This window comes from Nostoc sp. (assembly GCF_036916985.1).
GTDB lineage: Bacteria > Cyanobacteriota > Cyanobacteriia > Cyanobacteriales > Nostocaceae > Nostoc.
On record NZ_JBALFD010000013.1, the window covers coordinates 57,672 to 115,342 of the forward strand.

Here is a 57,671-nt window from a genome sequence, read left to right on the forward strand (position 1 = left end):
ATGCACCAATCAAATTTCGCCAAGGACGGCGCACATGGGTAACAGGAGAAGTTTCTGTCAAACCATAGCCTTGCAAAATCTGCACACCAATAATTTCAAAGAAGTTGTCTATATGTCTCGGCAGCGCACCACCACCGCTAATCATTTGCTTAACTTGTCCTCCTGTGGCTTCTCGCACCTTGGCATAAACCAGTCGTTCTCCCAAGGCGTGGAGAGGCAAGAAAACAGATGCTTGGATCTTAGCTGCTAATCGCTCGATGGCGGAAGCATGAAGATTATTTAAATCTAATCCCTGAGCAGTTCGCTTGGCTTTGATATATTTATCGCTAATGCCCAATAAAAAGTTAACTAGGCGTTGCTTATTCGCTGGTTGTTCGCGGAACTGCTTTTGCACTCCCTCATAAATCGATTCCCACAGCCGAGGTACACCCACCATGTAATTGGGTTTAAATTTTTTCAAATCCCCTTTCACAGAGCGCAAATTAGTATAAACTTGCGTGCAGCCTTGAGATAGTAGGTAATATTCAACAGTTCGTTCGTAGCTGTGCCACGAAGGTAGGATACTGAGAACGATATCGCCAGTATTTGGTTGCAATACTGTCCCAAAAGTTATTACTTGGTGCATCAAATTTTTATAAGACAGCATTACACCCTTGGGTTTACCCGTAGTCCCAGAGGTATAAATTAGGGTTGCTAAAGCGTCACGATTTTGCTTGGCTGGCACAAAATGATGATTTACCCCAATTTCAATCAACTGTGTAAAGTTGAGTACTTTTAGGGTTTCGTCTGTCGGTGATGCTTCATCAGAAAGTAAGATTACCATTTGAATTGGTAAATCTTTGAGCCGGTCTTGGAGTTTTTTAAGTGTTTTTAAATCCTCAACGACGATCGCTGTACTGCCGCTATTGGCGATGATAAACAGCAGTTCTTCTTTTTCGGCTTGGGAGCTACGCACAGCATCAACGGCTCCAGCAGTCATTATGCCTTGATCGGCAATAAACCATCGGGGACTGTTGTCAGCAATTAGGGAAATGCGATCGCCTACCTTGACTCCCAACGCCTGCAACCCAGAAGCAAATAGTTGTATTTGCTCTGCTAGCTGGGTATAAGTAATCACTACTTCTGGTTTAGCGTTAGGGCTGCGGAGGGCGACGACATCACCAAATTTTTGAGCGGCTAAAGGCCAAACTTCTGGTAACGATTCCACATTTGTGTAATCTACCAACCGCTTTAATGACTGCCGTTCTCCCTCACTGATGTTAGATAAAAAAGAAGAGACGGTTTGGGTTTTTGACATAACACCTTACCTAAAGATTTTAAACTGATCGTTTTTACAGCTTATTTTGTTATTTCGCTACAATCACCGTCCTTATTATCCACATTCCCTTCTGTGTATGATAATTCCAGGAATTCCACGTTTATATTTACAAAAATTTATGTTAAAGTTAGTTTACATAGAGTGCAAGCAATGATTGTGTTTGCATCTAAGAACAGCGATCTCTACGACGTGCTAGGCCTACGTTTCACAGGGGATGACTACCTATGAATTTGATAGACACTATATTGCTAACATTGCTGAATATCGCTGCCTGTATAGCGTTGCCTAAGCTTTTAGCTATACTTCTAGCTGCTAAAACCAAACTGACTGAAGCGTTGCCGAATGGTTCCAAATTACAAGCAGCCAAAATTGAACTTACCAGTTTTCCTTATTGTACAGCTTACCAATTGACAAATAGCCAATACTGTAAATTCAGTCCTGATTTTTGTGCCAAGTGTTCTCCTAATTAATGGACTATTTGCAAGCAAAAATTCCTCAGGACTTCCAGCTACCAGCTATTCAATTAACTAAATCCCTGATTTATTCAAGAAGTCGGGGATATTTTTATAGATGTGGTTTGCATAACGTTACCACGAGAAAATTTAATTAAATTTACATACCGTAACATAGTTTAATTTATTCTTACCTACTTACTTAAATTCAAGTAATTTTCTAGCTAAGTCAGTATAATTACTAATTGATATCAGGCTGTTGATATAACTAATATAACAGTTAACATAACAATTGTTGTATCTGTAGCACGACAGTCAAGCAGCTTGTAATGCCCACGCAGCAAGAAGTTAGTCAGTTTATTCAGAAACTTCACAAACTTCTAGTAGGCTGTAAAGTCAACTATGCTGGGTAAATAAGTTTGTAGTCAGGACTTTAGTCCTTGCGTTAAGCACTTAAGTGCTTACTACGTACCAGACTTTCGTTAGCTTTATGGACTACTAAAGTATTTAACGAGTTAACCATTAAATGAGATTAGAATTACAAAAATTCTGCCAACTCATTTGATGATCAACACATTAAACTATTAGTTCAAAATAACAGGTTTCATTCATTATGAATCGAAAACAAATTACAGAATTTTCTCTCCAAGATGGGACGAAGTTTTTAGTTGAAGTTGATGAGCCAGAAAATAGCAATGCTGTGAGACGTGTTGCCAGAGCAGATACAGGGCAAATGGTAGTTGAAGCTAAAAAGAAATTTGATGAGGTATTAGATCAAATCCAGCCTGTAGCTTCCGCAATTATCACTAAACTGAGTCAGCTTAATACACCTGCTAATGAGGTAGAAGTTAAGTTTGGGATTAAGTTAAATGCTGCTGCGGGTGCAATTTTTACTTCTGTAAGTGGTGAAGCTAACTACGAAATTACCTTGAAATGGAAGCAAGACAAGGCATAGCATGGTAGTAAGTACAGATAATTATATTCAAACTTTTAGGTCAGCGATCGCCCGAATTTTTCATCCTGATGGTGCGGTAGTTGGTGTAGGTTTTTTAGTCTCTGGGCGAACTCAAAATTACATCCTGACATGCGCTCATGTTGTTACCTCTGCTCTATCTTTAGCAGAAGATATAGTTGAAGCTCCTAGTGATGATATTTATTTAGATTTTCCCCTAATTGCATCAGGGCAACAACTCAAAGCTAAAGTTATTTTTTGGCAACCTGTTGTCAGCAATGCATCAACCTCCGAGCCTGAAGATATTGCAGGATTGCAAATAGAAGGGCAATTACCTCAAGAAGCCCAACCCATTCAGCTAGTAAGAGCTAACAATATCTGGGAGCATCCTTTCCGCATATTCGGTTTTCCTGACGGACACAATGATGGCGTTTGGGCGACAGGGGTGTTGCGAGACTCCCAAGGAAAGGGATGGGTGCAACTGGAAGATAGTAAGGTAACTGGCTACAGAGTAGAACCAGGCTTTAGTGGTGCGCCGATATGGGATGAAACCCTTGTGGGAGTAGTTGGTATGGCAGTAGCGGCAGAGAAGCGGCGAGAAGACATCAAAACTGCTTTCATGATTCCTGCGGATGTATTGATTGCAGCATGGGATGAAATAGCCTTGCCGATGTCATCAAATGCACATACCCAGACAATTCAGAGCAGAGTGCAACAACTAAAAATCAAAACTTTGCAACAACGCTTTGACGTTCTCAGTAGTGATTATGAGGCGGCTCACAATCAACTCAACTATACCCTGAGTGCGAGCGATCGCAATATCATCCAACGCCAAATCAATAGCATACTACAAGAACTTGAGCGAGTCGAAAACGAACTTAATATCATAAACCATTAATTTAATTCCTAAAAGTAATGAACAATCCTTCAGATTCAAGAAAAAATTATCTAGAGCAGTCAATCGCTTATTTAAAAACTGATATTGAAAGTATCAGCAAACAAATAGTGCGGACGCTTAGTGATGTCGATAAAAATAGATTGCAAAGGCAACTTGATGATAAATTCGATGAAATAGAAAAATTTGAATTAGAGTTAATTCAGCTAACTCAACAATCTGTAGAGCCTGAGCCTGAGAAGATCCCATTCACTAATCGCGATGCTGCAATTAATGAGATTACCGCAACTAACTCTCCTCCTTATCGTCTAGTGACAGCACCGGAAGGTTACGGAAAAACAGAATTTCTCAAACAGATACAGGGGCGTTTTCAAGAATTGCAATGGTGTTGTGCTTATGCTTCTATATCTAGTTATGAAAGTATTGAAGACTTAGAAAAACGATTAGCAAGTTCTCTCAACTTGACAATGCCAGAAGGGCATAAATTAAGTTGGGGAGAGCGTTTAGGCTCACTATTGCATAGAAATTGGGCTAGATGGCAAGCCCAGGATAAAAAAGGTATTGTACTACTAATCGATCTAGATGGAAGTGCCCCCCAAAAACAACGTTTAAATGAACTTTTTAATGACTTGAGAGACTTCGCCTGGAAAATTGAAAAATGCTTGAAAGAATTACTGTTTTTTAAAGAAAATCCCCGGAGATTTCGAGTTGTGATTGCAGCTCGCTGCCTGATTGATCTCCCCTTAGATCGAATTTTTCCGAAACTAACACTCTCTCCGTTTAACTGGGAAGTGATTGAAGATACAGCAACAAAATATCTCAATTCCTTCAAAATGACTTCTGAAAGTCTTGCTCTCCTGGCAGGACACTTACTGTATTTAACTGGCGGACATCCAGGGGGAATTGCTGAAGCATTAAAAGTTTATCGAGGTGGTGATTACACAGTTAATTTATTTTTAAACAGTTATGGAAACCAATTATGGGAAAAAAGCCTCAAAAAGTGTAGAGATCAGATTAGAGAAAGCTTGACAAAAGAAAATAATCATCTGTACGAATCAATTGAAAAACTCAGTATATTTCCTATACTCAATGGAACTTGGATATTAAAGGAAGCCGTTCAGAGATTTCAGTTACCTTTCAGTGATGATATTTTTAAATTAAATGCTGAACTGACAAAGACATCTATTTTTACTCGTGATAAAACGATTATCAAAGATGGCATGACACGACGGCTACTAGTTATTGGTCTTCTGAGAGAAAGTTCGCCTGATAACTTTCAATCACTTTGTAGCGAAGCGGCTCAAATCTGCTGGGAATATATTCATGAATTGAAATCAAAGAATAATTCTGCTTTTGCAGGTACTTGGTCTATGCAGTACTTTTTTCAAAGTCTTCAGAAACATGCTGGATTTATCAATTGTGGCCCGAATAGTCTGGCTTATAGACAAGAACTCCGCCAGGATTTCTTTGAAAAAACTGTTGAAGAAACTTTAGGAATATTCCGTAATACAGATAGAGAGCAATTCCATGAATTCATTTATACTCTTAAGTCTGAAGTAGAAAATGACTGGGAATTTCAGTTTCTTGTCAATTACTATCTACATAATGACGAATATAATGATACACCCTATAGATATTTAATTCAGAAGCTTGATGAAGCAATTCAAAATAATTAACTAAGGAGTAGGGATTAGGTGTGTACTGAGTTTTTGCAAAAATAAAACAGGAGTCCTACATTATGTCTGAACTAGATAAATTAGAGTTTGTTGGTCGTGCAGAACATCTAAATCGAATAATTTCCCTTGTTCAGGAGTCTAATAAGCTGCATGTCGTTTTAGTCGAGGGTAGAGGTGGGATTGGCAAAACTTGGTTGCTTCGTGCATTACAATCCCGTCTAAACCAAGTTCAGATTGGAACGAGTGAAATTATTGATTGTGATATCCCTGTTTTTAATGATGCAGAAGATTTATACACTCAAATTGCCAAGCAATTATACGATTCTACATATCAAGAATGGTTGCTTCGCTTACGACAACTGCGAGAAGATGAAAACCGCCTCAGTCAAACTGCATACACACAGGAACGTAGACAGCTTGAAAAGTTCTTGGTCGATGAAATTAATCGAAAATCCAGCCAACAGAAACTAGTATTTCTAATTGATACGGTTGAAAAGTTAGGACAAGCAGATGTAAGAGAGCAAGTTTGGGAGTGTATTGGCAATTTGTGCCTTCAGCTAGAGAATGCTGTATTTATTTTAGCAGGTCGCCCTAGTATTGCCAGGCAAATTCTAGAAAAGTCATTCAAAGAAGAAGAATTAACTTATTTAGAATTAAATGAATTTACTCATGAAGATGTGCAAACATACATTCTTTCTAAGGAGGAACAGCTTCACTTTACTCTTGGACAAGACTTGGTTAAAAAGATCATAGTTCTTTCTGGTGGTAGCCCGATCATGATTGAATTTGGGGTAGAGTATGCTTATCGGGAAGTCATACCAGATTGGTTAGAGAGTGAAGATATAGAAACTATTCCCAGCAGGTTAGAAAAAACTGGTGGATTTGAAGCTGAGATGGTTCGACATATTACGCAGCTTCGGACATCAATGGATCGGTTAACTCTATTGCTTTCACGTATCTACCCATTAGATAGTGCTGATATTGCTAATTTATTAGAACTATCTCCAGAAGAAGCTCAAAGATTATTTATTGATGCACAAAGCTACTTTTTTATCAAACCAGTAATCGGTGGTTCGCAAATATCATTGCATGATATTGTGCGAGACTTAGTTGAGAAATATGTATGGGCAGATATTGACCCAGATTTGGAATGGAGAAAACGAGATAGTCGGATTGCTGCCAAATATTTCGAGCAAAAAGATTATGATTTAGGGCCACAAAAAAGGGTATTGGAGATTCAACGTCACTCTGATGATTCTCATAAAATCACTAATATTGAGTTTCTGATTGAAGAAATAAAACAACTGCGAGAATTTAATACTACGCGATGGCTCTGGAATGCTTTATACGCCGATCCAAAAATAGGTTTTGAAACTTGGCATGAAGTTACTGATAGGATACGCCGCCAATCTAAAAAATTTGGCTTTGTCAATCAATTGTTGGCAATTGCCAAAGAATTTGAAACAGAAATAACTCCCGATCAAAAATTTAAACTGATTATTTTTGAATCAAAGATTGTTCACGCTCTTAAAGACAAGAGTACAAAAGAAAATGAGTTGATCAAGCTAGAGGGAATGCTATCTGAAGAATCTGCTAACTCATCTCATCAAGCCGATATTTACAATGTCTTAGGAATGCTAAATACCAAGTTACATCTCTATGACGAAGCCTTGAAATATCAGCAAGAGTGTTTATCCTTAGTTCAAAGTAAAAACCTATCATACGCTATTCCTGCTGTAGCTAACCTAGTTGGTTATCTGCATCGACAACTCAACAACATTCAGGAAGCTGAGAAATATTACAAACTAGGTTGGGATGCTGCGATGGAAGTTGATACTCCTGACAAAGGCTTAACTCAAGTTATGGCTAGTATTCAGAATAACTTGGGATTTTTGTATGGACAACAAAAAGATTACGTAAAAGCCGAACAGTGTTTCAAAGCTGCTATTGATATGTGGTCGAGTGTTGAGAGCGAACGCGAAATAGCCAACGCCGAAATTGCCTCTGCTACTATTTTAGTAGATAATGGTAATTATGTGAAAGCTAAACAGCTACTTGAACGAGCATTAAGCCGTTGCGACAATGAGGAAAACGATAATCAAATATTATGTAGAGCATACTTTCAGTTAGGCTTAAATCAGTGGTTTAGTGCCGAGGTAGTAAATGAAGCCGTTTGGGATGTGACACAAGTACAATGGGATCTCAATCTCCTAAGTCTTGCTCAAGATGCTTTAGAAAAAAGCCTGAAACTTGCAGAAAAATACGGACTTGAAGAGGAATTACCTGGGATTTTACACCAAATTGCTAGTGTCTATTGGCATCTTGGGTTTCAAACAGGCGATCGCACGTTGCAAGAACAAGCTCTAATACTCAATGAACGCTCTTATCAGACTAGTCTAGAATACAATGACATGCGATATGCCATCGATAGCCTGGTAGGTAAAGCAGAGTTTGATTATTATGCAAAAGCATACAACCATATCTCAGATTATGCGCGAGAACTTAGCGATCGCTTCCAATCTTATCAAAATATCCATACATTATACTTTGGTCGTATATTACGGATAGAAGGTGATGTTGCATTTCAAGAAGCGAACTACGATTTTGCTTTCAGTAAATATGCTCAAGGAATACCCAAAATCTTTCAACATGGAGGTTTCGGGCCGTATTCAATCAAACATGAGCTAAATCTACTCCAAAAGAAAATTGAACGTTTGCCGATAGAACTTTCTAAAACTCTGATTCAACAACTAAAATCTCAGTGGAAAGATCATAAAGCCCTCAAGGAATGGTGCGATCAACAAATGTTTTTGACTAGAATACGTGCCACTAAACAGCCATCTTCTCATGCTTAGTAAAAAAATTGATCGACCCCAAATTTTAGTTTCTCTCAATTCTACTTATGTACCAACTGGGCAATGCGACTGTGATGGAGGGGATTGTGCCTGTGACTTATCCCCTTTAGCAGAATTAAGCTCAGATATCCGGTTATCTCTGGGGATACTGGATACAGAGTTTGTGAAAGCTCCCAACTCGCAGATAATGAATCTAGATGATACTTATTCTATCTGTTATGGTACTCATCATAAAGTAGCAGTTCTAAATCAATCAGCAATATATTTACTAAATCAATTTGCAAACCCTCATAAATTAGATGATATTGCACTAGAAAATCTTTCTATTGATTCAGCAGACTTACAGACAGCTATTCAAGAACTATATCAAGCACGTTTGATAGCACCTAATAATTACTCATTTAATCTAAATGAAATACCAGAAACTTTAACAGCATGGTTACATATCACCGATCGCTGCAACTTAAGATGTGACTACTGCTACCTTCCTCATGTAGCAAATGATATGTCAATGGATATAGGTAAAGCAGCTATTGAAGCTACATTTCGCTCTGCAATTTTAAATAATTACCGCCGCGTCAAACTAAAGTATGCAGGAGGAGAAGCATTACTATGTTCTCCTTTAATTAGGGATCTCCATTTGTATGCTCAATCTCTTAGCAAAGAAACAGACATCATATTAGATGGAGTTGTTCTTAGTAATGGAACATTGATTACTCCTGAGATGATTGAGATGCTGCAAACATTGAATCTGCATCTCATGATTTCACTAGATGGATTATCAAATTTCCACAATATCCAACGTTCTTATGCGGGTGGAAAGGGATCATTTCAAGATGTTGAACGAGGTATTAAGATTGCTTTGCAAAATGGTCTTATACCAGATATTTCCATTACAGTTAGTGGGCGGAACGCAGAAGGATTACCCCCTCTTATTGAATGGATATTGGAAAATAATCTACCCTTTAGTTTAAATTTCTATCGCGAAAACGAACTGTCAGCTTCTTACGAAGACTTGCAACTAGAAGAATCTCGTCTGATTGAGGGAATGTTGGCAGCGTTCAAAGTTATTGAATTGAAATTACCTAATCGAAGCTTGCTAGGATCATTGATTGATCGTGCTAACTTATCTTCTCCTCATAAACGAACTTGTGGAGTTGGGCAAAGTTATCTCGTATTTGATTACAAAGGGCAAATTGCTAAATGCCAGATGCAACTACATAAAACTGTATCTTCGTCTGCTACAAAAGATCCTTTAAGTGTTGTGCGACAAGATAAAGTAGGTATTCAGAATTTATCAGTTGAGGAAAAAGAAGGCTGTCGTACATGTGAGTGGAAATATTGGTGTACAGGTGGTTGTTCTTTGGCAACTTTTAAGGCTACAGGCCGTTATGATATTCAATCTCCAAATTGCAATATTTACAAAGCTCTCTATCCTGAGGCTCTCCGACTAGAGGGCTTACGCTTGATAAAATATAGTTCCCCTCTAAATCATTCCTGAGAAACAATATCCCCGACTTCTCAAAGAAGTCGGGGATATTCGGGTTGCAATTATTACAAATAAAATAGAATTGCTATTGTAGCGCTTATATGTGGAAAAATGTATTGTTCGCAGGTTGCTAATGATATTCTTTTTCTGGTACTCTAAAGGCTGCGTATTTCCATTCATTGCCCTCTAGATATTCAATTTTAAATTCTCCTTTAGTTAATAAAGTCATATCTTTAAGTGGTACTGTAGCATTTTCTCCTAAAATAATACATTCCGAATTAATCGTAGTAGCTTGGCTGGGAGTGGTATTTATTTGATTAATAACTTTACGCTGCAACTCTTGATATTGTTGCTCTGTTATTAGTTTAGAATCATACAACTTTTTTATGTCTCTCAGTTGGGTTTCTATATCTGAGCCACCTTGGTTTTGTACGTTATCTACTTTACAAGAATCTGGTTTAAAAGCAATTTTTCTGACAGGATGATCCCACCATTTAGAAACCTGGGTTAACCAATTAGTCGTTCTTGTTGTATGTACTACTTTTACTTGGCGATCGCTTATTTCTAAACGAACCCAATCAGTTGATCTTTTTTGGATCAAACCAGCAAATCCCCAAGATAAAACACTTCCTACTGAAACACCAGAATCGGCTAGACGAAGCTTAATAACTCTAGGTTCTATAGCTTGTGCTATTTTAATTTGCTTTGGAGCTATAGAGCTAATATTTGTAGCAAAAAAATCAGTATTTTTTTCTGTTGCACTAGAAGATTTTACGGCTGTAGAACTTACAAGTAATGCTACTACTATCAAAATCCTAATTTGATTGTTCATCAGTTTATTTTATATTGTTTTTTTGCTAAGATGCGTATGAATTAACAGACTATAGTAACTAATTTGAGCTTGTCAAGAGGCAATTATTTAATGTCTAGCTCCCCGACTTCTTCAAGAAGTCGGGGAGCTAAATTCAGCTTAAGTAAGTGATATTGCACGTAGAGTGCGTTATGTTACACGATAACACACCCTGCATGTACTTAGATTTTTTCAAAAATCAAATTGGATTGCTATAGGATAAAAATATATTTATTTGAGTTTGATAGATGATATATTTCTGACTTTCTACAGTGTGTAAGTCCTATAGAATTGGTATAACTTTTTCTAAGTTGGTGGAATTTCGGGAGAGAAAATTTCTGTGAAATTTTCCTCAAGCAGTGAATCTGGTGTTTGCATAATAATAAATGGGAGTTCGGCTCCCACCAGTCCTCTGGGGATGCGTTCTACAGTCTCACTAAAAACAACAAATAGAGGATATATAGTATTAGCTCCCTCACTCAAAATATGATTGTGGCGCAGAGGCATCAACCACTCATAATCATTGTCCAAGTACACTTGAGTTTGTCGCCAACGTCCTAATAAATCAGAAAAGTCTTCGTGAGCGCGATGAATAAAAACTAAAATTTCGGCTCCAGTTTTGATTTTCCATTCTGGATCGCACATTAAAATTGCCACATCACAGGGTAAGCAAATTGTTTGTGCGGCTGTTGTAGCATTACGAAGACGGACAATTGGCAAGGGTATAGTGATAACACTTTCATCTGGACGACGCAGACTAGGGATCATCTCCAAGTATGGACGATATTGCTTTAGTAAGGCGATCGCAGCTAGATGATTGCTGTACTCTGCCAAACTTGCTTCGTAGTGAGATTTTTGCACAGTCATAGTTTAATTAAATAGTGAGGAGTTAGGAGTTATCAGTTAAGAATAAAATTAATAAGTTAAGAGTTAACAGTTTAGGAATAAAAAGTTTTAACTCATAACTCCTCACTTCTAACCCCTAACTATTAATCCCTTATCCCAGCTTTTCAAATACCGCAAACATAGGTAGATACATCGCTAGCAAAATGGTTCCAACCATTCCCCCTAGAACTACAATCATCACCGGTTCTAAAATACTGGTCATTGCTTTTACTGCTTGCTCAACTTCATCTTCATAGAAATCAGCAACTTTCATCAACATTCCATCTAATTCTCCAGTTTCTTCTCCGATGCTAATCATCTGAATTGCCATAGCTGGAAAAACGGCATCTTTTTGCAAAGCAATGCTAATCATACCTCCTTGTTGAATTTCCATGCGGGCTGCGTCTATCGCATTGGCAATTACTTGGTTTCCTGATGTATCTCGGACAATTTCTAAGCAAGTTAAAATTGGTACACCTGAACGAGTCAAAGAACCAAAAGTCCGGCTAAAGCGGGCAACTGAAGATTTTTGAATTAAGTCACCAAACAATGGCATTTTGAGGGAAAGACGATCAATTGTGATACGACCAACAGGAGTTTTACCGTATTGTGTAAAGGCAAATTTTAGTCCTATAAGAGCAGCAAGCAGGACGAAAGCACCCGGACTTCTCAAAAACTTACTAGCATCCATCAAGAATTGCGTTAGAGGTGGTAATGAGATGCCAATTTGTGTAAAAATTGTGGCAAAAATCGGAATCAAAAAAATGGTCATGCCAAGAAAGATCGCAACTGCGATAAAACCCACGACCGTTGGATAAGATAATGCTGATTTAATTTGGTTTTGTAGACGAGCAACATCTTCTAACAACTTAGCTAAACGATTTAATACTTCGTCTAGAACACCACCAACTTCGCCAGCTTGAATCATACTCACATATAATCCATCAAAACAGTCAGGATGCTTCCGCATTGCCTCTGAAAGATTCATTCCGCTTTGAACATCGGTGCTAATTTCAACTAGGGCTTGTTTCAGTTTAGTATTACTACACTGTTCAGAAAGTACCCCTAGACTTCTAACGATCGCAACTCCCGCATTCATCAAAACGGCAAATTGACGCGAAAAAACGGCTTTGTCTTTCACAGAAACCTTAATTAAGGAATTCTGGAAATTTTTGAAGGCAACATCTGGCTGAAATCCCTGAGATTGTTTGAGTTCTTGGATGACAAAACCTTGATCTCTGAGATTAGTCCGAGCTTGTACCAAGGATTCGGCAACAATTTTTTCTGTTCGAGAGTTTCCTTGCGAATCCCGAACACGGGCAACGAAGTTTGGCATAAAATAAATTCAAAATAGTTGTTATTAATTGGGTATAGGGCAATTTTATTTTGGATTTTGGATTGAGGATTTTGGATTAAATTTCAATCTAAAATCCAAAATCTAAAATCTAAAATTATTACTCCCCACTTCCTTTAATGCGCTCTGGCAGCTGCACCTGGTTTCGCACCTGCTGCTTGTGGTGGTACAGAAGTACCAATGAGACGTTGGATTTCATCTGGCTTAGAAGTCTTAGACATCGCCGCTTCAAAGGAAATCGTTCCTGCTTTGTAAAAATCGGCTAAAACCTTCTCCAGAGTTTGCATCCCCAATTTGCCACCAGTTTGAATAGCTGAGTAAATTTGAGATGTTTTGCCTTCTCGAATCAAGTTAGAAATAGCAGGAGTGACAATCAGAATTTCTTGAGCCATTACCCGACCATACTCACCAGGTTTAGGGTTTTTCTTGGAAACTAAGGTTTGGCTAAATACCGCCACTAACGAGTTAGACAACTGCACCCGCACCTGGGTTTGTCTTTCATGGGGGAAAACGTCAATAATCCGGTCAACAGTTTGTGCCGCGGAACTGGTGTGTAGCGTACCAAAAACCAAGTGTCCTGTTTCTGCTGCGGAAATCGCCAAAGAAATTGTTTCTAAATCGCGCATTTCCCCTACCAGAACAATATCTGGATCTTCCCGCAAAGCTGCTTTCAAAGCATTAGCAAAACTCTTAGTATCTTCACCTAGTTGTCGCTGGTGAACCAAACTTTTAATTGGTTCATATACAAATTCAATTGGGTCTTCTACCGTTAAAATATGCTCTGCCTTGGTGCGGTTAATCAAGTCAATCATTGCCGCTAGGGTTGTTGTTTTACCGGAACCTGTAGGGCCTGTCACCAGAATTAGCCCTCTGGGCTTATCTGTCATTTCCCGCACGATATCTGGTAAACCTAATTTTTCAAAGTTAGGAATCTTAGAACTTAATGCCCGTAAACAAGCAGCATAAGAACCACGTTCTTTATAAACATTGACCCGGAAGCGAGCTAAACCTTTAACACCATAAGAACAATCCAACTCCCAGTTCTGCTCTAAGGTTTTACGCTGGGTGTTGTTAAGCATACTAAAAATTAGCCTTTGACATTGATCGGCTGTTAATACATGTTCACCTATGGGGGTGAGTTTGCCACTGATGCGGAAGTAGGGAGGCAAACCTGCGGATAAATGCATATCCGAGCCACCCAATTCAATCAATTGCTCCATCAAGTCTTCAATCATCATTTCCATAGTTCTGCTTCCTTTTAATATTTGTTATTTGTTTAAAGTTATTAAACATCGACCAATGACCAATGACTATTAGTCTTAAAACCGAGCTGTCATACAGTAAGGACAATCCAACCATTCTTGTTTCAATGTGGCCTGGCAACTCCGGCAGGTAAGTCCAGTCTTACGTTTAGCTTTTAATTCGGCCTCCAAACCAGTATCAGTAAACGTCACCCGTTCTACTTCTTCTAGGGTGGTAGAACCAAGGCGCACTAAGTCTAAACTGTAAGCCAGCAAGGTTTTCATCCCCTCTTCTATTGCCACTTCTTTGATGCGTTCTGTGGGTGCATCTTCGTTAATGAGAGTTTGGAGGTTTTCGGTGACTCGCATAACTTCATAAACACCACAACGCCCTTTGTAGCCGCCGCCATTACATTTTGGGCAAAGCTGATTTTTGGCTTTGGCTTCGGCGATCGCATCTAATGTCAAACTGTTAGCTTTATAGAAAGTGACTCCCACATCAGAGGAAGCTGATAGACCATAACGAGCCAGTTCTTCGGTTGTGGGAGTGTAGGGAATACGGCATTCAGAACAGACACGCCGCACCAAACGTTGAGCTAGAACGCCAATTAGGGAACTAGAAACCATGAAAGGCTCAATCCCCATTTCTCCCAAACGTGCGATCGCACCTGGGGCATCATTGGTATGTAAGGTAGTTAATACTAAGTGACCAGTCAAGGCAGCTTCAATAGCTGTTTTTGCCGTTTCCTTATCCCGCGTTTCACCCACCAATAACACATCTGGATCTTGCCGCAAGAAAGCCCGCAATGCGGTAGCAAAATCCAGCCCTTTTTCCCGAATCACCTGTACTTGAGTAATTCCTGGTAGACTGTATTCAATTGGGTCTTCTACAGTACTGATATTAATTCCGGGATCATTCTTTTCTGAGAGTGCAGAATACAGCGAGGTTGTTTTCCCAGAACCAGTTGGCCCAGTTACCAAAATTAGACCGAAGGGACGGCTAACCATATCCTGGACAATATGTAAAGTCTCTGGATCGGTAATTAACTTATCTAATCCCAGTTGGGTAGAGGAGTTATCCAAAATCCGCAGTACCACCTTTTCCCCGTAGCGACTGGGTAAGGTATTCACCCGGAAATCGACTTTGCGCCCCTCAAACATCCGCCGGATACGTCCATCTTGGGGTAAACGTCGTTCCGCAATGTCTAGATTGGAGATGATTTTAAATCGGGCTGTCACCGCCGGGATAATTTTTTTCGGTAGGGGATCAAAAGCTTCCTTCAGTACGCCATCCTTGCGGAAGCGAATGCGTAAATTCTCTTCTTGCGGTTCGATATGAATGTCAGAAACGCCTTCATGTAAGGCTTTAGCCAGGATTCTATTAACTAGGTTGATGACTGGGGCATCCTCTGCGCCCTTCATCGCCGCCCCTAGATCAGCCTCCATTTCTTCCGGAGCATCAGCAAGATCGAGATTTCCGAGGTTTTCTAAATCCTGATTAATATCTGTAAACTTTTCTTGTTCTAGGTGCTTTTGCCGAACAGCCATTTCATCCAGGTATTGGTTGATTAGCTGCTGGTAGTCTTCCTGGGTAATCACCATGCGCTGCAATGCCAAGCCTTGGGGGCGCAAGATGCGATTCAGGTCATCGGAAGCCTCTAGATTATCTGGAGCGACCATCGCCACTAAAACTGAGGGTGGGGTTTGGTCTTCGTGTTTCGATAGTGGTACTAAACGATGGCGACGACAGATATCCACTGGGATCAGGGTTTCAATCAGATTCCCCATCATCGTATTGCCAACAGAGTTGACTTCAGGATCTAGGAATTCAACTCCGTATAGGATTTTAAGTTCAAATAGCTGCTGTTTTTTATATTGCCTGAGCAACTCAGGCGATAGTTGTTGCCCAGTAATTGACTCTAGTACTTCCGTTAAGGGTCTGCCAGATTTGCGGCTTTCAATTAGTGCCAGCCTCATCTGTTCGGTATTGACATAGCCAGATTGCACAAGCTTATTGCCAAAGGGCGAAAACTCTGTTCTGGTAGTTAGAGCGGTACTGCGCCGTTGTGGTGACGAGTTCATAAATGAGCGATTGATTTGGGGAAACCTCTACTTAAAGTATTCCCAGTCTGGGAGATAGAATTCTCATTTACCAAAAAAGCGAATAGAATTCGCGGCTACACAAACAAAGTTCGCCTACGCGGGCTAAAGAAAAATTGAGTGTTTTAAACCCACGGAGGTGGGTTTTGTCTATGTAGACGCGGTTTCTAACCGCCCTTTTACTCCTCTGCTTTTTCACCAATCTCCCCAGTCCCCAGTCCTACTCGTTCGGGTTCCCGCCTTCGTAGCGTCTGGGCTAACGTGTTCACCATTTGTCACAATAAGAGGACGGTTAAATCACTTCCAGAAACTTGTCGGCAACAAAATTAGCCCCAGTGGCAAGTCGTGGATGACGACGGCTGCAAGCTGTGGATATACACTGCCCTAAATAGGATCTGGAATGAATAGACAATGATCGATGAAAATAAACAGATAAACAACACAAGCCAGCAATTGGGTGAACCAACAGAGGTAAAGCAAGCAATGATGAGTGACTCCCCAGCCCAAATTAATTTCAATGAATCTGGTAGCGAGGTGACAGAGCAAGTGGCAGCCCAAACAGGAGATACGGCTACTATCAATCCAGACAATAGCTTCGCTGCAACCGAGAAAACTGAAGTAGACAGGGCAGCTTTGGCAGAACTGACTCAACAAATCGAGTCCCTCAAAACGCAGCTAGAAGAACGTAGTACTCAATATATGCGGATTGCCGCTGATTTTGAGAATTACCGGAAACGCACTAGTAAAGAAAAAGAAGACTTAGAGTTGCAGGTGAAGCGGAATACGATTTTGGAATTGCTGCCAGTGGTCGATAATTTTGAGCGGGCGCGATCGCACCTCAAACCGCAATCTGATGGCGAAATGACCATGCACAAAAGTTACCAAGGCGTTTACAAACAATTAGTAGATAGCCTGAAGCGCTTGGGTGTATCACCAATGCGTCCCGAAAATCAAGAATTTGATCCTAACCTGCATGAAGCAGTAATGCGCGAACCTACGGATGAACATCCTGAAGGAACAGTGTTAGAAGAGTTAGTGCGCGGATACTACTTGGGCGATCGCGTGCTACGTCATGCAATGGTCAAAGTAGCTGCTCCCAAGGAAGATAGCCCTGCTGCACCAGAAGATCAGCCGAGTTCAGCCAACAGTTAAGCTGTAATCAGCTCGCCTCGCTGACCTTAAGTGCCTGGGTTCTAGTAAGGACGAGCATCGCGTACCTAAACAAAAACAAGGCTTTGGATAACTCTCTGTGTTTCAACTTCTCTTTTGCTACCAGCAATAGAGGTTCCACAGACGTTATCCGCTAGCCTTTGTTCTTAGGAAAAAAGTTAGTCCGCGACATATTACAGAAGAATAACTCAGTAAAAATACTGCTAAATATGGGAAAAGTTATTGGGATTGACTTAGGCACTACGAACAGTTGCGTCGCAGTTTTGGAGGGCGGTCAACCACTGGTGATCTCCAATTCTGAAGGGGGACGAACTACTCCAAGTATTGTAGGATTTGGGAAAAGTGGCGATCGCTTGGTTGGTCAATTGGCAAAGCGCCAAGCCGTAACCAATGCTGAGAACACAATTTACAGTATTAAACGATTTATTGGGCGGCGTTGGGAAGACACGGAAGTAGAACGCGATCGCGTCCCCTACAACTGTGTAAAAGGTCGAGACGATACCGTTGATGTCCAAATTCGCTCAAGAAACTACACGCCACAAGAATTATCCGCCATGATCCTGCAAAAGCTTAAGCAGGATGCCGAAAACTTCTTGGGTGAGGAAGTCACTCAAGCAGTGATCACCGTACCAGCATATTTCACAGATGCCCAAAGACAGGCAACTAAAGATGCTGGCACAATTGCTGGACTAGAAGTACTGCGAATCATCAATGAGCCAACAGCTGCGGCTTTGGCTTTTGGATTAGAAAAGCAAGACCAAGAGCAGCTAATTTTAGTATTTGATTTAGGAGGCGGTACCTTCGACGTATCGATCCTGCAACTTGGGGATGGTGTTTTTGAAGTTAAGGCGACTTGTGGTAATAACCACTTGGGTGGAGACGACTTTGATAATGCGATCGTCCTTTGGATGATGGAACGCTTTCAGCAACAAGAAAAAATTGACCTTTCCCAAGACAAAATGGCGCTGCAACGTCTGCGGGAAGCAGCGGAAAAGGCAAAAATTGAACTCTCCAGTATGGTGAATACCTCCATCAATTTGCCCTTTATTACGGCTGATGATACTGGGCCAAAGCATCTGGAAATGGAACTTAGCCGCTCTAAATTTGAAGAACTTGCTGCGAAATTAATTGAAGCGACCATCGAACCACTGATCCAATCGCTCAAAGATGCCGATCTTAAACCACAAAACATAGATCGGATTATTTTGGTAGGTGGTTCTACGCGCATTCCCGCAGTTCAAAACGCGCTAATTAAGTTTTTCAACGGCAAAGCTCCCGATCGCTCCATCAACCCTGACGAAGCCGTAGCATTAGGAGCGGCTATCCAAGCAGGTGTATTGGGTGGCGAAGTCGATAATCTCTTACTCTTGGATGTTACCCCTCTGTCCTTGGGAATTGAAACTTTGGGTGAAGTATTCACCAAAATCATTGAACGCAACACCACAATTCCTACAAGTCGGTCACAAGTTTTTTCCACCGCAGTTGATGGGCAAACCTCAGTAGAAATTCACATCCTCCAAGGTGAACGGGCAATGTCACGAGATAACAAGAGTCTCGGCAAGTTTTTGCTCGCAGGAATACCCCCATCGCCCCGTGGTGTGCCGCAAATTGAAGTATCCTTTGAAATCGATGTCAACGGCATCCTGAAGGTTTCTGCTCAAGATAAAGGTACTGGTAGAGAGCAGAGTATCAGGATTACCAATACAGGTGGTTTGAGTACCAACGAAGTCGAACGGATGCGCCAAGAGGCCGAACTGTTTGCTGAAGAAGATAGAAGACGTAAAGAACTGGTGGAACTCAAAAACCAAGCAGATAATTTGTTGTTCAGTTACGAATCCACCATCAAAGATAACAGCAACTTTATCGGCGACCAGATGAAAACCTTGGCCAGTGAAAAAGTTTCCCAACTCCAAGCGGCAATGCTCGATTCCAGCATTTCCACTGTGGAATTTAAGCAGCGCTTAGAAGACTTCCAACAAACCCTGTTTGCAATTGGCGCCGATGTCTACAACCGAGCTAACAACCAAAGCGATGAGATTGAGAAGGATTCATCTAGTCTTTTTACTCCAGAAGTAGATTCACCAATGAACGGTACACTAATACCACAATTCAACTTTGATTTTGACGAAGAAAGTACCGCACAGGCTGATTATGAGGCGATAGATTAGGGGTTGGGACTGGGGACTGGGGACTGGAGACTAGGGACTGGGGACTAGGGACGCAGAGCGAAAATTCCTCTTCTCTAAACCCTTTCCTCCTCTACACCTGTAACTCTTCAAACCCCTTACCCAGCCCCACAAATCCCAAATCCCAAATCACCAGTCCCCAGTCCCCAATCCCCAATCCCCTAAGTTGCAAATTTTAATTAAGACATTTTAATATATCTAAATATTTAGCGAAGTTTCACAAGACCCCAGGGGTTTGCTAGATTGTAGAAGCAAATTACTTTGGGCTAGGCAGTATGCCAGTTTAGATGCACTTCCATTACATAAGGGTGGTTTTCCACACCTAATGGTGCGGCTAGCCCATCTGGTTGATGGGCGGGGTTTTCCTCTGCTACGTAGCACAATTGTAAAAGAGACAGCCGACTCGGCAGTGAGAAGTCTGAGCAAAGGCTTCCCCTGCTCTTAACTTCTATGGCTTTTGTCGTCTCCCACGAGGAAAGCACCTGTTATTCAAGATTTGTCGGTGATTTTTGTAAAAGCTAAAGGGTAAAATCAATTTATTAACAAAAATTAATTTTATCTTCTGTCTAACCTTCGGCAAGCCACCCTCTAAAGGATACTGTGTTGCTCTTGCATATCTGTAGGCAAAACACTTTTCCGTAGGGTAGCAAGTGACCGTGATCTTCTACTGACTTCTGCTTTCTTCCTTCTAACTTTTACCTTTGCTATATGGCCCGCGACTATTATGAAATTCTGGGTGTCTCTCGTGACACCGACAAAGAAGAAATCAAACAAGCCTATCGTCGTTTAGCCCGGAAGTATCACCCAGATGTGAACAAAGAACCGGGGGCGGAGGATCGCTTTAAAGAAATTAACCGCGCTTACGAGGTACTCTCGGAACCAGAAACCCGCGCTCGTTACGATCGCTTTGGCCCTGAGGGTGTGTCTGGTGCTGCCGGCGCGGGCTTTCAAGATGTCGGTGATATGGGTGGTTTTGCCGATATCTTTGAAAGCATTTTTAGTGGCTTTGCTGGCGGTATGGGTAATCCCACGCAACAAAGACGACGCAGTGGGCCTGCGAGGGGCGATGATCTGCGGCTAGACCTGAAGTTAGACTTTCGGGAAGCAGTATTTGGCGGCGAAAAAGAAATTCGCATTTCCCATCTAGAAAATTGTGAAGTCTGTAGCGGTTCTGGTGCTAAACCGGGAACCCGGCCTCGCACTTGTTCGACTTGTAGCGGTTCGGGTCAAGTACGCCGTGTCACGAGAACACCTTTTGGCAGTTTCACCCAAGTCTCAACTTGTCCTACCTGTAATGGAACCGGGATGGTAATTGAAGATAAGTGTGATGCCTGTGATGGTAAAGGCGCAAATCAAGTCACCAAGAAACTCAAAATTACCATTCCAGCAGGGGTGGATAATGGCACACGCTTACGAATTTCTAGTGAAGGTGATGCCGGTCAGCGCGGCGGCCCTCCTGGGGATTTGTACGTTTACTTGTTCGTGAATGAGGACGAGGAATTCCAACGGGATGGCATTAATATTCTCTCGGAAATCAAAGTTAGCTACCTACAAGCGATTTTAGGTTGCCGGTTAGAGGTAGATACGGTAGATGGCCCAGTGGAACTGATTATTCCAGCCGGAACTCAGCCAAATACGGTGATGAAGTTGGAAAATCGCGGCGTACCCCGCTTGGGTAATCCCGTCAGTCGTGGGGATCACATGCTGAACGTATTAATTGATATTCCCAATAAAGTCACCCCAGAGGAGAGGGAACTATTGGAGAAACTGGCTAAAATTAAGGGCGATCGCACTGGTAAAGGTGGTCTAGAAGGATTCTTGGGAAATTTATTTAAGTGATGAAGCCCTCTTTTGTTTCAACTCCCGATGCTCAACTTGATTTACGCGGCACGCCTTGCCCGATTAATTTCGTGCGGACAAAATTACGTCTGGAGAAAATGCCATTGGGAGGTTTACTAGAAGTTTGGCTAGACCCAGGTGAGCCAATTGAACAGGTTCCTGATAGTTTGACAATGGCAGGTTATCAGGTGGAACAAATTACAGATTGCACTAGTTATTTTTCTCTGCTAGTGCGTCGTCCAGTTGCTAGCCAATGACAGGGAAAAATTTTGCCGCAACTGGACAGTTATTGGGTACGGTGGTGGCTGTACAAGCTAATTTTTACCGAGTGCAGCTGGAACCAGAGGATGGGGAGCAGGGGAGCAGGGGAGCAGAGGAGAAACTAGATTTAAATGCCTCCCTGCTCCTCTGTACTCGTCGAACCCGCCTGAAAAAAATTGGACAACAGGTGATGGTGGGCGATCGCGTTGTGGTAGAAGAGCCAGATTGGGCTGGGGGACGGGGTGCGATCGCTGAGGTTTTACCCCGCCAAAGTGAGTTAGATCGTCCCGCGATCGCCAATGTCAACCAAATTCTATTGGTATTTGCTGTAGCCGATCCCCCTTTGGAACCTTATCAGCTGAGTCGGTTTCTGATTAAAGCTGAGTCTACTGATTTAGATGTGCTTTTATGCTTGAATAAAAGTGATTTAATTTCACCGCCAGAACAGCAACAAGTTAGTGATCGCCTCCTTGGTTGGGGCTATCAACCAATATTTATCAGTGTTAAAGATGGTATAAATACTGAGCAAGCCGCCAGATATTTGAGCAATAAAATTACTGTCATTGCTGGGCCTTCTGGCGTGGGTAAATCCAGCCTGATTAATACACTAATTGACTCTGCCAAGCTGCGAGTCGGAGAAGTTTCTGGTAAATTAGCACGTGGTCGTCATACCACTCGCCATATAGAATTATTTGAGTTACCTAATGGTGGATTGCTGGCAGATACTCCCGGCTTTAATCAGCCAGATATGGATTGTATACCAGAAGAATTAATCCATTATTTCCCAGAAGCCAGAAAGCGGTTAGCAGTTGCTAGCTGTCGCTTTAGTGATTGTCTGCATCGAGACGAACCTGAGTGCGTGGTGCGGGGAGACTGGGAACGATATGAACATTATTTAGAATTTTTGGACGCGGCGATCGCTCATCAAACACAGCTACACGAACAAGCCGATCCAGAATCTACGATGAAGTTAAAAAGCAAAAGCAAAGGCAAAGGGCAGAGTCAATACGAACCCAAGCTAGAAAGTAAAAAATATCGCCGGATTTCCCGCAAGACTCAGTTACAAGACTTGCAAGAGTTATATCGGGATGAAGAATAAAAGAGTGCGAACGCACTCATAATGCAAAACTTGGTCACGATAGCATAGATACAAATAGAAAACCTATCTTGTATGTCTCAGATCCCTACTGCTACCCCTAGTTTAGAAGATGTCACTGAGAGTATAATTTTCCCACCAGGCGACATCTATAGTGACGAACCCCCTTTGGAATCTGATTTACACCGCGAACAAATTGATTTACTGATTCGCCTGATTAAATGGTGGTGGCGCGATCGCCAGGATTTTTATGCTACCGGCAACCTGACGATCTATTTCAGTCCCAACCAGAAAAAGTCAGAAGAATTTCGAGGCCCCGATTTCTTTGTGGTTTTAGATACAGAAAAAAAAGACCGTAAAAGCTGGGTTGTGTGGCAAGAAGACGGCAAATATCCCAATGTAATTATTGAGCTATTATCTAATTCCACTGCCTCTGTTGATAAAGGTTTAAAAAAGCAAATTTACCAAAATACATTTCGCACTCCAGATTACTTTTGGTTTGACCCAAATAACCTGGAATTACGGGGATTTCACATACTTGATGGGCAATACCAAGAACTTGTACCCACTGAGTCGGGTTGGTTGTGGAGTCAGCAATTAGGGCTGTATTTGGCAGTATATTTGGGCAAATTACGCTTTTTTACACCAGATGGACATCTGGTGATGTTGCCAGAGGAAGAATCAAGGCAACAGCTAGAGCAAGTAAATCAGCAGTTAGAGCAAGCAAATCAACAACTAGAACAAGAACGTCAACGGGCTGCAATATTGGCAGAACGCTTACGAGCCGCAGGTATTGACCCTGAGCAAATATTCTGAAAAATAGAATTTTATCTCTAAACTAAGCATAGGAAAATAATGCTATGAAGCAAATAATATCTGATCAAGTCCGTTGGACAACCTCAGACTTAGAATTACTCACAACTGACGAATGGAAGCGCTATGAGATTATTGACGGAGAGCTATTTGTGACTAGAGCGCCTCACTGGAAACATCAAGGGACTGCGGGCAATATATGCTTAGAATTACAACTTTGGTCTCGCTCTAGTGGGCTAGGGGAAACCCGTCAAACTCCCGGCATAATTTTTACAGATGCCGATAATGTCATACCCGATTTAGTTTGGATTAGTTATGAGCGTTTAGCACAACTGCTAGATGATGAAGGGCATTTGAGAGGAGCGCCAGAACTCATTGTGGAAGTGCTTTCTCCTGGGACAACTAACGAACGTCGAGATCGAGAAGCCAAGCTGAAACTATACTCATCTACAGGAGTCCAAGAATATTGGATTGCAAATTGGCAATTACAGCAGCTACAAGTTTATCGCCGAGAAGCTGCCCAATTAAAACTGATCGCAACCTTGTTGGCTGATGACGAAATCACATCACCACTGTTACCAGGTTTCGGGATTAGAGTTAAGCGTTTTTTTGGATAATTCTGGCGTAGTGTAGCCCGCCGGAGGGATCGCTCCTCAAACAATAGCTGTACCAATATTGTGGAGCGGGCATCTTGCCCATTCTATGGACTGGGCGGGCGAGACGCCCACCCCACAAGAGTTAGGGACATCCAAAAATTAAATTACTCAATTTTTGCATCCACTAGGAACTTATTGCATCCAATAGGAACAGGGGGACAAGGTAGACAAGGTAGCAATATCTCTCCCAAGTCTCCCCAAAGCGATTGATTATTTTTTTATTTGGAAGTCCCTTAATTGGATATTTTTTTATTTGGAAGTCCCCAATACTGACAATATTCAAAAGTTCCGCAGCTAGGCTTGTCGTAGACATCGCTCCTTTAAACGTCAAGGTATTATGTACTCGAACACCGAGCAGCATAAAGCCTGAGGTTTTGCATGAAAGTAGCAGTTTTCAGTACAAAAGCCTACGATCGGCAGTTTTTGTCAGCTGCAAATTCTCCCACCCAACACGAATTAGTGTTTTTTGAACCCCGCTTAAATCGGGATACGGCTATCCTTGCTGCCGGATTTCCGGCAGTTTGCGTGTTTGTACACGATCAGGTTGATGCCCCAACTTTAGTGCTTCTTGCCTCAGGGGGAACTCGCCTGGTTGTTCTTCGCTGTGCAGGGTTCAACAATGTAGACTTACAAGCCGCAGCAGACTTAGGAATTACTGTTGTGCGTGTTCCTGCCTATTCACCTTATGGGGTAGCAGAACATGCCGTAGGATTGATTTTGAGCCTAAATCGCAAAATTCATCGTGCTTATAACCGTGTCCGAGAAGGCAATTTTTCCCTAGATGGACTGTTGGGATTTAACTTGCACGATCGCACAGTGGGAATTGTCGGTACTGGCAAAATCGGTCTGATTTTAGGACAGATTATGAAGGGATTTGGCTGTCACTTACTCGCCTATGACGTTTATCGCAATCCAGAATTGGAGTCGCTAGGTGGAAAGTATGTAGAACTACCTGAGCTATTTGCTAATTCTGATATTATCTCTCTGCATTGCCCCCTAACTCCCGAAACCCATCACTTGATTAACACTGAGGCAATAGAACAGATTAAGCCAGGTGTGATGCTAATTAATACTAGCCGAGGAGCGCTGATTGATACCCTTGCAGTGATTGAGGGATTAAAGTCTGGTAAAATTGGCTATCTTGGTGTGGATGTCTACGAGCAAGAATCAGAATTGTTCTTCGAGGATTTGTCTGGCGAAATTATTCAAGATGATATTTTCCAACGTCTGACAACGTTCCCCAATGTACTCATTACTGGACATCAAGCCTTTTTTACAGCAGAAGCTCTCTACAATATTGCAGAAACAACTTTTGCTAATATTACTGATATTGAACAGGGTCGTCCTTGTGCGAATGAAATTCGCACCTAAACTTTTAGCAGTATAGCAATTCTTCTTCAAGTGAGGTACACCCGTAGGGGCAATACCCTGCGGGAAGCCCCTTCTCTACGTTCGTGCAGCGTGTCGCAGACAGATGCTCCGCGATCGCGTCTACATGAATTGCCCCTACGACAGATGTGGTTCAAATACATGAAAACTGCTGTCACTAAAGTTTCAGTATAACAGGTAGGGAAGATTCAAAAACTTGGCGTTCTACTGACAGCATTGATTGAGAAAAAATCATTAACTACTCTTACGATCCCCATAAAGTCTTAAAATATTGTTAATTTCAGCCAAACCTCTCGACCTTCAACTTACAAGTATCACCCCAAAATCACTATGGCTATCGGCTACGTCGCGCTTGTACTCCATGCACATCTACCCTTCGTTCGTCACCCAGAAAGTGACTACGTGCTGGAGGAAGAATGGCTCTATGAAGCCATAACAGAAACTTACATCCCCTTATTAAAAGTATTTGAAGGCTTAAAGCGAGACGGTATCGACTTTAAAATCACGATGAGTATGACACCACCTCTAGTGTCGATGCTTCGCGATCCTCTGCTTCAAGAACGCTATGAAGCACACTTAGCCCAACTAGAAGAACTTATAGCATTAGAAGCAGAACATAATGTCAACAATGGACATCTTCGTTATTTAGCTGAATATTACGCTACTGAGTTTAGCGAAGCGCGTCAGCTATGGGAACGCTACGGCGGTGACTTGGTGACTGCTTTTAAGAAGTTCCAAGACAGTAACAACCTGGAAATCATCACTTGCGGCGCGACTCATGGCTATTTACCGTTGATGAAAATGTATCCGCAAGCAGTGTGGGCGCAAATTCAGGTAGCCTGCGAACATTACGAGCAAACCTTTGGACAAGCACCTAGAGGCATTTGGTTGCCTGAATGTGCCTACTATGAAGGTTTAGACCGGATGCTAGCCGATGCTGGGTTACGCTACTTCCTCACTGATGGACATGGTATCCTTTACGCCCGTCCCCGTCCGCGCTTTGGCACTTACGCCCCAATTTATACAGAAACGGGTGTTGCGGTCTTTGGTCGAGATCAGGAATCTTCCCAACAGGTATGGTCTTCTGAGGTGGGCTATCCTGGAGCGGCGGAATATCGGGAATTTTACAAAGATTTGGGCTGGGAAGCAGAATATGAGTATATTAAGCCCTATATTATGCCCAATGGTCAACGAAAAAATACGGGTATTAAGTATCACAAAATTACTGGGCGTGGCTTAGGGCTGTCAGATAAGGCGCTCTACGATCCCTATTGGGCTAGGGAAAAGGCAGCAGAACACGCTGCTAACTTTATGTATAATCGAGAGCAGCAATCTGAGCATCTCTATGGTATAATGCAGCGTCCGCCAATTATCGTTTCGCCTTATGACGCAGAGTTATTTGGACATTGGTGGTATGAAGGCCCTTGGTTTATCGATTACCTATTCCGCAAGTCGTGGTATGACCAAGGAACATATAAGATGACCCATTTAGCAGACTATTTGCGTGAGCAGCCAACGCAGCAAGTCTGTCGTCCTTCGCAGTCGAGTTGGGGTTTCAAAGGTTTTCATGAGTATTGGTTGAATGAAACGAATGCGTGGATTTATCCGCATTTGCACAAAGCTGCTGAACGGATGATTGAAATCTCGCATCTGGAACCAGAAGATGAGTTGGGATTGAAAGCATTGAACCAAGCGGCGCGGGAGTTACTATTAGCTCAATCTTCCGACTGGGCATTTATTATGCGGACAGGAACTATGGTACCTTATGCAGTCAGACGGACGCGATCGCACCTGATGAGGTTCAACAAGCTCTATGAAGACGTTAAAGTAGGCAAAATTGATAGTGGTTGGCTCGAAAAAGTCGAGTTAATGGATAATATCTTCCCCGAAATCAACTATCGTGTTTACCGTCCGCTATAGTCTCACACAAAGTAATCAGCAAAAATCGGCGGGAATCTCAGTCTTTGAAGAGATGGGAGAAATAGCCGCCGATTTAGTCATTAGTACTAAGACTTTCAAATAAAAAACATCCCAAATTTACGCATCATCTACCAGAACACAAGGCGCGATCGCATTTTATAAGAATTGCACTCTTAATTTTAGATGCGATCGCATCTAAAACTCACGTTATTTTACGAATGCAAATACTTTTCGATGAAATAACAGTAAAAGCTCCTAATAATTCATCTGCGTGTTGATTAATGGCATTGGCAATAATTTCTGCTTTATCATTTGGAGATAAACTGAATAACCGAATTAACACGCAAATGCCAAAGCTGCTTTAATTCCTTCATCGCTGAGTCGCGGATGCGCTTCGAGTATTTGCTGAGATGTTTCACCCGCAGCCAGTTTTTCGAGAATTAATTCAACTGTAATACGAGTTCCTGAAATAACAGGTTTGCCCATCATTATTTTTGGATCGGATACAATTTTTTGCATGAATTAAAATTATTTGGATAGATGATTAATATATATAACGCGACATAAGGACGCAGTGGCAAGGGAGAAACAATAATGGCACAGATACCCGTTTTTGAAGAAAGCAGTGTTAACGTATTCGCTGATCTCGGTTTAGAGGATGCTTCGGAACTTTTTATCGGGGGAAGATAGGGATTCAGGTATTGTGCCTCCTTTCTCAACGCAACCTGAAACAGCGCGAAATCAGCGACTCATTGCAAAAATCTGTTCAGCCGTTAAGGGAATGTTCGGAAACAATCTAGAATCAATTCGATCCTGCCCTCGAAACACCTTTGGGGGTAAATACTCTGCACCTTCAAGTTGGTAGATTGTAATGGTTGGTTGCTTGGGAGAGCCAATGAACCGAATGCCACCAAAAGCAGCATAGTCTACAATGATGTACTCGAAAACACCTAAGTCCTCATATTCAGCAAGTTTTGTCAGATAGTCGTCCTTCCAGTTGTTGCTAACGACCTCAATGATACCGGGTGGTGGAATATATGCAGCAGCAGAACTAGAGCTAGTTTTCATCCTCTGCCATTCAACTCTTGCAAATATGACAATATCTGCTTTCCGGCTTTTTTCCTTTTCTGGTGGTGCTGTTTTGAGCCGAACCTGCTTGGACTGGCGCGACACGTAAGACAGGTCATTTTCTTGGCAGTGATTTTCTAAGTAGGTACACAGTCGCTCGATCAAATCCTCATGATTTGCATTTGGTTCTGATAATGGCACGGGAATCCCATCCAATAGCTCAAACTCTCTGCCTGAACCATCGTCCCAGGCAAGAAACTCTTCAAAAGTCAGTGGTTGTGTGACGGTTGCATACATCGCCCTCGCTCCCTTACTGACGGGTACTTCACTCAATGCTAACAAAATGATGTAGAAAGTATTCAGGAGTGGGGAGATGAGGGCGATGATGGAGCAGGAGAGAAGTTACAGTTAGTTTTCCCCAATCCCCAATCCCTAGTCCCCAATCCCTTTTACATATCTTCCTCAATGCAGTAAGGTTAGCTTTGCAGATAGTTTGGCTGCAACGGAATGTATCGGAAATGGGGCTTTAGACTATTAATCGGATTCTTGGGGCTGTGGCTACTATTGAATCTGGGTTCCCGCTTGGGAGCAGAGATTTTTTGGTTTCAGGAAGTCGGCTATCTCCAAGTATTTCTGTTGAGAGTAATGACTGGTGGTGTTTTGTGGGTAGTGGTGGCTGGCATAACTGCTGCCTATCTACTGCTAAACTTGGCTTTGGCACAACGGCTAAAATATCCTCACTCTCCGAAGATTGAGTCAGCACAACTTGGCAGTGAATTAACAAATTTCCTCAGTCCTGATTATCGAAGACGCAACGAAGCCCGGATACTTGCACCACAACGCTTTCAATCATTGAGATTGCGCTGGTTGTTACCTGTAGCTCTGGTACTGAGCTTGTTAATCGGGTTAATTTTAGCCCACTATGGTCAAATTGCTCTTGCCTACTGGCATTCTCCCATTAATCAGGCTAATCTAACTATTCCCGCGCTATTTCGACCAGAGGCAATCTGCCAACTATTGAGGCAGATTTGCTCTCAAGTCTGGTATCTGGGCTTAATTGGGGGAGTAGCGATCGCAATCTTAGTTTATCCCCAATTTTTATTAACTGCGATCGCCATTTTATTCAGTCCCATTTTTGCATTCATTCTCTTCCAACACTGGCCGAAGGTGCTGCAATATTTCCACCCTACTCTTTTCAACAGCACTGAGCCTTTATTTGGTCGAGATATCAGCTTTTACGTATTTTCTTTACCTTTTTGGGAACTGCTAGAACTCTGGCTGATGGGATTATGTTTGTATGGCTTTGTTGCCGTTACTCTCACTTATCTCCTTTCAGGAAACAGTTTAAGTCAGGGAATTTTCCCCGGTTTTTCGCCCCAGCAGCAGCGCCATTTATATGGTATGGGTGGCTTATTGATGCTGGTAGTGGCTCTAAGTTATTGGTTAAGTCGCTATGAACTGGTGTATTCTAGCCGGGGAGTCAGTTATGGTGCTAGCTATACAGATGTCACAGCCCAGTTACCAGCTTACACTGTCTTGTGCGTCCTGGCAGTTGCGATCGCCTATTACCTACTTTGGCGAACATTTTTCTGGAGATCAAAATCTCAGCATCGCCGCTTGGTATTTTATAGCTTAGGGGTTTATCTCTTATTAGTTGCAATAGCCGGCATTCTTCTACCTAATGTAGTGCAATATTTAATTGTCCAACCGAATGAGTTGCAACGAGAGCAACCCTACATTCAGCGTACTATCGCCTTAACTCGCCAAGCATTTGATTTAGAGGCGATCGATGCTAAAACTTTCAACCCGCAAGGAACATTGACTGAAGCAGATATTCAAAAGAATGACTTGACAATTCGGAATATTCGCCTTTGGGATCAGCGGCCACTGTTAGAAACTAACCGTCAACTGCAACAAATTCGGCCGTATTATCGGTTCCCTGATGCTGATATCGATCGATACACTTTAGTAACAGATATTACTGCACACCGACCATCTACTCCGCAAAAAACGCTAGAGCCACAGGAAGCAGTAGAATCGACAGAGCGGCGGCAAGTATTGATTGCTGCCAGAGAATTAGACTACAGTGCAGTACCACAGGAAGCTCAAACATGGGTTAACCGCCATTTAATTTATACCCACGGGTTTGGGTTTACTGTTAGTCCAGTTAATACAGTTGGACCGGGTGGGCTACCAGAATATTTTGTTAAAGATATTAGCGGTGATAGTAGCGCCCTCACAACTTCCAGTGAAGCCATTCGTCAAAGTATTCCCATTGGGCAACCCCGGATTTATTACGGTGAAATTACTAATAGCTATGTGATGACTGGCACAAGAGTTAGAGAGCTAGATTACCCTAGTGGAAGTGACAATGTTTACAACTCTTACGATGGGCTAGGTGGCGTTGAAATCGGTTCAGCATGGCGGCGCTGGCTATTTGCCATGTATTTGAAAGATTGGCAGATGATGCTAACGCGAGACTTTTTGCCAGAGACAAAATTGCTACTGCGACGAAATGTTAAGCAAAGAATTCAAGCGATCGCACCCTTTCTGAAATTTGATAGCGATCCTTATTTAGTCGCTGCTGCTGCTAATCAAGATTTTCCCAGTAATCCCAGTTATCTTTACTGGATTGTTGATGCCTATACAACGAGCGATCGCTATCCTTACTCTGACACTGGTAGCGATGGTATCAACTACATCCGCAATTCTATCAAAGTCGTGATTGATGCTTACAACGGCACTGTTAACTTTTATATTGCCGATCCAAGCGATCCGATCATTGCCACTTGGGCAGCAATATTTCCCAAAATGTTCAAACCGCTCAGTACAATGCCAGTCAATCTCCGCAGTCATACCCGTTATCCGGTGGACTTTTTCAAAATTCAATCTGAGCGGTTGATGACTTACCACATGACTGATCCTCAGGTATTTTACAATCGGGAAGACCAGTGGCAAATCCCCAACGAAATCTATGGCAGTGAACCTCGACCGGTAGAGCCGTATTATTTAACCACTAGTCTACCCACAGTACCTTTTGTTGGGGAATCCTCCCGCAAAGAAGAATTTATCCTGCTTCTTCCCTATACTCCCAAACAACGGACTAATTTAATCGCTTGGCTAGCGGCGCGATCGGATGGCAAGAACTATGGTAGGCTAGTTTTGTATGTCTTTCCTAAAGAACGCCTGGTTTATGGGACAGAGCAAATCGAGGCGCGAATTAACCAAGACCCAGTAATTTCACAGCAAATTTCCCTGTGGAATCGCCAGGGGTCGAGAGCCATTCAAGGCAATCTCCTAGTAATTCCCATTGACCAATCGCTACTATATGTCGAGCCAATCTATTTAGAAGCCACACAGAATAGCTTGCCAACTTTGGTGCGGGTAGTCGTGGCTTACGAAAACCGGATTGTCATGGCACAAACCTTAGAACAAGCATTGCAGGGAATTTTTAAACCAGAAGTTACACCAGCCCCGGTGATTATCCGTCCCTTTGAAGAAGCAGCCCCACCAGGTTAATGATTTTAATACTAAATAATTACATAGCAGGCGACAGTGAGCGATTGCCATTAACAAAATTTCCTGCAACAGACATAGTTTAATAGTTCAACATAATGTGATAGACACTAAAAGTTAATGGACATGCTACAAAGTAACCAACTAGAAATTCGCCACATTAGTCCTGAAGTGAGGCAGTTGATTAAAATGTACGCCGATGTTAATAACTGTACGCAGTCTGAGATGTTGGAGCGCATTGTTTTGGAGTGGAACGCCCAACAAAGCGAGAGCGAACGACCGCCAGGGGATGAAGATGAATAACTTTTTGCTACAATCCTTAATCTTCTTGTAACGAGAGATTTTAATTAATTTGGCTCTCTAATTCAAGAAAAACTTTCTAGAGATTGGGTCTTGTTTGAGGGATTGAATAAAATCCCTCAAATTCATCATACTGCCTGTTAAGGTGAACTTAGGAGTGCCATTTTGAGCAACGATTCTCACTTCACCATCTTGGATCTGAACCTTATTTTTAATGCTATTCCATAGAGTATCAAAGCTCTCATCATCCTTACAACCATTGGCTTCAAGAAACTTTTGGCGTACTTCTGTTTTTAGCGCTAGTGCTTCTGCTGCTTGAGTACGTGCCTCAAAGTGCCTAATTACATCTTCATAAGCACTTTCCCTCAAAGTTTTGTTTTCAGTCTGAACTTGTTCTAACTGAGTTTTTATGGCTTGCAGTTGGGACGCTAAAGCGGATGATTTCTGATATTCAAGTTTTAAGGCTTGCTTTGCATTGGCTAACAAGGTTTTATAATCTAGCTGATCTTGCTCTTGATTTTTTTCGGCTTGCATTTTTATCTCTCGATCAACAGATTTTTGGTGTCAACTCTCGCTAGTGTTGTCAGGTAACTAACGAGAGTTTAGTAAATTTTCTCTGTGTTTAGATGAGTATAGTTATTTCACCAATAATGGTGATTCAGAAGTAGGATTTTCCTGGATACTACTTAAACAACAACTAATGTGCGAACGGATAGCCCGCTCATAAACTCCAGTCTGCTGAGTTCGTACCCCTACAGCTTGATATATTAAATTCACTTCTGGAAATTCAGACCAATACATCAAAAAAATATCTTTAGCTGGAGTAATAATTTCATAATTATTCTCTTGTCTTTTCTTTCTCAGCTTACAATTATTTAGTTGTAATTTTTGTCTGAATAGTTTTTCAAATTCTAGAATTAAATCTGAAGTATTTTTCATGAGTTATACACGTTAAAACGTGTTAAGGATGCAAAGATTATCTGGTGATATTATTAAGTATGACACTTCAGATACCTCTTACAATATAGTGTATCAGTTATCGGCTATTTGAGAAGGGGATTCAGTCACCGGGTAATTCGTTGGTGCAGTCTACTGTAGAAAAAAGGCTGTGCGATGACTAGGTTGGGCTACGCCTACGCCAAAACCTAGATATATCAAGAAACTCAGCCAAAGGATATCCAAGTTTTTCTGTATAATTTAAACTAAGAGATGGCATCACTCACATTGCTTTCTCCTGCGTTAAGTATTTGCTCTGCGGTTAGCTGTAACTCTGGGAAGATAGTAGATGCGATCGCAGTATTTCCGGTAAATCTGGTTTCTTCATAAAACCCGTCAACTAATATCAGTACTGTAACTGCATTTCTTTGGGGGTCAACAATCCAATATTCAGCAATTCCCCTTGCTGCATACTCAGAACGTTTGTAGCGATAGTCCCGATCTGCGTTAGCTTTGCCAGGGGAGACAACTTCGATAACTAATGCTGGAGGCGGCATATCCAAGGTAATTGTGGATCGCGTTGCGCCTTCTAAGGCTGCTGCAAGTTCATCCGTCAGCACAACTAAGTCAGGAATGCGAGTTGTCGCACGAGAACCAGCAACAATAATTTCAACTTTGTTACTTAACCGATTGAACGGGGTGAACTTGAGGAAATTGACTAACAAAAACAGAGATATCTGGACATTTTTTGGGCTTTCGGGTGGCATTGCAACTAACTCACCTGCCACTAGCTCATATTGATTATCCGTGCGATCGTCATACTTCAAATATTCTTCAAGCGTTAGACGTTTGCCAGCGATCGTAGTCATATCACGTAAAGGGTAGTTACGTACTCAATAGTTTACTTCAATCTGGTATAGTCTCCTTGACTTCTAAAACTGATAAATCCACTGTTTTTGCTAGGATATACTCTGCCAATGCCTGATTAATTAGCACTTGATATCCTTGCTCACCTGCCTTTGTCTTGAAGTATTCCACGATGAAAGCATCTAGGAGGAGATCGACACGTTGTTGACTCCGTTCAACAGGTTTCCCGCCAACCCGCAGCACTGCTTGCTTCATCTGTTCTTCAGTCACTTCTGGAATGTCAGAAAGATCAATGTCCTCATCTTGCATTGCATCAATCCTCTCCCAATCAGTTTGAGAGGCTTTGAAAGAAAATGAATTGCTCACGTTTAGTTCCCTCCCTCATCGAAATGACACAAATTTCATCCCTAACTTCTGTATGGGCAATCACCACTACTCGCCCGTGCAATAGTCCGAGTGTAATAAAGCGCTGTTCTCCATAAGCATAACGCTCATCTTCAAACGTGAATATTGCACCTTCAAAAACTTGGGAAGCATCCACGAAATCAAACCCGTGTTTGCCTAAATTTGATTGCCGCTTATTTTCATCCCAAGTGAATTGCATCAGCTTACATGTGCTTAGATTCTGTCATTGCTCAGGCTAGTTTTGATTGTAGAAATTAGAGGATGTTTTAAAAGTGGGTAGCTGTAATTTTAGGCACTTATTGAGCCCCCCAACCCCCTTAAAAAAGGGGGGGGGCAAAGTCTCTAAAAGTCCCCCTTATTAAGGGGGATTTAGGGGGATCTAAAACGTTTTGCTACCGAGCAGATGACTTTTAAAACATCCTCTTATAGAGCTTGCAAGAATCCTGGTTTATTATTTAGAACCACAGATAACACCAATTCCTAATTCATATTAACAAAATCAGCTTTAATCTGGATTTCCAGATTAAGTATCTAGCCTTATTTTAAAGAATTAGTATAATTCTTCGATGTTTTTCTGCGGTTCTATTTTAATCAAATTAATTTTTGCAATAGATTTGAGTAAATGCCCGATCGCTTACCTAAAATTGCTGCAAAAATCGCAAATCACTAGCATACAAGCGGCGAATATCATCAATTTGGTGTAACACCATTGCAAACCGTTCTACACCAAAACCAGCAGCAAACCCTGTATAAACTTCTGGATCATAACCCACAGACTTAAGTACATTTGGATCGACCATACCGCAGCCCATCACCTCTAGCCACCGCCCATTCCACTGCAAATCTACCTCAGCAGAGGGTTCAGTAAACGGGAAATAACTGGCACGAAAACGAATTGGTAAATCGCCAAATATTGCTTGTAAAAATACTTTAATTGTGCCTTTGAGGTCTGTAAAAGTTAGTCCCTCGTCAATGGCTAAAAGTTCTATTTGATGGAAAACTGCTGAGTGAGTCGCGTCTACATTATCTCGCCGATAAACTCGCCCTGGAGCCACAACCCGAATCGGTGGTTCTTCTCTTTCCATGTAACGAATTTGCACAGAAGATGTATGAGTACGTAAAAGATTCCCATCTGGCAGATAGAAGGTATCCTGCATATCACGGGCGGGGTGGTCGGGCGGGGTATTGAGAGCCTCGAAATTGTAGTAATCTGTTTCCATCTCTGGCCCTTGAGCTACGGTGTAGCCCATACCAACAAAGATATCCAGTGCCCGATCGATAATGCCATTGAGGGGATGAATGCGACCTTGGGGGCTGTAAATTCCCGGCATAGTCACATCCAGAGTTTCCGCCTCTAGCTGTACCTGAATTTGTGCGGCTTCTAAGGTAGCACGTTGCTGGTCTAGACTAGTTTGCAGGGATTCTTTGACTGTATTGGCGATCGCTCCAATTTTCGGTCGTTCCTCTGCACTCATTTGCCCCATACTTCGCAACAGTGCCCCTAGTTCACCTTTCTTACCCAGATAGTTAACTCTGAGTTCTTCTAGACGTTCTAGGGTGTTGGCGGCTGCGATCGCTTTTTCTCCTTCTTGCCGCAGTGCTAAAAGTTGAGCTTCTAAATTGCTAGTCATTAGTTATTAGTCATTGGTCATTAGTCATTAGTCTATAGTCAAAAGCTGTGAACTGGTCGATAAATAAACTTACAGTCATATCCATTAACATCAGCTGAAATTAAATCTGTGTTTATCAGTTAGAGAGGTTGGGCTAGTACAGTGGGCGCAAAAATCCGTCTAACATCCCAGTTAACAAGACTTAGGGATTGAGTAACTTGTCTTAAAAGTAAGCAAACTTCTGCCACAGTGTACTAGTAAGTATCCATGTTTTTTTGCTGCTTGTGACCTCAGACATTGACAAATGGTTAATAACAAATAACAAATAACTAATGACCAATGGCTAATGACTAATGACCTTCAGGAGTGCTGAGTAAAGAAGTGAAGTTCCCCACTCAGCACTCGGAACGGGCTAAACACCCCGCTATCCATGTACGGAACTCGGAACTGTTTTGACCAATGACCAATGACTAATGACTATGAAATTACTAATTAGCAACGATGACGGCATTTCTGCCTTGGGGATTCGTACCCTAGCCAATTACTTGGCAGAGGCCGGTCATGATGTGAGTGTAGTTTGTCCAGATCGAGAGCGATCGGCAACTGGACACGGGTTAACTTTACAGCAACCCATTCGTGCCGAAATTGTTGAAGGGATTTTTCATCCTGCTATCAAAGCTTGGGCTTGCGATGGTACGCCTTCAGATTGCGTCAAACTAGCGCTGTGGGCTTTACTTCCAACTCCCCCCGATTTAGTTCTCTCTGGCATTAATCAAGGTGCGAATTTGGGAACTGAAATCTTGTATTCCGGTACTGTTTCTGCGGCAATGGAAGGTCTAATTGAAGGCATTCCCAGTGTAGCCCTGAGTCTTATAAGTCACACATCGAAAGACTTTCAACCTGCTGCGAAGTTTGCCAAAATTCTCCTAGACCAGTTAGCCCAAAAACCGTTGCCAGATTTGATGTTGCTAAATGTCAATATTCCTGCGGTCAAATGGGAAGAAATTGCCGGTGTTACTCTCACCCGTCAAGGAATACGGCGTTACATTGATGTATTTGATAAACGAGTTGATCCTCGTGGAAAAACGTACTACTGGCTAACCGGAGAGGTAATTGAAGAAGTGGAACCCCCAAACGGATTAAACTTGCCTCAAAATGTACCGACAGACGTTCAGGTTGTGCGTAAAAACTACATCAGTGTAACGCCGTTACAATACAATCTTACTTATGCAACTGGACTAGATAAATTATCTGAGTGGGAATTCAATTTTCCTTGAATCATTTGATTTATCAGGACAAAACTGGGGTTGTGTAAATGCATCATAGGAAAATGTAGGCTATAACGTAGGGGCACTCTTGAAATAAGTGATACACATCCACCCCAAAACGCGGAAAATTCTAACTGACAGTATTTCATTCACATTTACACAATCAACCAGAAACAGGGTATGCTGTTTTACCAAGAAATCCTCCCTCTAGCAAAATCGCTGAGACAGCATAAACTTAGACAAAATAAGTAAAAATTCTTCCAATTATCGCCCGCTCAGTCCAGCAAGCAACACCCATGTCTAGGATAGAGAACCAATTTACCGTACAATTTTGGGGCGTTCGCGGTAGCATCCCCAGTCCAGGGCCACACACCGTTCGTTACGGCGGTAATACCCCTTGCATATCAATGCAAGCGGGCGATAAGCGCTTAATTTTCGATGCTGGCACAGGACTACATGTTTTGGGGCAATCTATGTTGCGCCAGATGCCGTTAGAAGCTCACATATTTTTTACCCACTCTCACTGGGATCACATGCAGGGTTTTCCCTTCTTTACCCCAGGGTTTGTGAAGGGGAATGACTTTCATATCTACGGGGCGATCGCACCTGATGGTTCTACCATAGAACAGCGCCTCAACGATCAAATGTTACACCCGAATTTTCCCGTACCCTTGCAGATTATGCAGGCAAATTTAAATTTCTACGACATTCGACCGGGGCAACCAATCCACATCGATGACGTTACCGTAGAAACAGCGCCTTTAAATCATCCAGGTGAAGCCGTAGGATACCGTGTCAATTGGCGTGGTGGTGCTGCTGCTTATATCACTGATACCGAACATTTTCCCGATCGACTCGATGATAATGTGCTGTGGCTAGCTCGTAATGCCGACATCTTAATTTACGATTCTACCTATACAGACGAGGAATACCACTCCCCAAAATCCCCGAAAATTGGCTGGGGACATTCTACCTGGCAAGAAGCGGTGAAAGTGGCACAAGCTGCTAACGTCAAAACTCTGGTGATTTACCACCACGATCCGGCGCACGATGACGACTTTTTGGATCGTGTAGGCAAACAAGCCGCTGCAAAATTTCCTGGCGCTATTATGGCACGGGAAGGATTGGTGCTTCAGATTCCCACCTCAGTAGCCTTATCAGAATCTTTTCCTGTTAGTAAGTTTTCTACCTAAAGATTGCGATCGGAGGAATTGGAGATTTTAGATTAGATTGGTGATCAGAAGCTTTCAGCGCGATCGCGTACCTGTTGGACGCTAAGACAGCGCTGCCTAGAGTTGTTAAAGCGCCACGGGATCGGGGCGACAACAGGAGGACACACTTTATCGATTCATCAACACAGCCCAGACACCCACAGATGAAGAGTGCTGAGTTCCGTACATGGATAGCGGGGCGTTTAGCCCATGCCTCGGCTTAGAGTTAAAAGACCGCCCACGTTCGCGCAGCAGACGCACCAGAGGGGCGGGGTATCAACTAACTCAGTTGGTGGAAGTTCAGACGATGTACAAAAGCTTTCCTCCTCAACGGGTTGTCCCGATTCCTTTCCAGCACGTTAGGGATGGCAGTTATTCCACTTGGGCAAATCCCTTGGGAGAAGACCGCACTGCCTCAGGAATGAGCGCTCCGGGACTGGCTATTGGGTATTGTATGCTGGGAAAGAAATTCTTTTAAGATTTACTTGGGGTATGAATCCTCATACTTATCTTCCCCAATCCCCAGTCCCCAATTCAAAGCGGTTTACCATAGGGTAGCTTCCTGCTGATAGCTAAAATAAACCTAAAATCTCAGAATCCACGTGCTAAATTTGTCTAAAAATGGGTGTTCTGTGCGGGTTGCTTCTTCTAGCGTTGGGCTGCTAACGCCGACTGCTGTTGCCCTTGGCAAGTTTGATGGTGTTCATCTTGGGCATCAAAGAGTAATTCAACCAGTCTTGCACGCTGGTGGTAACTTGTCAGTAGCCAGTAGTCGGCAGTCAAAGGAAAATCAACTGGCAAATCAAGAATATATTTACTCAACAGTTGTCACCTTTGACCCCCATCCACAGGAGTTTTTTACGGGGCAACCCCGGACTTTGCTAACGCCACTGGATGAAAAAGTCCAACAATTGCGATCGCTTGGGGTAGAACAACTGGTACTACTACCCTTTGACAAAGAATTGTCTGCACTGAACCCCGAAGAATTCGTCGAAAAAATTCTTGTGCAACAGCTACGATGCCAACAAATTAGTATCGGGCAAGATTTTTGTTTCGGCGAAAAGCGCAGTGGTACTGCTAAAGATTTGCAATTACTCGCCGCCAAACACAATATTCCCGTTACTATCGTTCCCTTACAAACTTATACAGGGGAATCGCCCATCGAAAGTAGTTGCGTCAGTACTACTCCGACTCAAGATGCCCGCATTAGCACTTCATTGATCCGTCAAACCCTTGAGCATGGCGACATCGAAAATGCAAATCTCCTACTAGGACGCCCTTACACTCTCCTTGGTGATGTCGTCCAAGGTCAACAATTGGGCAGAACAATTGGCTTTCCCACCGCCAACCTCCAACTACCAAAAGACAAGTTTTTGCCCCGCCAAGGAGTCTACGCTGTCCGCGTTTTCACTCTCAGCGAAATATCAGACACCGCTCCTAGTGAGAACTTGGGCGTAATGAATATCGGCAATCGCCCAACTGTAAATGGTAGTTATTCATCTGTGGAAGTGCATTTATTTGATTGGTCTGGTGATTTGTATGGCAAAAAACTTGTTGTGCAGCTAGTTAAATTTTTGCGCTCTGAACAAAAATTTCCTTCTCTCGAAGCCCTGAAAACACAAATTCAACTTGACTGCGTTGTTGCTAGAGAAGTTTTGAGTACTTAGTGGGAACAATAGATAGGGAATGGGGCAAAACAGTTCCGAGTTCCGAGTTCTGAGTGGGGAATCTCACTTCTTTACTCAGCACTTAGCACTCCTGAAGGGCATTGGTTATTAATCCTTCTCCCCCTGCCCTCCTGCTTCCCCTGCTCCCTCATCCCTTCACTCCCCACTCCCCACTCCCCGCAACGCATGAGAGAAAAAATCGACGCTCTAACACAAAATCTAGCTCTTACCATCGTTGGCAAAGCTGAGGCAATACGCTTAGTGCTAGTTGCCTTCTTAGGTGGTGGTCATGCTCTCCTAGAAGATGTCCCTGGAGTTGGTAAAACCCTGCTCGCTAAATCCCTAGCTCGTTCACTGGATGGCAAGTTTCAGCGGCTACAATGTACCCCCGATTTACTACCAACAGATATTACTGGTACTAACATCTGGAACCCAAAAAGCGGCGAATTTACTTTTCTTCCTGGTCCAGTCTTTACTAACATACTACTAGCTGACGAAATCAACCGCGCTACACCCCGTACTCAGTCAGCGTTGCTGGAAGTTATGGAAGAACATCAAGTAACAGTTGATGGTGTCTCTCGTGCAGTTCCCCAGCCCTTTTTTGTAGTTGCAACTCAAAACCCGATCGAGTATCAAGGTACTTTTCCCCTGCCAGAAGCGCAAATGGATCGGTTTATGTTGTCCCTGAGTTTGGGCTATCCTTCAGAGGGAGAAGAACTCCTGATGCTGCAAAATCTCCAAAAGGGTGTAAAAGTTGCTGATTTGCAGCCTTGTATTACCTTGGCAGAAGTACAGGAATTGCGTTACCTCTGTTCTCAAGTAAAAGTGGCAACTTCCTTGCAACAGTACATCCTCGAATTGGTGCGGGCAACACGCCAAGATGAGGAAATCGCCCTTGGTGTCAGTCCGCGTGGCACATTAGCATTACAACGGGCTGCCCAAGCGCTAGCTTTTCTATTAGGTCGTGATTATGTCATTCCTGATGATGTAAAATTTCTCGTCCCTCATGTTCTTTGCCATCGTCTTATCCCTAGAGGAGGACGCAATTCCAGAACTGTTGTTGAGCGATTATTGCGATCGGTTTCTATTCCTTAATGTCAGGTGAGTTTGATGAATTAAAAAACAATACACTTGGGTTAAGCGCTATATGTAGAAAATCGTGGGTTTTCGAGACGCGATAAATCGCCGTCTCTACAAGTGTTTTGCTACTAACGATTTATTCAAAATCTGACCGAGAAGATATTGGTGTAAATGAAATCCGAAAGATTTTAGCTGATTTTGACAGTGGGGAAGGTTCAAACTGCTAGGAGATTTTTCTTGTATAGCTCAGTGGTGTGCTGAATAGACATTTATATTACTGTTGTGGATATGTTAAAGATGCGTTGCTTGCCAAAATTACTTACGCAAAATTTAAAACACTACCAATACTGCGTAAGTCTTATGATTAGCACAAGCGCCACTTTTAAATATCTGGGAATGTGAGGAATGTCAATTTTTGTTAAGCGTAAAACCCGCGATAGTGAAATGCGATCGCTCTTAGGCAATCGCCAAGCGCTACAGCAAAGCGCTGAACGTGAATTCAAACGCCAATTTTTCGGTTTACTTCTGGTAATTGTAACCTGGAGTTTAGCTATGGGTTGGATTCTAGCCTTGGCAACTAACGCCCAAAGTGCTATTCCCACTGCCGAAATTGGTACTGTTGACGTAGTACCTGCACAATACAAACTAGGGCAAGAACTGTATTTAGAAAATTGCTCCACATGCCACATCGGCTTACCACCAGCAGTTTTACCTACCCAAACTTGGAAAAATCTTCTGCAAGATTCGCAGCACTACGGCGCACAACTCAAGCCTTTAATCGATCCGCCGCGTATATTGGTGTGGAAATATCTTTTGACTTTCTCCCGTGTACAGCTAGATGACGAAGAAACACCATATCGCCTCAACAACTCGCGTTATTTCAAAGCTTTGCATCCAAAAGTGAAGTTACCACGTCCAGTCCAGATTAGCAGTTGTGTCAGTTGTCATCCCAGTGCTAGTGATTACAATTTCCGTCGCCTGACAGCAGAGTGGAAGTGAGGAGTTGAAAATTCATAACTCATAACTCTTAACTCCTAACTCTATTCCCCCACTCCCTCTCTGGCCCCATCTGGGGGCAAAATGATACTATGAAGAAAGACTAAATATAAGATAAGAGTTAAAACCAATCATTTAATAGACTGATTGGATAGTTTTTCTCCTGTTTTTGAGGTAATTCTCCTTTCAAACCCATCCACAACCAAGACGGTTAGGCTGGGTTAAATGTTTATAATCAATGCCGACCCTGTAATTCCCATCCCCTTGATTCAGTTCTATAACCTGCCATGCTAAAACTTTTGTTGGGCGACCCCAACGCTCGTAAGCTTAAAAAATACCAACCTTCTGTTACTGAAATTAACCTTTTAGAGGAAGAAATTAAGGCTCTTTCTGATAATGAATTAAAAGGTAAAACCGTTGAATTTAAACAACGACTCGCCAAAGGCGAAACCTTGGATGACATATTGCCAGAGGCTTACGCCGTTGTTCGGGAATCAGGACGGCGAGTCTTAGGCTTGCGGCACTTTGATGTCCAACTCCTTGGCGGGATCATTCTGCATGTAGGGCAAATTGCCGAAATGAAAACCGGCGAGGGTAAAACACTAGTTGCCACCTTGCCAAGTTATTTAAATGCCCTCACTGGTAAAGGTGTACACGTCATCACCGTGAACGATTACCTGGCTCGTCGGGACGCTGAATGGATGGGACAGGTGCATCGGTTCTTGGGGCTGAGTGTAGGGCTAATTCAGGCAAGCATGACTCCCAGTGAACGCCAGAAAAACTACGACTGCGATATCACTTATGTTACCAATAGCGAGGTCGGCTTCGACTACCTGCGGGATAACATGGCGACATCAATGGCAGATGTGGTGCAACGCCCGTTTAATTATTGCGTAATTGACGAGGTGGACTCAATTTTAGTTGATGAGGCGCGGACACCACTGATTATTTCTGGGCAAGTGGAAAGACCTACAGAAAAGTATCTACAAGCTGCTGAAATAGCATTCACACTTAAAAAAGACGAACATTACGATGTAGATGAAAAAGCTCGTAACGTTCTATTGACAGATGAAGGGTTTGCTGAATCGGAAAATCTTTTAGGAGTCACAGATTTATTTGACCCAGAAGATCCTTGGGCGCACTTTGTTTTCAATGCAATTAAAGCCAAAGAACTTTTCCTCAAGGATGTAAATTACATCGTCCGCAATGGTGAAGTCGTAATTGTGGATGAATTTACCGGTCGCGTGCTAGCTGGAAGGCGTTGGAGTGATGGATTACACCAGGCAATTGAAGCTAAAGAACACGTAGAAATTCAGCCAGAAACTCAAACTCTAGCGACAATTACGTATCAAAATATGTTCTTGCTGTATCCCAAACTCGGTGGGATGACAGGAACGGCAAAAACCGAAGAACCAGAATTTGAAAAAATTTACAAACTCGAAGTTGCGGTAATTCCCACCAACCGCGATCGCCGCCGTGAAGACTTGTCTGATATGGTCTTTAAAACAGAACCAGGCAAGTGGGGTGCGATCGCCAGAGAATGTGCCGAAATGCACGAACTCGGCAGACCTGTATTAGTAGGAACCACTAGTGTAGAAAAATCCGAACTTCTCAGTCGCCTATTGAAGGATTTGAAGATTCCTCACGAATTACTTAACGCCCGTCCCGAAAACGTCGAACGTGAGGCGGAAATCATCGCCCAAGCCGGACGGAAGGGTGCTGTTACCATTGCTACTAACATGGCTGGTAGAGGTACAGACATAATTTTGGGTGGTAACTCCGAATATATGGCGCGCCTGAAACTGCGGGAATACTTCATGCCCCGGATTGTCCAGCCAGAAGATGAAGATAGCTTTGGTGTGCAAAGACCAGCCGGATTACCCACAGGACACGGCGGTGGTCAAGGCTTTGTCCCTGGTAAAAAAGTCAAAACTTGGCGGGCTTCGCCAGAAATTTTCCCTACCCAGTTAACCAAAGAAACCGAAAAACTACTCAAAGACGCAGTAGAAATTGCAGTGCGTGAGTATGGCGAACGTAGCTTACCCGAACTGGAAGCTGAAGACAAGGTAGCTGTAGCCGCAGAAAAAGCTCCCATCGATGACCCAGTAATTCAGAAATTGCGGGAAGCCTACAACCAGGTTAAGCGGGAGTATGAACAATTTACGACCCGCGAACATAATGAGGTCGTAGAAATTGGCGGTTTGCACGTAATTGGTACAGAACGCCACGAATCGCGGCGGATTGACAACCAGTTGCGCGGACGTGCAGGACGACAAGGCGACCCCGGAACCACAAGATTCTTCCTCAGTTTAGAGGATAACCTACTGCGGATTTTTGGTGGCGATCGCGTTGCTGGATTAATGAATGCCTTCCAAGTGGAAGAAGATATGCCCATCGAATCTGGGATGCTTACCCGCAGTTTAGAAGGCGCACAGAAAAAAGTTGAAACCTACTACTACGACATTCGGAAGCAGGTGTTTGAGTATGACGAGGTGATGAATAATCAACGTCGTGCTATTTATGCTGAACGCCGCCGAGTGCTAGAAGGTCAAGATTTGAAAGAACAGGTGATTAAATACGCTGAAAAAACGATGGATGACATCGTTGACTTTTACATCAACATAGACTTGCCCTCGGAAGAGTGGGAATTAGAAAAGTTGGTTGAGAAAGTCAAAGAATTCGTCTATCTGCTAGCAGATTTACAAGCTAGTCAATTAGAAGATATCACCGTCAGCGAGATTAAAGCCTTCCTCCACGAACAGGTGCGAATTGCTTACGACCTCAAAGAAGCGCAGATTGACCAAGTTCAACCCGGACTGATGCGCCAAGCGGAACGCTTCTTTATCTTGCAACGCATTGATACCCTGTGGCGGGAACACCTGCAACAAATGGATGCCTTGCGCGAATCGGTGGGATTACGTGGTTATGGACAAAAAGACCCATTGATTGAGTACAAGAGCGAGGGGTATGAATTGTTCTTGGATATGATGGTTAACATTCGCCGAGATGTGGTGTACTCGTTGTTTATGTTCCAGCCTCAGCCTCAATCACTGGTACAGGCTTCCTCTGAAATGGTATAAGTAGGGAATATCCACACAGAAACGCAACGAAAAGTCTGGGCGTCGGCTTTATGCCACAGCACAGAATTAGTAATTTTGCAAGCGTCTGTTTTTGCTAACGCCAAGAGTAAACAGAACTTTCCAAAATAGAGGCGCAAAGAGTAATTTTGCGCCTCTGTTTTATGGTGAATTATGGAAACGATGCTTGGGTTGAGCTACACATACGCACTTTTTCATCCTTATATTCTCAGTGCTTCTGTAGTTTGTTACCTCTAAAGACGGCAAACACCACTCAGACGTTACGGTTCACCCTAATTGCTGAAAGTATTAATTCTTCTACATTAGACAGAGTGAAGGCAAATTAATCCATGAACCAACTAAAAACACAATTTAGTTAGTTTAACCGTCCCAAGCAAGGTTCGGGAAACCACCCTTCATGGACTGGCTACCACTAAGCTTCAGTATATATATCAGCATAATCTGGAGTTTTTACCCCAGAAGAGCCAAAACAAAGGTATTCATGCTGAACTGGCTGATTTATTGACCCTGTTGGTTCAAAATTTAGTCCTTTATATTCTCATTCATTCATTTGTAGTTATACGGAGCCAGCACCTAAAATGGCAAAAGTAGTTGGAATTGACTTAGGAACAACGAACTCCTGCGTGGCAGTGATGGAAGGTGGTAAACCCACAGTAATTGCTAATGCTGAAGGTTTTCGGACAACGCCATCAGTAGTTGCATTTGCAAAAAATGGCGACAACTTGGTTGGCCAAATCGCCAAACGTCAAGCGGTGATGAACCCCGAAAATACGTTTTACTCAGTCAAACGCTTTATCGGACGCCGCTACGATGAAGTGAGTAACGAAGCTACGGAAGTTTCTTACAAAGTCCTCAGCAGCAACGGCAATGTTAAATTAGATTGTCCGATAGCTGGTAAACCGTTTGCTCCTGAAGAAATTTCTGCAAAAGTTCTTCGCAAACTAGTTGAAGATGCCAGCAAATACCTGGGTGAAACCGTAACCCAAGCTGTAATCACCGTTCCCGCATACTTCAACGACTCCCAGCGACAAGCGACAAAAGACGCTGGTAAAATTGCCGGGATTGAAGTTCTGCGGATTATCAACGAACCGACAGCCGCTTCTCTGGCTTATGGATTTGACAAGAAGAGTAACGAAACCATCCTCGTATTTGACCTTGGTGGTGGTACTTTCGACGTATCCGTGCTGGAAGTAGGAGATGGAGTATTTGAAGTACTAGCCACATCTGGTGATACTCACCTTGGTGGTGATGACTTTGATAAAAAAATAGTTGACTTCTTAGCTGAGAAGTTCAAAAAAGCCGAAGGTATTGATCTACGCAAAGATAAACAAGCTTTACAACGTCTGACTGAAGCCGCAGAAAAAGCCAAAATTGAGCTTTCTAGCGTCACTCAAGCAGAAATTAACTTGCCATTTATCACTGCTACCCAGGATGGGCCCAAGCACCTGGATACAACCCTGACTCGCGCTCAGTTTGAAGAACTTTGCTCTGACTTAATCGACCGTTGCCGCATTCCTGTGGAAAATGCTCTCCGGGATGCCAAGTTAACCAAAGGCGATATTGATGAAGTCGTGTTAGTTGGTGGTTCTACCCGGATTCCCGCAGTCCACCAGATTGTGAAGCAGGTATTGGGTAAAGAACCCAACCAAAGCGTTAACCCTGATGAAGTAGTAGCGGTTGGTGCAGCCATTCAAGCCGGGGTACTGGCTGGTGATGTAACTGGCATTTTGCTATTAGATGTGACACCCCTATCTTTGGGTGTGGAAACATTGGGTGGCGTGATGACCAAAATTATCCCCCGCAACACCACAATTCCCACCAAGAAATCGGAAGTCTTCTCCACTGCTGTGGATGGTCAAACCAACGTAGAAATTCACGTCCTCCAAGGTGAACGCGAATTCTCTAACGATAACAAGAGCTTGGGAACCTTCCGCCTCGATGGTATTCCTCCTGCACCACGCGGCGTCCCTCAGATTGAAGTAGTGTTTGATATTGACGCCAACGGTATTCTTAACGTCACCGCTAAGGACAAAGGCACTGGTAAAGAACAGTCCATCAGCATCACCGGCGCTTCCACACTGGACAAAAATGATGTTGACCGGATGGTAAGAGAAGCTGAACAAAATGCTTCATCTGACAAAGAGCGGCGTGAGAAGATTGAACGCAAGAACCAAGCCGATTCTTTGGCATACCAAGCTGAAAAGCAGTTACAAGAATTGGGCGATAAAGTTCCCGATGCTGACAAAACTAAAGTCGAAGGTTTAGTGAAAGAACTGCGGGAAGCAGTTGCTAAAGAAGACGATGAGCAAATCAAGAAGCTGACCCCAGAATTGCAACAAGCGCTATTCGCTGTTGGTAGCAATATCTATCAGCAAGCTGGTGGCGGTGCTGCGCCAGGTGCGGAACCTCAAGATAGCGGTTCTACATCTAGCTCTGGTAGCGGCGATGATGTGATTGACGCTGATTTTACAGAGAGCAAATAATTCCCTGACTTCTTTTGGGAAGATTGTTTTGTCCCACCTCATATTACCCACTCAGGCATTTGTCTGGGTGGGAATTTTTTATTAGTATATGGTCTAGTTGCAAACTAGCGATCGCACTCCAGAAATAGGTTAGGAATAACAGTCTTTCACTTTTTTTGTAGATGTCGTCACAGAGATAGCGATCGCACTTCAGAAATAGGTTAGGAATAACAGTCTTTCACTTTTTTTGTAGATATCGTCACAGAGAGAGCGATCGCACTCTAGAAATAGGTTAGGAATAACAGTCTTTCACTTTCTTGTGTAGATGTCGTCACACAGATAGCGATCGCACTTCAGAAATAGGTTAGGAATAAGAGTCTTTCACTTTTTTTTGTAGATGTCGTCACAGAGATAGCGATCGCACTCCACCAGAAATAGATTAGGAATAACAGTCTTTCACTTTCTTTTGTAGATGTCGTCACACAGATAGCGATCGCTCTCTGCTTTTGGGTTATTCTTCAGATAATCATGCGCCTCGTTGCAACCGCGTTTGAGCAGTTCCTTGAGGTTAAAATTCCAAACTGAAATTCCATTGCCAAAAGGAGCAGCAATAGTTTTACCATCTGGACTAAAACTAACATCATTCTGACCAAAGCGATCGCTAAAGGTTGCTAGCAAAGTACCATCAATGCTCGATAGTTTAACAGTCTTATAACTAGCAGATGCTATCATCTGACCATCAGGGCGGAAACTGACTTTATTGACAGGCTCTTCAGTATTTAAATTTTTTCTTTCCTTGCCTTCTAAATTCCAAACTCTCACGGTTCGGTCTTTACTAGCTGAGGCAATCATTTTGCCATCGGGACTAAAATTGACACTGTTGACACCATTCTCATGCTTGTCAAAAGACATAAACATTTTACCATCAAGTTGCCATACTTTAACGGTTTTGTCATCACTAGCTGAAGCAATAAGTTGACTATCTGGACTAAAACTGATGCTGTTAACATTGTCTTTGTGCCCTGTGAATGTTTTGAGAAGCTTACCGTCACGCTGCCAAAGTTTTACAGTGTTATCTTTACTAGCTGAAGCTATGAATTGACCATCAGGGCTAATGCTGAGGCTTGTAATCTGATTAGTATGTCCTTTAAGAGACTGTAACAACTGCACTTCCTTACCTATTCCAATAGGAATCTGCCAGATTTTTACTACATCTATACCACTAACAATTGCTATTGTATCAGTGTTATTAATAAAGTTCACTTCTTTGACCCAATTACCTTGGTTATTGATAGTTTTAATTCGGGATATATCTCTACTTGTCTTACCATCAATTTTCCATAATTGAACCTTATTCTCTTGCGTACGGATAGCTAGATTTTTATCGCTGAAGCTCATTGGCAATTTATCATCCTCATCATCATCCTTGTTTTCAATTTTCTCAGTAGCCAAGCGCTTAGTATTACTATCATTTAGACCTGTGATAGTTTTGAGCCAAGTACCATCCTGACGCCAAATTTCTACTGTATTTTTATTAGTTTGTATCACTAAAGTTTGACCATCATGATTAAAATTCACAGATTTAATCTCTGCTTTTTTAGTTTTAACTTGAATATTTTTGAGGAATGTACCATTACTTTTCCATAGTTTGACATTATTCTTTTCTTCAATTGTGGCTAAAGTTTGTAAATCTGGGCTGAAACTCTTTACAGGTTTATCAATTTTTGAGAGCAAATACCCATCCCGTCTCCAGAAATTCACTTGTTGATAATTTCGATTAACTAGAACCTGACTATCTTTTGTGAAATAAGAGCTGTAGCGGAAGGGTGAGAAGTAGTTGTAGCTATAATCTATTTCTGAAATCGTTGTCAGTAAAGTACCATCAATTCGCCATAATTCTAACTTTATTTTCAGGTTATTATCATGTGTATCACGTCTAAAAATGGCTATTAATTCTCCATCAGGACTAAAACTAGCTAAACCTTCTAAATTATTAATAGACTTAATTATTTTACTCTTTCGTTGCCAAAATCTCAGATTTTTTCCATTTTGAATAGCTAAAATTTCGCCATCATTACTGAAACCTATATTATCAGAGTTATTATCCTTAATAATAGTAATGTTTTTCCCATTTCTTTGCCAAACTTTTATAGTTTTATTCTCATCAAAAGTAGCAAAAAACTCGCTATTTGGGCTAAAAGTTATTTGATTAACTCTGTTTTTGTCACCTTTGAGCGTAGCAATATGTTTGCCGTCACTTGTTGAGAGTTCTACTCTATTGTCATCTTGAACTAGTGCAATAGTTCGTCCATCGGGGCTAAAGCTTCCCGGTACAACATCACCATAGAGAGTTTTAATAAAAGTGCCATTGCGTCGCCAAAGTTGTACTGTATGCTCCTCACTGGCTGTAACTAACATCTGGCTATCTGGACTAAAACTAACTTGTGAATTATGCCCTGGTAAGGTTGTTTTTAGAGTACCGTCTTGCTCCCACAGTCGTACATTGTCTTGGCCACTCACAGAAGCAATTAGCTGACTGTTAGGGCTGAAACTCACATTATTTACCACAGATTCATCAGGGTTTTTGAAATCCTTGTCCTTTTCTAAACTCCAAAGTTTCACAGTTCTGTCTTCACTTCCAGAAGCCAACATTTGAAAGTCGGGGCTAACACTGACGCTGGTGATTTTATTTCCATGACCTTTGAGTTCAAAGATCGTTCCTATATTTTCAGCGTCAATTTGGTCGATTTCTACGCTTACTTCACTTTCACTAAAACTAGTTAAAGCAATACTCTTGCTATCAAGACTAAAACTTACACTCCTACCAGACGAACTAAGGGTTTTGATCAAAGAACCGTTACGTCGCCAGAGTTTCGTAGAGGTGTATTCACCTCCTGTTGAAGCTATGGTCTGACCATCAGGGCTGAAGGTGACTTCAGTAACAGGATTTTCCTGATTTAATGTTTTGATAGCTTTGCCATTCAAAGTCCAAAGTTTGACCATGTTGTCTTCACTACCAGAAACAATTAGCTGACCATCAGGACTGAAGCTGACGCTAGTAATACTTTCCTTATGTCCTTTAAAGGTTTGGATTACTTCACCTTTAAGATTCCAAAGTTTAAAAGTTTTGTCCTTACTTGCAGATATCAACTTTTGACCATCGGGACTGAAGTTGATACTGGTAATTTCCTCGTCGTACCCCTGAAAGTTGGTGATTTTTTTGCTATCCCAACTTATAAGTAGTACTTTCCCGTCTACAGTGCCAGCAGCTATCATCTGATCATCACGGCTGAAGCTGACGCTGGTAATCTTTTTGTTATGAACTTTAGAATTATAAATTTCTCTGCCGTCCCGACTCCAGATTTTTAGTGTCCCATCTTCAGTGCCAGTAACCACTCTCTGACTATCATGGCTAAAACTCACACAGGTGACAGTATCTTTATACCCTTCTAAACTATTGCGCTCTCTTGTTTCATAAACTACATCCTGTAGTGTGGTCAACAGTTTCATTTGGGTTTCGGGTTGTGCTCCTATTGACCACCATTGTTGTAATCGTTTACCTGCTTTTAGAGATTCTACAAGCGCTTCCAAATCTTTATTTGAGTCAAGTTGACTTTTTGACTCCTGAGTCATAGAGTACAGATTGGCATTGTTCTGACTGATTAACACTAGTGGCAAGAATATTGTTAATCCCCCAACGATCGCTCCTAATGCTACTTTCCAGACTAAGCCTCTACGTGTCTCTAAAAGTTGTTGTTGCAGAACTTCATTCAACTTCGCTTCTGTTAGCTTTCGTTGTTCTCTCTCTTTTTCCAACTCAGCAATTAATCTGGCTGATTGTTGCTGGCGTACAAATGGCACTAAATAATCATGTACTAGTTGATAGCGGTCAGCAGGTGATGCTGGTACCCTTAGCACTAACCCTGATTTCACTAAAATTTCTAAAATTAAGTCGAGTTTTTCAGTTTTTACATCTAACTCTAATTCCAAATCAGCACGAGTTTTTAAAGGGCGGGTATTCTTTTCATCTGTGAGTAAATATAAAACTAGTTTGGCTATCTGTTCATTATCAGAACCGCAGTCTTGGACAATTTCTTCTAAAAATCGCCCAACAAATTTTTCTTTAGGGCCATGTTGCTGATACTGTTCTAGCTTCGTTATTTTTTCTGTTTGTAATTGCGCTCCTACTACTTGCAATTCAATGGGGCGTACTTCGCCTAAGTCTCTAGCTAAATCCTTCACCAATTCATCAATTAATGGTGCTTCTAAAACTGACTGGCTTTTTTGAGTTAAGTTTTGAATAATTAATTTAGCGTCTTCTAATGAAAAGTTATCCAAATGATAGAGAATATCTTTATCTAAAATATTGTTACTAATAACATCAAAATTTGCCAGCCGATTATTGCATTCTAATAAATAATGTAGATAATCTTCGCGCAAGGACAAGATAACCTTTATATAAGGAATATCTAGACAGTCACGTAAAAATTCGTAAAATTTTCGTCTATTGCTTGGATCATTATAAATAAAGAAAAATTCTTCAAATTGATCGAAGATTAAAACTGTCAACAGGTTATAATCATCATGTTTTTCTAATTGGTTGAGAATAGACTTTTCCCCTGCTGTATCTTCTCTTAAGGGAGGAGAGTATTCATAGCTTCTGCCTTCATAAGGAATTCGGGGTAAGTCAGAAATAGCATCTCGTAAACGGTTGCCTAATTCTATAATCCAATCTGGATAAACTTGCTGTAAAACAGGCAAAACATCACGAACACCAATGGATCTCTGTTTCAATGCCGGGATTAATCCAGCCTGTAAAATTGAACTTTTACCAACACCTGATTGCCCATGAATAATTGTTAATTTGCGGTCATGTTGACCCATGCGCTCAATGAGGCGATTAATATCTTGCTGTCTTCCAGAAGCAGCGATTTCTGTGGCTACTGTTTCTTGTTGTTCAACGGATGCTAAAGCTGGGTTATTTACTGTTTGTTGTGCTTGTAACCTACCTGCACCAATGAATGCACGGAAACCATATTGCTGTTCAAGCGATCGCTGTTCTTGTTTAAGATGAAATGCAGTTAGATATTTACCTTTTTTAAAATAGTTTGCTCGTAACTCTGCCAAAATGCGAATATAAAGCTCTGGATCGTATTGTGCTTTGGTTTCTGTTCTGGCAGTTTCTAAGGTTTGCAGTGCTGCTTCTGGTTGATTGAGTGCAGATTGCGATCGCGCTAACGCAAACAAATACCAACCTCGATGATACGACCTTTCCCAATCTAAATCTGCTTTCATCTCCTCTGAGACTGGCTCAGATGTATCTATTTGCACGCTATCGAGCAGAGAAAGCGCTTGTTCTGCCGTTTGCTTTGCCTCGTTCCAAGCTGATTTAGCAATTAGCACCTCAGCCAGAAAGCCATAAGCCCTAGCTAGTTTAAACTGATTGGGATAGGTTTGATGTAACACAATTGCTTTGTTAGCAACAGCCTCCAACTCTTGCCACTCTTGCAAATCTTGCAGTACAGAACCTAAAGCATTGATAAATTTTGCTACCAAATCTTGGCGATTAGCTTGCTCAAATAGCTCAATACATTCCTGAAAATAATCTTTAGCACAACCAATAGCGCGATCGCGTTCAGGGTGATGTAACACTGCATAGGTACGCCACCAAAGTCCTAGAGAGTAAAGTAAACAGGCGCGTCGTTCTAAAAAACTGGGTGATGGAGAATCGTTGACAAAAAGAGCTAAACTACGCTCGTAATATTGCCCTGACAATTCCAGTGAACTAGAATTCGCCCGACCTAGCATAAACTCTAGACTCGCTTCCAGTTCTGGATTTAAGCTCAAACGACGATTTTGTAAATCATGCCATGCTGACTCCAATTCAACTCGGCGTGGAGAGCCAACTTGTAAATTTAGCGCTGTACTATCGAGATATCTGCCTGCACCAGCCGCTAAAACTTTTTCAAAGACTTCATCAGCAGTTTGCTGGATAAAATCAATTAAATCATCAGTGGCGATCGCAAATTCAACGATAGTACTCCAACTGTGTAAATCTGGTGCTAATCGCATAAGTTTGTGCAGCACGTCATCCGTTACCCACAACACTAATGGGAAGTGAAAGTTTTTTCTAAACTCTTCCCTGACCTGATTCGCACCACTCAGTACTTGTTCTAGCTTGTTGACGGATTCTAAACCAGATACTACCAACGCCTGGGGATGCTCAGAACCGAGTATATTTTGGATAGTATGGAAAAATTTTTTAATCGACTTATCTAAAACTATCTCCCGAATATTCAAATCACTCGACGCTTGCAGACTTTGCATCAAACGCCTTCGCAAACTAGCTCCATTACAGAGTGCCAAAATCAGGGAAAATTCTTCTTGAGAAGTAGCGATCGCCCATGCTAATTCTTGTAAAGAATTTTCGTTTTTGCTTGCGAGTGGCTGTGGATCACTCATGACTAGACCTCGCTTATAGATAGGGAGAGTGGGAGCAGGAGGAGAATACAGCACTTCCGGCAGCTATGAGGTACATCTTCAAAGCTGAAAGCTGTGATACAAAGAGGGGCACGAGGAAAACTGTATTGCATAATAGCCGGAAGCGCTGTAATAACTCTTAACTCCTCACTCCTAACTTCTAACTCTTAACTCTTAACTTAAAGCTTTAACCCTGGTGCTTCTGCCAAAATCGGATTAATTTCAAACCAAGACCCCTGAGTGTCTCGGTACTCATAGACGAATCGACTGTGTACCAAAATTCGGTATCCATCATCGCCGCTTACCCATTTCCGCTGTTTTACTTGACGTAACAATTTCCACTCATCATCTGTGATTGCTAAGGTCATTTGATTGCAGTAGGCTCTAATTACAGTTTCTAACCCTGCACGCGATAAAGGCAGTTTTCTTTCCTTTTTGATCCAATCATTGAGCAGTCTGAGTAATTCGCGGACATGGCCGCCACTAATTCGGCAGAGTCTTTCTAATGTTTCTGGAGTATCAAAAATCTCTGTAATCCAGCCGAGGCGTTCTTCTGGCTGATTATCAGGATAAGCTCTTGCTAGGATCATTTGTGCCAATAGTGCCATCCCTTCAGCGCATTCACTGCCATCGCGTAATTGCACTGGCACCATCGGTAACACTTTTGGATAGACCATAAATCGCTGTGTTAACCTGCTCAAGTCGTTGGAAAACATCAACTCTAAAGGCATGGTGTAAACCACATGGCACTTGAGTTGAGTTAATTGTTCTCCCCGATCTACAAATAGATATTCAGGCTGAGGTCGTCCCCAAGACTTGTTCGCAGTCTCGACGCGATCGAGATTATCGACAATTACCACTAGTCCTTTTTTGCCGTATTGCTTCAGTTTAACTATGGCAGGTTCGATTAATTCGTCGTTAATTACATCTATAATGCCTTTGGTGCGCGGCCCTAAATATTCTCTTAACTTGTTGCGAAGTTCAGGGCTATTTTTGGTTTTGGCTGTAATCTTGCCAATGCCCAGCGCTACCACTGATACCCCTTCTTTCTCATTTGCTTTCAGTTCTCCAAGACCTGGAATTTTCGCTTCAGCCGCAAACTTGCCGTCAGTACTCGCAGAAACTTTACCAATGCCAGGAATTGATGCTTCAGCAGCAACTTCAACTTCTGTCATCAACAGTTTAGCGGCTCCTTGAAGTATTTTCTTCAGACCTTGGGGTTCAGGAATTTCTAGTTTTTCTAAGCTATCGAGACTTTCACTAACTCGGCGAGCTACGCTTAATAAAATATCACTAATATCGACATCACCCATTTCCAGGTCTTGACTGGACTCAAAATATACCACATGGAAGTCTGCTTGCTCTAATTCTGCTTTCAGTCTGAGCAATTCTGTAGATTTACCACAGCCAATGTGGCCTGTAAATAATTCGCAGGTAGGGACTTCCGGTGAGAAAAATGTAATATTCTCTCTTAACTCCTCAATGATCCTGCCACCACGCACTGAAGAAAAATCAATATAGTACTTTCGATCCTCGGCATTTTCTACAGCCAAAGTCTTGCTAGGGTTGCAAGCCTGGTAAAACTTCTGTAAATCCAGTTTCATTAACTACCTCACAACAAGGCTTTTCTTTATTGTCAACACAAACCCTGTGACATATTCCGCAAAATCAAGTAATTTTTGGAAAAAATGTGAGTTTTAACGATCTATCGGCTAACTTCCCAACATCTGCAAATTGTGTAAAGTGGCGTAAAGCCCTTCCTGTTGCAGTAGTTGATCGTGACTTCCCTGTTCGATTAATTCGCCCCGCTTGAGAACAAAAATCCGGTCTACATTGCGAATTGTAGACAAGCGGTGAGCGATAATAATGGCGGTACGTCTGAGCAATAGCTGGTTTAATGCCTCTTGAACTGAAGCTTCTGTAGCCACATCTAAACTAGCGGTAGCTTCATCTAATACCAAAATTTGGGGATTGCGAATGGCAGCCCGCGCAAAAGCTAAAAGTTGCTTTTGACCACTAGAAATATTTGTGCCCCGTTCTCGAAGTTGAGTATCATAACCTTGGGGTAGTTCTTCTATAAACTGGGCAATGTTGGTTTCTTCTGCCGCTTGTTGAACCTGTTCAATAGTGTAGCCATCTCCTAAAGAAATATTGCTTTTAACATCGCCGGCAAACAAAAAGCCTTCTTGTAAAATTACTGCCATGTAGCGCCGCAGTTCTGCCTGTGGGACTTCTCGAATATCTACGCCATCGATGAGAATGCGTCCTTTGGTGGGTTCGTAGAGGCGGCACAAAAGCCGGATAATCGAAGTTTTACCTGCACCTGTGGGGCCAACTAATGCAATTTTTTCACCAGGACGAATGGTGAAATCTAAATCTTTAATTACGTAATCATCATTTTTGTAAGCAAACCAGACGTGATCGAAATGAATTTCTCCTAGTTCTGGGGGAGAAGTTAGGTCTGGGGATTCTAGATTTGCCACGATTTCGTCTATGTAGCCAAATTTCGCATCAAAGATTGAGAAACGAACGTTGGCGCGATCGCGGATTTCTATCGGTTCATCTAAGATATCGCCGACGCGTTCAATGGCAGTGAAACCAGCTTGAATTACTGTAAATTTTTCGGCAAAATCCCGTAAGGGGTCAAATAATCGCTGGGCATACAAGATAAATGTAGATAATGTTCCAAAAGTCAAGCTTTTTCCCAATAACAACCACCCACCCACGCACAAAACACCTGCGATCGCAATTAATCCAATCCACTCTAAGGTTGCGGAAACAAATGAATCATAAAAAATGGTTTTATCCACTTGCTGAGTGTAGTTGTTGTTCGTAGCACGAAACAATTCGGCATTAAATTTTTCTCTGCGAAACAATTGGACGACGTTAATGCCAAGTACATTTTCTTGTAGCTGCGAATTCAGAATAGAAAGTTCTTCCCGTCCTTTGTAATTGGCTTTGCGGTACTGTTTCTGAATGTAAACAATTAACCAGCTAATTGGTAATAGTATTAATAGCAGCAAGCAAGCGAGTTGCCACTGGATAGAAAACATTAAACTCAAAGTTACCAGCATTAAAAACAAATTGGACACAATGCCAATTGCCCCAGTAGAAAAGACATCACCCAATACTTCCACATCGCTGGTGATTCTGGTGATTAATTTACCTACGGGTGTGCGGTCAAAAAAGCGTACTGCTAGAGATGTCACATGCTGGAATAAGTCTTGGCGAATTGCTGCGGTGATTTGCTGCCCTAGCTTTTGGACTATATAACCTTGGACACCTGTCAACATTAGTTGGATGGCGATCG

General features: G+C 42.2%; 43 protein-coding genes (2 of these 43 cut by a window edge). 25 read left to right on the top strand and 18 right to left on the bottom strand.

From position 1 onward, the window contains the following. On the bottom strand, positions 1 to 1,297 hold the 5' portion of the coding sequence (locus V7L07_RS03245; protein ID WP_335055015.1) for an AMP-dependent synthetase/ligase. Its footprint begins 680 nt before the window's first position; only the first 1,297 of its 1,977 coding nucleotides appear in the window; its start codon is at positions 1,295 to 1,297; its stop codon lies beyond the left edge, outside the window. Between the two features lie 245 nt (positions 1,298 to 1,542). On the opposite strand from V7L07_RS03245, the gene V7L07_RS03250 reads away from it, so the two are divergent. From V7L07_RS03250 to V7L07_RS03275, 6 genes are all read left to right on the top strand, one after another. Beyond that, complete coding sequence (locus V7L07_RS03250) at positions 1,543 to 1,788, top strand: hypothetical protein (protein ID WP_179067199.1); 246 nt, start codon at positions 1,543 to 1,545, stop codon at positions 1,786 to 1,788. Positions 1,789 to 2,383: 595 nt separating this feature from the next. Beyond that, complete coding sequence (locus V7L07_RS03255) at positions 2,384 to 2,725, top strand: CU044_2847 family protein (RefSeq protein WP_179067200.1); 342 nt, start codon at positions 2,384 to 2,386, stop codon at positions 2,723 to 2,725. Position 2,726: 1 nt separating this feature from the next. After that, positions 2,727 to 3,620 carry a trypsin-like peptidase domain-containing protein gene (locus V7L07_RS03260; RefSeq protein ID WP_335055018.1) on the top strand — a complete coding sequence of 298 codons (894 nt, stop codon included), beginning with the start codon at positions 2,727 to 2,729 and terminating at the stop codon, positions 3,618 to 3,620. A gap of 17 nt (positions 3,621 to 3,637) precedes the next feature. Continuing rightward, a complete protein-coding gene (locus V7L07_RS03265; protein ID WP_335055020.1) occupies positions 3,638 to 5,293 on the top strand; it encodes a hypothetical protein in 1,656 nt (551 codons plus the stop codon). A gap of 62 nt (positions 5,294 to 5,355) precedes the next feature. Beyond that, positions 5,356 to 8,148, top strand: a complete 2,793-nt coding sequence (locus V7L07_RS03270; RefSeq protein ID WP_335055022.1) for a tetratricopeptide repeat protein — start codon at positions 5,356 to 5,358, stop codon at positions 8,146 to 8,148. 187 nt (positions 8,149 to 8,335) lie between these two features. Next, positions 8,336 to 9,649, top strand: a complete 1,314-nt coding sequence (locus V7L07_RS03275; protein ID WP_335055024.1) for a radical SAM/SPASM domain-containing protein — start codon at positions 8,336 to 8,338, stop codon at positions 9,647 to 9,649. 118 nt (positions 9,650 to 9,767) lie between these two features. Here the strand turns inward: V7L07_RS03275 and V7L07_RS03280 are convergent, their stop codons facing one another. From V7L07_RS03280 to V7L07_RS03300, 5 genes are all read right to left on the bottom strand, one after another. Continuing rightward, a complete protein-coding gene (locus tag V7L07_RS03280; protein ID WP_335055026.1) occupies positions 9,768 to 10,469 on the bottom strand; it encodes a hypothetical protein in 702 nt (233 codons plus the stop codon). Between the two features lie 324 nt (positions 10,470 to 10,793). Further along, entirely contained in the window at positions 10,794 to 11,354 is a 561-nt protein-coding gene (locus V7L07_RS03285) for a hypothetical protein (protein WP_335055028.1), read from the bottom strand. A 130-nt stretch (positions 11,355 to 11,484) separates the two neighbouring features. Then, entirely contained in the window at positions 11,485 to 12,708 is a 1,224-nt protein-coding gene (locus V7L07_RS03290) for a type II secretion system F family protein (protein ID WP_335055030.1), read from the bottom strand. A 134-nt stretch (positions 12,709 to 12,842) separates the two neighbouring features. After that, positions 12,843 to 13,970 (bottom strand): type IV pilus twitching motility protein PilT, encoded by a 1,128-nt coding sequence (locus V7L07_RS03295; RefSeq protein ID WP_334778829.1) that lies wholly within the window; start codon positions 13,968 to 13,970, stop codon positions 12,843 to 12,845. 75 nt (positions 13,971 to 14,045) lie between these two features. Then, positions 14,046 to 16,049 (bottom strand): GspE/PulE family protein, encoded by a 2,004-nt coding sequence (locus V7L07_RS03300; RefSeq protein WP_335055032.1) that lies wholly within the window; start codon positions 16,047 to 16,049, stop codon positions 14,046 to 14,048. Positions 16,050 to 16,478: 429 nt separating this feature from the next. Here V7L07_RS03300 and grpE point away from each other — a divergent pair, with 429 nt between their 5' ends. Both grpE and dnaK (V7L07_RS03310) read left to right on the top strand, forming a co-directional pair. Continuing rightward, entirely contained in the window at positions 16,479 to 17,219 is a 741-nt protein-coding gene (gene grpE, locus V7L07_RS03305) for a nucleotide exchange factor GrpE (protein WP_335055034.1), read from the top strand. A 227-nt stretch (positions 17,220 to 17,446) separates the two neighbouring features. Then, on the top strand, positions 17,447 to 19,405 hold the full coding sequence (gene dnaK, locus V7L07_RS03310) for a molecular chaperone DnaK (RefSeq protein ID WP_335055035.1): 1,959 nt from the start codon (positions 17,447 to 17,449) through the stop codon (positions 19,403 to 19,405). 284 nt (positions 19,406 to 19,689) lie between these two features. On the opposite strand, the gene V7L07_RS03315 is transcribed toward dnaK (V7L07_RS03310), so the two are convergent. Further along, positions 19,690 to 19,905: a hypothetical protein gene (locus V7L07_RS03315; RefSeq protein WP_335055037.1), complete on the bottom strand. Its 216-nt coding sequence runs from the start codon at positions 19,903 to 19,905 to the stop codon at positions 19,690 to 19,692. Positions 19,906 to 20,131: 226 nt separating this feature from the next. Here V7L07_RS03315 and dnaJ point away from each other — a divergent pair, with 226 nt between their 5' ends. The 7 genes from dnaJ (at position 20,132) to V7L07_RS03350 (ending at position 27,397) form a co-directional block, all read left to right on the top strand. Next, positions 20,132 to 21,262, top strand: a complete 1,131-nt coding sequence (gene dnaJ, locus V7L07_RS03320) for a molecular chaperone DnaJ (RefSeq protein WP_179067212.1) — start codon at positions 20,132 to 20,134, stop codon at positions 21,260 to 21,262. Beyond that, positions 21,262 to 21,519 (top strand): sulfurtransferase TusA family protein, encoded by a 258-nt coding sequence (locus V7L07_RS03325; RefSeq protein ID WP_335055039.1) that lies wholly within the window; start codon positions 21,262 to 21,264, stop codon positions 21,517 to 21,519. The genes dnaJ and V7L07_RS03325 overlap by 1 nt, the downstream gene beginning before the upstream one ends. Next, positions 21,516 to 22,622, top strand: coding sequence for a small ribosomal subunit biogenesis GTPase RsgA (gene rsgA / locus V7L07_RS03330; protein WP_335055041.1), 1,107 nt, complete (start codon positions 21,516 to 21,518; stop codon positions 22,620 to 22,622). The genes V7L07_RS03325 and rsgA overlap by 4 nt, the downstream gene beginning before the upstream one ends. Before the next feature lie 72 nt (positions 22,623 to 22,694). Further along, positions 22,695 to 23,435 carry a Uma2 family endonuclease gene (locus tag V7L07_RS03335; RefSeq protein ID WP_335055043.1) on the top strand — a complete coding sequence of 247 codons (741 nt, stop codon included), beginning with the start codon at positions 22,695 to 22,697 and terminating at the stop codon, positions 23,433 to 23,435. Positions 23,436 to 23,479: 44 nt separating this feature from the next. After that, positions 23,480 to 24,049, top strand: a complete 570-nt coding sequence (locus tag V7L07_RS03340; RefSeq protein ID WP_335055045.1) for a Uma2 family endonuclease — start codon at positions 23,480 to 23,482, stop codon at positions 24,047 to 24,049. A gap of 417 nt (positions 24,050 to 24,466) precedes the next feature. After that, the gene (locus tag V7L07_RS03345; RefSeq protein ID WP_335055047.1) at positions 24,467 to 25,459 is read left to right on the top strand and encodes a 2-hydroxyacid dehydrogenase; all 993 of its coding nucleotides are present in this window, start codon (positions 24,467 to 24,469) and stop codon (positions 25,457 to 25,459) included. A gap of 348 nt (positions 25,460 to 25,807) precedes the next feature. Further along, complete coding sequence (locus tag V7L07_RS03350) at positions 25,808 to 27,397, top strand: glycoside hydrolase family 57 protein (protein ID WP_335055049.1); 1,590 nt, start codon at positions 25,808 to 25,810, stop codon at positions 27,395 to 27,397. A gap of 336 nt (positions 27,398 to 27,733) precedes the next feature. Here the strand turns inward: V7L07_RS03350 and V7L07_RS03355 are convergent, their stop codons facing one another. Then, complete coding sequence (locus tag V7L07_RS03355) at positions 27,734 to 27,916, bottom strand: DUF433 domain-containing protein (protein WP_334778844.1); 183 nt, start codon at positions 27,914 to 27,916, stop codon at positions 27,734 to 27,736. 222 nt (positions 27,917 to 28,138) lie between these two features. Further along, positions 28,139 to 28,762, bottom strand: coding sequence for a Uma2 family endonuclease (locus V7L07_RS03365; RefSeq protein WP_335055051.1), 624 nt, complete (start codon positions 28,760 to 28,762; stop codon positions 28,139 to 28,141). A 210-nt stretch (positions 28,763 to 28,972) separates the two neighbouring features. Here V7L07_RS03365 and V7L07_RS03370 point away from each other — a divergent pair, with 210 nt between their 5' ends. Both V7L07_RS03370 and V7L07_RS03375 read left to right on the top strand, forming a co-directional pair. Continuing rightward, positions 28,973 to 31,984 carry a UPF0182 family protein gene (locus V7L07_RS03370; RefSeq protein WP_335055053.1) on the top strand — a complete coding sequence of 1,004 codons (3,012 nt, stop codon included), beginning with the start codon at positions 28,973 to 28,975 and terminating at the stop codon, positions 31,982 to 31,984. 117 nt (positions 31,985 to 32,101) lie between these two features. After that, positions 32,102 to 32,284 (top strand): hypothetical protein, encoded by a 183-nt coding sequence (locus tag V7L07_RS03375; protein ID WP_335055055.1) that lies wholly within the window; start codon positions 32,102 to 32,104, stop codon positions 32,282 to 32,284. 57 nt (positions 32,285 to 32,341) lie between these two features. Here V7L07_RS03375 and V7L07_RS03380 read toward each other — a convergent pair whose 3' ends face one another. The 6 genes from V7L07_RS03380 to pheS all read right to left on the bottom strand — a co-directional run bounded on the left by V7L07_RS03380 (position 32,342) and on the right by pheS (position 36,120). Continuing rightward, entirely contained in the window at positions 32,342 to 32,815 is a 474-nt protein-coding gene (locus V7L07_RS03380; RefSeq protein WP_335055058.1) for a hypothetical protein, read from the bottom strand. A 102-nt stretch (positions 32,816 to 32,917) separates the two neighbouring features. Next, a complete protein-coding gene (locus V7L07_RS03385) occupies positions 32,918 to 33,220 on the bottom strand; it encodes a hypothetical protein (protein ID WP_179066195.1) in 303 nt (100 codons plus the stop codon). Between the two features lie 263 nt (positions 33,221 to 33,483). Then, entirely contained in the window at positions 33,484 to 34,086 is a 603-nt protein-coding gene (locus V7L07_RS03390) for a Uma2 family endonuclease (protein WP_335055060.1), read from the bottom strand. A gap of 37 nt (positions 34,087 to 34,123) precedes the next feature. Beyond that, positions 34,124 to 34,450: a BrnA antitoxin family protein gene (locus tag V7L07_RS03395; RefSeq protein WP_335055062.1), complete on the bottom strand. Its 327-nt coding sequence runs from the start codon at positions 34,448 to 34,450 to the stop codon at positions 34,124 to 34,126. After that, positions 34,413 to 34,688 (bottom strand): BrnT family toxin, encoded by a 276-nt coding sequence (locus V7L07_RS03400; protein WP_335055064.1) that lies wholly within the window; start codon positions 34,686 to 34,688, stop codon positions 34,413 to 34,415. Before V7L07_RS03400 ends, V7L07_RS03395 begins: the two co-directional genes overlap by 38 nt. Before the next feature lie 439 nt (positions 34,689 to 35,127). Beyond that, a complete protein-coding gene (gene pheS, locus V7L07_RS03405) occupies positions 35,128 to 36,120 on the bottom strand; it encodes a phenylalanine--tRNA ligase subunit alpha (RefSeq protein ID WP_335055066.1) in 993 nt (330 codons plus the stop codon). A 458-nt stretch (positions 36,121 to 36,578) separates the two neighbouring features. Between pheS and surE the strand changes: the two genes are divergently transcribed. The 8 genes from surE (at position 36,579) to dnaK (V7L07_RS03445) (ending at position 47,902) form a co-directional block, all read left to right on the top strand. Then, positions 36,579 to 37,376, top strand: a complete 798-nt coding sequence (gene surE, locus V7L07_RS03410; protein WP_335055135.1) for a 5'/3'-nucleotidase SurE — start codon at positions 36,579 to 36,581, stop codon at positions 37,374 to 37,376. Between the two features lie 287 nt (positions 37,377 to 37,663). Beyond that, on the top strand, positions 37,664 to 38,560 hold the full coding sequence (locus tag V7L07_RS03415) for an MBL fold metallo-hydrolase (protein ID WP_335055068.1): 897 nt from the start codon (positions 37,664 to 37,666) through the stop codon (positions 38,558 to 38,560). 205 nt (positions 38,561 to 38,765) lie between these two features. Beyond that, positions 38,766 to 39,056 carry a hypothetical protein gene (locus tag V7L07_RS03420; RefSeq protein ID WP_335055070.1) on the top strand — a complete coding sequence of 97 codons (291 nt, stop codon included), beginning with the start codon at positions 38,766 to 38,768 and terminating at the stop codon, positions 39,054 to 39,056. Between the two features lie 124 nt (positions 39,057 to 39,180). Further along, complete coding sequence (locus V7L07_RS03425; RefSeq protein ID WP_335055072.1) at positions 39,181 to 40,245, top strand: bifunctional riboflavin kinase/FAD synthetase; 1,065 nt, start codon at positions 39,181 to 39,183, stop codon at positions 40,243 to 40,245. A gap of 186 nt (positions 40,246 to 40,431) precedes the next feature. Beyond that, positions 40,432 to 41,340: an AAA family ATPase gene (locus V7L07_RS03430; protein WP_335055075.1), complete on the top strand. Its 909-nt coding sequence runs from the start codon at positions 40,432 to 40,434 to the stop codon at positions 41,338 to 41,340. Positions 41,341 to 41,730: 390 nt separating this feature from the next. Further along, on the top strand, positions 41,731 to 42,324 hold the full coding sequence (locus tag V7L07_RS03435) for a cytochrome C (RefSeq protein ID WP_442936000.1): 594 nt from the start codon (positions 41,731 to 41,733) through the stop codon (positions 42,322 to 42,324). A gap of 284 nt (positions 42,325 to 42,608) precedes the next feature. Further along, a complete protein-coding gene (gene secA / locus V7L07_RS03440; RefSeq protein WP_335055077.1) occupies positions 42,609 to 45,401 on the top strand; it encodes a preprotein translocase subunit SecA in 2,793 nt (930 codons plus the stop codon). A gap of 596 nt (positions 45,402 to 45,997) precedes the next feature. Then, positions 45,998 to 47,902: a molecular chaperone DnaK gene (gene dnaK / locus V7L07_RS03445; protein WP_334706699.1), complete on the top strand. Its 1,905-nt coding sequence runs from the start codon at positions 45,998 to 46,000 to the stop codon at positions 47,900 to 47,902. A 435-nt stretch (positions 47,903 to 48,337) separates the two neighbouring features. Here the strand turns inward: dnaK (V7L07_RS03445) and V7L07_RS03450 are convergent, their stop codons facing one another. The 3 genes from V7L07_RS03450 to V7L07_RS03460 form a co-directional block, all read right to left on the bottom strand. Continuing rightward, positions 48,338 to 54,343 (bottom strand): nSTAND1 domain-containing NTPase, encoded by a 6,006-nt coding sequence (locus tag V7L07_RS03450; RefSeq protein WP_335055079.1) that lies wholly within the window; start codon positions 54,341 to 54,343, stop codon positions 48,338 to 48,340. 197 nt (positions 54,344 to 54,540) lie between these two features. Continuing rightward, positions 54,541 to 55,965 carry an ATP-binding protein gene (locus V7L07_RS03455; protein WP_335055082.1) on the bottom strand — a complete coding sequence of 475 codons (1,425 nt, stop codon included), beginning with the start codon at positions 55,963 to 55,965 and terminating at the stop codon, positions 54,541 to 54,543. A 108-nt stretch (positions 55,966 to 56,073) separates the two neighbouring features. Further along, on the bottom strand, positions 56,074 to 57,671 hold the 3' portion of the coding sequence (locus V7L07_RS03460; RefSeq protein ID WP_335055084.1) for an ABC transporter ATP-binding protein. Its footprint extends 283 nt past the window's final position; 1,598 of the gene's 1,881 nt are visible here — the last part of the coding sequence; its start codon lies beyond the right edge, outside the window; it ends in the stop codon at positions 56,074 to 56,076.

Bases quoted from the DNA above. Each gene is read 5' to 3' on its own strand.
- V7L07_RS03250 (WP_179067199.1), top strand. From the start codon at position 1,543: ATGAATTTGATAGACACTATATTGCTAACATTGCTGAATATCGCTGCC.
- V7L07_RS03255 (WP_179067200.1), top strand. From the start codon at position 2,384: ATGAATCGAAAACAAATTACAGAATTTTCTCTCCAAGATGGGACGAAG.
- V7L07_RS03260 (WP_335055018.1), top strand. From the start codon at position 2,727: ATGGTAGTAAGTACAGATAATTATATTCAAACTTTTAGGTCAGCGATC.
- V7L07_RS03265 (WP_335055020.1), top strand. From the start codon at position 3,638: ATGAACAATCCTTCAGATTCAAGAAAAAATTATCTAGAGCAGTCAATC.
- V7L07_RS03270 (WP_335055022.1), top strand. From the start codon at position 5,356: ATGTCTGAACTAGATAAATTAGAGTTTGTTGGTCGTGCAGAACATCTA.
- V7L07_RS03275 (WP_335055024.1), top strand. From the start codon at position 8,336: ATGAATCTAGATGATACTTATTCTATCTGTTATGGTACTCATCATAAA.
- V7L07_RS03280 (WP_335055026.1), bottom strand. From the start codon at position 10,469: ATGAACAATCAAATTAGGATTTTGATAGTAGTAGCATTACTTGTAAGT.
- V7L07_RS03285 (WP_335055028.1), bottom strand. From the start codon at position 11,354: ATGACTGTGCAAAAATCTCACTACGAAGCAAGTTTGGCAGAGTACAGC.
- V7L07_RS03290 (WP_335055030.1), bottom strand. From the start codon at position 12,708: ATGCCAAACTTCGTTGCCCGTGTTCGGGATTCGCAAGGAAACTCTCGA.
- V7L07_RS03295 (WP_334778829.1), bottom strand. From the start codon at position 13,970: ATGGAAATGATGATTGAAGACTTGATGGAGCAATTGATTGAATTGGGT.
- V7L07_RS03300 (WP_335055032.1), bottom strand. From the start codon at position 16,049: ATGAACTCGTCACCACAACGGCGCAGTACCGCTCTAACTACCAGAACA.
- grpE (WP_335055034.1), top strand. From the start codon at position 16,479: ATGATCGATGAAAATAAACAGATAAACAACACAAGCCAGCAATTGGGT.
- dnaK (WP_335055035.1), top strand. From the start codon at position 17,447: ATGGGAAAAGTTATTGGGATTGACTTAGGCACTACGAACAGTTGCGTC.
- dnaJ (WP_179067212.1), top strand. From the start codon at position 20,132: ATGGCCCGCGACTATTATGAAATTCTGGGTGTCTCTCGTGACACCGAC.
- V7L07_RS03325 (WP_335055039.1), top strand. From the start codon at position 21,262: ATGAAGCCCTCTTTTGTTTCAACTCCCGATGCTCAACTTGATTTACGC.
- rsgA (WP_335055041.1), top strand. From the start codon at position 21,516: ATGACAGGGAAAAATTTTGCCGCAACTGGACAGTTATTGGGTACGGTG.
- V7L07_RS03335 (WP_335055043.1), top strand. From the start codon at position 22,695: ATGTCTCAGATCCCTACTGCTACCCCTAGTTTAGAAGATGTCACTGAG.
- V7L07_RS03340 (WP_335055045.1), top strand. From the start codon at position 23,480: ATGAAGCAAATAATATCTGATCAAGTCCGTTGGACAACCTCAGACTTA.
- V7L07_RS03345 (WP_335055047.1), top strand. From the start codon at position 24,467: ATGAAAGTAGCAGTTTTCAGTACAAAAGCCTACGATCGGCAGTTTTTG.
- V7L07_RS03350 (WP_335055049.1), top strand. From the start codon at position 25,808: ATGGCTATCGGCTACGTCGCGCTTGTACTCCATGCACATCTACCCTTC.
- V7L07_RS03355 (WP_334778844.1), bottom strand. From the start codon at position 27,916: ATGCAAAAAATTGTATCCGATCCAAAAATAATGATGGGCAAACCTGTT.
- V7L07_RS03365 (WP_335055051.1), bottom strand. From the start codon at position 28,762: ATGTATGCAACCGTCACACAACCACTGACTTTTGAAGAGTTTCTTGCC.
- V7L07_RS03370 (WP_335055053.1), top strand. From the start codon at position 28,973: ATGTATCGGAAATGGGGCTTTAGACTATTAATCGGATTCTTGGGGCTG.
- V7L07_RS03375 (WP_335055055.1), top strand. From the start codon at position 32,102: ATGGACATGCTACAAAGTAACCAACTAGAAATTCGCCACATTAGTCCT.
- V7L07_RS03380 (WP_335055058.1), bottom strand. From the start codon at position 32,815: ATGCAAGCCGAAAAAAATCAAGAGCAAGATCAGCTAGATTATAAAACC.
- V7L07_RS03385 (WP_179066195.1), bottom strand. From the start codon at position 33,220: ATGAAAAATACTTCAGATTTAATTCTAGAATTTGAAAAACTATTCAGA.
- V7L07_RS03390 (WP_335055060.1), bottom strand. From the start codon at position 34,086: ATGACTACGATCGCTGGCAAACGTCTAACGCTTGAAGAATATTTGAAG.
- V7L07_RS03400 (WP_335055064.1), bottom strand. From the start codon at position 34,688: ATGCAATTCACTTGGGATGAAAATAAGCGGCAATCAAATTTAGGCAAA.
- pheS (WP_335055066.1), bottom strand. From the start codon at position 36,120: ATGACTAGCAATTTAGAAGCTCAACTTTTAGCACTGCGGCAAGAAGGA.
- surE (WP_335055135.1), top strand. From the start codon at position 36,579: ATGAAATTACTAATTAGCAACGATGACGGCATTTCTGCCTTGGGGATT.
- V7L07_RS03415 (WP_335055068.1), top strand. From the start codon at position 37,664: ATGTCTAGGATAGAGAACCAATTTACCGTACAATTTTGGGGCGTTCGC.
- V7L07_RS03420 (WP_335055070.1), top strand. From the start codon at position 38,766: ATGGATAGCGGGGCGTTTAGCCCATGCCTCGGCTTAGAGTTAAAAGAC.
- V7L07_RS03430 (WP_335055075.1), top strand. From the start codon at position 40,432: ATGAGAGAAAAAATCGACGCTCTAACACAAAATCTAGCTCTTACCATC.
- V7L07_RS03435 (WP_442936000.1), top strand. From the start codon at position 41,731: ATGTCAATTTTTGTTAAGCGTAAAACCCGCGATAGTGAAATGCGATCG.
- secA (WP_335055077.1), top strand. From the start codon at position 42,609: ATGCTAAAACTTTTGTTGGGCGACCCCAACGCTCGTAAGCTTAAAAAA.
- dnaK (WP_334706699.1), top strand. From the start codon at position 45,998: ATGGCAAAAGTAGTTGGAATTGACTTAGGAACAACGAACTCCTGCGTG.
- V7L07_RS03450 (WP_335055079.1), bottom strand. From the start codon at position 54,343: ATGAGTGATCCACAGCCACTCGCAAGCAAAAACGAAAATTCTTTACAA.
- V7L07_RS03455 (WP_335055082.1), bottom strand. From the start codon at position 55,965: ATGAAACTGGATTTACAGAAGTTTTACCAGGCTTGCAACCCTAGCAAG.